The organism is Burkholderia sp. Bp9099 (assembly GCF_003857805.1).
Classification (GTDB): Bacteria; Pseudomonadota; Gammaproteobacteria; order Burkholderiales; family Burkholderiaceae; genus Burkholderia.
Genome location: NZ_QTPU01000036.1, coordinates 1 through 57,671 on the forward strand (window position 1 = coordinate 1; position 57,671 = coordinate 57,671).

Annotated in this window: 48 protein-coding genes; 24 read left to right on the forward strand and 24 right to left on the reverse strand. The window is 65.5% G+C overall.

Features of this window, described 5'->3' with window-relative positions:
- Positions 1-118: 118 nt before the first annotated feature.
- Entirely contained in the window at positions 119-1,177 is a 1,059-nt protein-coding gene (locus DIE17_RS31405; RefSeq protein WP_124485995.1) for a LacI family DNA-binding transcriptional regulator, read from the reverse strand.
- Between the two features lie 190 nt (positions 1,178-1,367).
- Between DIE17_RS31405 and DIE17_RS31410 the strand changes: the two genes are divergently transcribed.
- The 5 genes from DIE17_RS31410 to DIE17_RS31430 all read left to right on the forward strand — a co-directional run bounded on the left by DIE17_RS31410 (position 1,368) and on the right by DIE17_RS31430 (position 7,757).
- Complete coding sequence (locus DIE17_RS31410; protein WP_124921589.1) at positions 1,368-2,516, forward strand: ABC transporter ATP-binding protein; 1,149 nt, start codon at positions 1,368-1,370, stop codon at positions 2,514-2,516.
- Between the two features lie 9 nt (positions 2,517-2,525).
- Positions 2,526-4,520 (forward strand): beta-galactosidase, encoded by a 1,995-nt coding sequence (locus DIE17_RS31415; protein WP_124921590.1) that lies wholly within the window; start codon positions 2,526-2,528, stop codon positions 4,518-4,520.
- Between the two features lie 76 nt (positions 4,521-4,596).
- Positions 4,597-5,856, forward strand: coding sequence for an ABC transporter substrate-binding protein (locus DIE17_RS31420; RefSeq protein WP_124921591.1), 1,260 nt, complete (start codon positions 4,597-4,599; stop codon positions 5,854-5,856).
- 54 nt (positions 5,857-5,910) lie between these two features.
- On the forward strand, positions 5,911-6,879 hold the full coding sequence (locus tag DIE17_RS31425) for a carbohydrate ABC transporter permease (protein WP_409333437.1): 969 nt from the start codon (positions 5,911-5,913) through the stop codon (positions 6,877-6,879).
- A 26-nt stretch (positions 6,880-6,905) separates the two neighbouring features.
- Positions 6,906-7,757: a carbohydrate ABC transporter permease gene (locus DIE17_RS31430; protein WP_039318652.1), complete on the forward strand. Its 852-nt coding sequence runs from the start codon at positions 6,906-6,908 to the stop codon at positions 7,755-7,757.
- A gap of 391 nt (positions 7,758-8,148) precedes the next feature.
- Here DIE17_RS31430 and DIE17_RS31435 read toward each other — a convergent pair whose 3' ends face one another.
- The 5 genes from DIE17_RS31435 to glcC form a co-directional block, all read right to left on the reverse strand.
- Positions 8,149-8,778, reverse strand: a complete 630-nt coding sequence (locus DIE17_RS31435) for a hypothetical protein (protein ID WP_124921592.1) — start codon at positions 8,776-8,778, stop codon at positions 8,149-8,151.
- Positions 8,779-9,032: 254 nt separating this feature from the next.
- Positions 9,033-9,707, reverse strand: a complete 675-nt coding sequence (locus DIE17_RS31440) for a hypothetical protein (protein WP_124529102.1) — start codon at positions 9,705-9,707, stop codon at positions 9,033-9,035.
- Positions 9,691-11,241 (reverse strand): N-acetylmuramidase family protein, encoded by a 1,551-nt coding sequence (locus DIE17_RS31445; RefSeq protein WP_260439277.1) that lies wholly within the window; start codon positions 11,239-11,241, stop codon positions 9,691-9,693. The genes DIE17_RS31440 and DIE17_RS31445 overlap by 17 nt, the downstream gene beginning before the upstream one ends.
- Before the next feature lie 43 nt (positions 11,242-11,284).
- The gene (locus DIE17_RS31450) at positions 11,285-12,829 is read right to left on the reverse strand and encodes a type VI secretion system Vgr family protein (RefSeq protein WP_124921593.1); all 1,545 of its coding nucleotides are present in this window, start codon (positions 12,827-12,829) and stop codon (positions 11,285-11,287) included.
- Between the two features lie 787 nt (positions 12,830-13,616).
- Positions 13,617-14,387, reverse strand: a complete 771-nt coding sequence (gene glcC, locus DIE17_RS31460; protein ID WP_124921594.1) for a transcriptional regulator GlcC — start codon at positions 14,385-14,387, stop codon at positions 13,617-13,619.
- Between the two features lie 231 nt (positions 14,388-14,618).
- Between glcC and glcD the strand changes: the two genes are divergently transcribed.
- Genes glcD through DIE17_RS31485 form a run of 5 tightly spaced genes read left to right on the forward strand, consistent with a single transcriptional unit; the run spans position 14,619 to position 21,102 of the window.
- The gene (gene glcD / locus DIE17_RS31465; RefSeq protein WP_124529098.1) at positions 14,619-16,118 is read left to right on the forward strand and encodes a glycolate oxidase subunit GlcD; all 1,500 of its coding nucleotides are present in this window, start codon (positions 14,619-14,621) and stop codon (positions 16,116-16,118) included.
- Complete coding sequence (gene glcE / locus DIE17_RS31470) at positions 16,118-17,200, forward strand: glycolate oxidase subunit GlcE (protein ID WP_124921595.1); 1,083 nt, start codon at positions 16,118-16,120, stop codon at positions 17,198-17,200. Before glcD ends, glcE begins: the two co-directional genes overlap by 1 nt.
- A gap of 26 nt (positions 17,201-17,226) precedes the next feature.
- The gene (gene glcF, locus DIE17_RS31475) at positions 17,227-18,447 is read left to right on the forward strand and encodes a glycolate oxidase subunit GlcF (protein ID WP_124921596.1); all 1,221 of its coding nucleotides are present in this window, start codon (positions 17,227-17,229) and stop codon (positions 18,445-18,447) included.
- A gap of 31 nt (positions 18,448-18,478) precedes the next feature.
- Entirely contained in the window at positions 18,479-18,883 is a 405-nt protein-coding gene (locus DIE17_RS31480) for a heme-binding protein (RefSeq protein WP_044848880.1), read from the forward strand.
- A gap of 44 nt (positions 18,884-18,927) precedes the next feature.
- On the forward strand, positions 18,928-21,102 hold the full coding sequence (locus DIE17_RS31485; RefSeq protein ID WP_124520162.1) for a malate synthase G: 2,175 nt from the start codon (positions 18,928-18,930) through the stop codon (positions 21,100-21,102).
- A gap of 51 nt (positions 21,103-21,153) precedes the next feature.
- On the opposite strand, the gene DIE17_RS31490 is transcribed toward DIE17_RS31485, so the two are convergent.
- Positions 21,154-21,528: a hypothetical protein gene (locus tag DIE17_RS31490; protein WP_124520164.1), complete on the reverse strand. Its 375-nt coding sequence runs from the start codon at positions 21,526-21,528 to the stop codon at positions 21,154-21,156.
- A 121-nt stretch (positions 21,529-21,649) separates the two neighbouring features.
- Between DIE17_RS31490 and DIE17_RS31495 the strand changes: the two genes are divergently transcribed.
- The 3 genes from DIE17_RS31495 to DIE17_RS31505 all read left to right on the forward strand — a co-directional run bounded on the left by DIE17_RS31495 (position 21,650) and on the right by DIE17_RS31505 (position 25,387).
- Positions 21,650-23,212, forward strand: coding sequence for a sensor domain-containing diguanylate cyclase (locus tag DIE17_RS31495; protein ID WP_124485985.1), 1,563 nt, complete (start codon positions 21,650-21,652; stop codon positions 23,210-23,212).
- Between the two features lie 120 nt (positions 23,213-23,332).
- Positions 23,333-24,712: a cache domain-containing protein gene (locus tag DIE17_RS31500; RefSeq protein ID WP_044848872.1), complete on the forward strand. Its 1,380-nt coding sequence runs from the start codon at positions 23,333-23,335 to the stop codon at positions 24,710-24,712.
- Between the two features lie 30 nt (positions 24,713-24,742).
- A complete protein-coding gene (locus DIE17_RS31505; protein WP_044848871.1) occupies positions 24,743-25,387 on the forward strand; it encodes a response regulator in 645 nt (214 codons plus the stop codon).
- 209 nt (positions 25,388-25,596) lie between these two features.
- Here the strand turns inward: DIE17_RS31505 and DIE17_RS31510 are convergent, their stop codons facing one another.
- A complete protein-coding gene (locus tag DIE17_RS31510) occupies positions 25,597-26,193 on the reverse strand; it encodes a phospholipid-binding protein MlaC (protein WP_124485984.1) in 597 nt (198 codons plus the stop codon).
- Between the two features lie 329 nt (positions 26,194-26,522).
- Here DIE17_RS31510 and DIE17_RS31515 point away from each other — a divergent pair, with 329 nt between their 5' ends.
- The gene (locus DIE17_RS31515; protein ID WP_124921597.1) at positions 26,523-29,156 is read left to right on the forward strand and encodes an MMPL family transporter; all 2,634 of its coding nucleotides are present in this window, start codon (positions 26,523-26,525) and stop codon (positions 29,154-29,156) included.
- The gene (locus DIE17_RS31520; protein WP_124529090.1) at positions 29,149-30,153 is read left to right on the forward strand and encodes a VacJ family lipoprotein; all 1,005 of its coding nucleotides are present in this window, start codon (positions 29,149-29,151) and stop codon (positions 30,151-30,153) included. The genes DIE17_RS31515 and DIE17_RS31520 overlap by 8 nt, the downstream gene beginning before the upstream one ends.
- 112 nt (positions 30,154-30,265) lie before the next feature.
- Here DIE17_RS31520 and DIE17_RS31525 read toward each other — a convergent pair whose 3' ends face one another.
- The 5 genes from DIE17_RS31525 to DIE17_RS31545 all read right to left on the reverse strand — a co-directional run bounded on the left by DIE17_RS31525 (position 30,266) and on the right by DIE17_RS31545 (position 35,653).
- Positions 30,266-30,973, reverse strand: coding sequence for a phosphorylase (locus tag DIE17_RS31525; protein ID WP_082088758.1), 708 nt, complete (start codon positions 30,971-30,973; stop codon positions 30,266-30,268).
- 3 nt (positions 30,974-30,976) lie between these two features.
- Positions 30,977-32,950 carry a squalene--hopene cyclase gene (gene shc, locus DIE17_RS31530; RefSeq protein ID WP_124529088.1) on the reverse strand — a complete coding sequence of 658 codons (1,974 nt, stop codon included), beginning with the start codon at positions 32,948-32,950 and terminating at the stop codon, positions 30,977-30,979.
- A gap of 15 nt (positions 32,951-32,965) precedes the next feature.
- Positions 32,966-34,219 (reverse strand): hydroxysqualene dehydroxylase HpnE, encoded by a 1,254-nt coding sequence (gene hpnE, locus DIE17_RS31535; RefSeq protein WP_124921598.1) that lies wholly within the window; start codon positions 34,217-34,219, stop codon positions 32,966-32,968.
- Positions 34,220-34,223: 4 nt separating this feature from the next.
- Positions 34,224-35,072, reverse strand: a complete 849-nt coding sequence (hpnD, locus tag DIE17_RS31540) for a presqualene diphosphate synthase HpnD (protein ID WP_044848864.1) — start codon at positions 35,070-35,072, stop codon at positions 34,224-34,226.
- A 248-nt stretch (positions 35,073-35,320) separates the two neighbouring features.
- Positions 35,321-35,653: a hypothetical protein gene (locus DIE17_RS31545; protein WP_044848863.1), complete on the reverse strand. Its 333-nt coding sequence runs from the start codon at positions 35,651-35,653 to the stop codon at positions 35,321-35,323.
- A 216-nt stretch (positions 35,654-35,869) separates the two neighbouring features.
- Between DIE17_RS31545 and DIE17_RS31550 the strand changes: the two genes are divergently transcribed.
- Complete coding sequence (locus DIE17_RS31550) at positions 35,870-36,754, forward strand: alpha/beta fold hydrolase (RefSeq protein WP_124520170.1); 885 nt, start codon at positions 35,870-35,872, stop codon at positions 36,752-36,754.
- Between the two features lie 70 nt (positions 36,755-36,824).
- Here DIE17_RS31550 and DIE17_RS31555 read toward each other — a convergent pair whose 3' ends face one another.
- Genes DIE17_RS31555 through DIE17_RS31565 form a run of 3 tightly spaced genes read right to left on the reverse strand, consistent with a single transcriptional unit; the run spans position 36,825 to position 38,765 of the window.
- Positions 36,825-37,781 carry a diguanylate cyclase gene (locus tag DIE17_RS31555; RefSeq protein ID WP_124921599.1) on the reverse strand — a complete coding sequence of 319 codons (957 nt, stop codon included), beginning with the start codon at positions 37,779-37,781 and terminating at the stop codon, positions 36,825-36,827.
- On the reverse strand, positions 37,778-38,404 hold the full coding sequence (locus DIE17_RS31560) for a chemotaxis protein CheC (protein WP_124520174.1): 627 nt from the start codon (positions 38,402-38,404) through the stop codon (positions 37,778-37,780). The genes DIE17_RS31555 and DIE17_RS31560 overlap by 4 nt, the downstream gene beginning before the upstream one ends.
- Positions 38,397-38,765 (reverse strand): response regulator, encoded by a 369-nt coding sequence (locus tag DIE17_RS31565; protein WP_040138947.1) that lies wholly within the window; start codon positions 38,763-38,765, stop codon positions 38,397-38,399. Before DIE17_RS31565 ends, DIE17_RS31560 begins: the two co-directional genes overlap by 8 nt.
- A gap of 467 nt (positions 38,766-39,232) precedes the next feature.
- On the opposite strand from DIE17_RS31565, the gene DIE17_RS31575 reads away from it, so the two are divergent.
- The gene (locus tag DIE17_RS31575; RefSeq protein WP_124529084.1) at positions 39,233-41,476 is read left to right on the forward strand and encodes a hybrid sensor histidine kinase/response regulator; all 2,244 of its coding nucleotides are present in this window, start codon (positions 39,233-39,235) and stop codon (positions 41,474-41,476) included.
- A gap of 45 nt (positions 41,477-41,521) precedes the next feature.
- Here the strand turns inward: DIE17_RS31575 and DIE17_RS31580 are convergent, their stop codons facing one another.
- The gene (locus DIE17_RS31580) at positions 41,522-42,076 is read right to left on the reverse strand and encodes an NADPH-dependent FMN reductase (protein ID WP_044848764.1); all 555 of its coding nucleotides are present in this window, start codon (positions 42,074-42,076) and stop codon (positions 41,522-41,524) included.
- A 375-nt stretch (positions 42,077-42,451) separates the two neighbouring features.
- Between DIE17_RS31580 and DIE17_RS31585 the strand changes: the two genes are divergently transcribed.
- Both DIE17_RS31585 and DIE17_RS31590 read left to right on the forward strand, forming a co-directional pair.
- Positions 42,452-43,048: an RNA polymerase factor sigma-70 gene (locus DIE17_RS31585; protein ID WP_124485974.1), complete on the forward strand. Its 597-nt coding sequence runs from the start codon at positions 42,452-42,454 to the stop codon at positions 43,046-43,048.
- Positions 43,029-43,265, forward strand: coding sequence for a zf-HC2 domain-containing protein (locus tag DIE17_RS31590; RefSeq protein ID WP_124485973.1), 237 nt, complete (start codon positions 43,029-43,031; stop codon positions 43,263-43,265). Before DIE17_RS31585 ends, DIE17_RS31590 begins: the two co-directional genes overlap by 20 nt.
- Before the next feature lie 352 nt (positions 43,266-43,617).
- Here the strand turns inward: DIE17_RS31590 and arsC are convergent, their stop codons facing one another.
- Complete coding sequence (gene arsC / locus DIE17_RS31595; protein WP_044848770.1) at positions 43,618-43,974, reverse strand: arsenate reductase (glutaredoxin); 357 nt, start codon at positions 43,972-43,974, stop codon at positions 43,618-43,620.
- Between the two features lie 1,148 nt (positions 43,975-45,122).
- Here arsC and parA point away from each other — a divergent pair.
- Together parA and DIE17_RS31610 are read left to right on the forward strand one after the other, a co-directional pair.
- Positions 45,123-45,785, forward strand: coding sequence for a ParA family partition ATPase (parA, locus tag DIE17_RS31605; protein WP_040138954.1), 663 nt, complete (start codon positions 45,123-45,125; stop codon positions 45,783-45,785).
- 23 nt (positions 45,786-45,808) lie between these two features.
- Positions 45,809-46,870: a ParB/RepB/Spo0J family partition protein gene (locus DIE17_RS31610; RefSeq protein ID WP_124485972.1), complete on the forward strand. Its 1,062-nt coding sequence runs from the start codon at positions 45,809-45,811 to the stop codon at positions 46,868-46,870.
- Between the two features lie 90 nt (positions 46,871-46,960).
- Here the strand turns inward: DIE17_RS31610 and DIE17_RS31615 are convergent, their stop codons facing one another.
- A complete protein-coding gene (locus DIE17_RS31615) occupies positions 46,961-48,325 on the reverse strand; it encodes a replication initiation protein (protein WP_044848760.1) in 1,365 nt (454 codons plus the stop codon).
- Between the two features lie 1,821 nt (positions 48,326-50,146).
- Between DIE17_RS31615 and DIE17_RS31620 the strand changes: the two genes are divergently transcribed.
- The gene (locus tag DIE17_RS31620; RefSeq protein ID WP_044848759.1) at positions 50,147-51,328 is read left to right on the forward strand and encodes a DNA-binding protein; all 1,182 of its coding nucleotides are present in this window, start codon (positions 50,147-50,149) and stop codon (positions 51,326-51,328) included.
- Positions 51,329-51,467: 139 nt separating this feature from the next.
- On the opposite strand, the gene DIE17_RS31625 is transcribed toward DIE17_RS31620, so the two are convergent.
- The 3 genes from DIE17_RS31625 to DIE17_RS31635 form a co-directional block, all read right to left on the reverse strand.
- Positions 51,468-52,481, reverse strand: coding sequence for a tyrosine-type recombinase/integrase (locus tag DIE17_RS31625; RefSeq protein WP_124485971.1), 1,014 nt, complete (start codon positions 52,479-52,481; stop codon positions 51,468-51,470).
- A 102-nt stretch (positions 52,482-52,583) separates the two neighbouring features.
- A complete protein-coding gene (locus DIE17_RS31630; RefSeq protein WP_124485970.1) occupies positions 52,584-52,961 on the reverse strand; it encodes a DUF2471 family protein in 378 nt (125 codons plus the stop codon).
- 128 nt (positions 52,962-53,089) lie between these two features.
- Entirely contained in the window at positions 53,090-53,701 is a 612-nt protein-coding gene (locus tag DIE17_RS31635) for a helix-turn-helix domain-containing protein (protein WP_124921601.1), read from the reverse strand.
- 161 nt (positions 53,702-53,862) lie between these two features.
- Here DIE17_RS31635 and DIE17_RS31640 point away from each other — a divergent pair, with 161 nt between their 5' ends.
- Positions 53,863-55,062, forward strand: coding sequence for a glycine C-acetyltransferase (locus DIE17_RS31640; protein WP_124485968.1), 1,200 nt, complete (start codon positions 53,863-53,865; stop codon positions 55,060-55,062).
- Positions 55,063-55,075: 13 nt separating this feature from the next.
- Positions 55,076-56,104: an L-threonine 3-dehydrogenase gene (gene tdh, locus DIE17_RS31645; protein WP_044848754.1), complete on the forward strand. Its 1,029-nt coding sequence runs from the start codon at positions 55,076-55,078 to the stop codon at positions 56,102-56,104.
- Between the two features lie 524 nt (positions 56,105-56,628).
- Here tdh and DIE17_RS31650 read toward each other — a convergent pair.
- Both DIE17_RS31650 and DIE17_RS31655 read right to left on the reverse strand, forming a co-directional pair.
- Complete coding sequence (locus DIE17_RS31650; RefSeq protein ID WP_124520182.1) at positions 56,629-57,030, reverse strand: hypothetical protein; 402 nt, start codon at positions 57,028-57,030, stop codon at positions 56,629-56,631.
- On the reverse strand, positions 57,027-57,665 hold the full coding sequence (locus DIE17_RS31655) for a GNAT family N-acetyltransferase (protein WP_124520184.1): 639 nt from the start codon (positions 57,663-57,665) through the stop codon (positions 57,027-57,029). The genes DIE17_RS31650 and DIE17_RS31655 overlap by 4 nt, the downstream gene beginning before the upstream one ends.
- Positions 57,666-57,671: the final 6 nt, after the last annotated feature.

Here is a 57,671-nt window from a genome sequence, read left to right on the forward strand (position 1 = left end):
TAGCCCTTCGGCTTCGGCTTCGGCTTCGGCTTCGGCATCGGCTTCGGCTTCGGCTTCGGCTTCGGCTTCGGCTTCGGCTTCGGCTTCGGCTTCGGCTTCGGCTTCGGCAAGCATGACACTACGCGACGCGCCCCGCGTGGCCACCTTCTCCCGCTAAGCCATCGCGCACCGCCCCCGTCGTCCCGCGCACCACCAGCCGCGGCACCGACGCCGTCCGCACGCGCGATGCATCGTCGACCTGACCGCCCGCCTCGCGCAACGCGTTGAGCAGTTCGACCGCGAGCCCCGCGGCCTCGGCGGTCGGAATCGCGACGGTCGTCAACGTAGGACGCGTATCGCTCGCCAGATGAATATCGGTGATGCCGACGATCGACAGATCGTCGGGCACACGCCGGCCGCGATCGGCGGCCGCGTGCAGCGCGCCGATCGCGGGCAGGTCGTTGGTCGCGACCAGCGCGGTCAGCCCGGGATGCGCGTCGAGCAGCCGGCCCGCCGCACGCACGCCGCCTTCGATCGAATCGGGCTCGGCCGCGACGATCGACGCGTCGAGCCCCGCTTCGCGCATCACATCGACGAAGCCGTCGTAGCGCGCCGCCTGCACACCGCTCGCCGAGCCGCCGACGATCACACCAATGGACTTGTGCCCGAGCTCGACCAGATGCCGCGTCGCAATCCGCCCCGCCTCGCGAAAATCCACCGCGACGCACGGCAAGCCTTCGGGCGGCGCATCGGGCCGCTCCCACAGACACAGCACGACCGGCACGCCGCGCCGCGCGACGTCGACCAGATCCGGCAGGTGCAGGTTCGCGTTGGTCACGAGAATCCCCTCGGAAATCGTGCCGGCGATCTGGTCGAGATACGCGCGCCCCTGCAACGGATCTTCGTTCGTATTGCAGACGATCAGGAATTGCCCGTTGCGCCGCACCGCGCGCTCGACCGCGAGCGCGAACTCCGGATAGAACGGGTTCGCGATGCTCGACACCATCAGCGCGACCGTCGGCGCGCGCCCTTCAGCCAGCGCCCGCGCGGCCAGATGCGGCCGGTAGCCGAGCGCCTGCACCGCTTCGAGCACCCGCGCGCGGGTGGCTTCGCCGACCCGGCCGCGGTTGCGCAGCACGTTCGAGACCGTCGCGGCCGTCACACCGGCGCGACGGGCCACTTCATCCAGTGTCGCCATGATTTGCCCACTATATGAGACGTCGATCCAGTATTTGCTTCGCTCACCGAAGCGGCGCACTATCGCCGCACACCCTGCCGCCCGACCGACGGGCGCGACTCGGCCGCGATCGCGATCGGCTCTTTTTTTGATCGCGATGCTTAAGCGCTTAAGCATCGACGAAAGCGCATTAGAACATGGAGCGGAGACAATGGCGAGCATCTCGATGCGACGCGTGCAGAAAGCCTATGGCGAGCACGCGCCGGTCATTCGCGACGTTGATCTGGAGATCGGCGCGCACGAGTTCTGCGTGTTCCTCGGGCCGTCCGGCTGCGGCAAGTCGACCCTGTTGCGGATGATCGCGGGCCTCGAGGACCTGAGCGACGGCGAGCTGTCGATCGACGGCCGCCGCGTCGACGACGTGCCGGCCGCCGAGCGCGGCGTCGCGATGGTGTTCCAGAGCTACGCGCTGTTTCCGCACATGACGGTCTACGAGAACATGGCGTTCGGGCTGAAGCTCGCGCGCCTGCCGAAGGCCGAGATCGACCGGAAGGTGCGCGACGCCGCGCGGATCCTGCAGCTCGACACGCTGCTCGAGCGCAAGCCGAAGGCGCTGTCCGGCGGCCAGCGGCAGCGCGTCGCGATCGGCCGCGCGATCGTGCGCGAGCCCGGCGTGTTCCTGTTCGACGAGCCGCTGTCGAACCTCGACGCGGCGCTGCGCGGCCAGACCCGCATCGAGATCGCGAAGCTGCACCGGCAGTTCGAGCGCGCGAGCGTCGTCTACGTGACGCACGACCAGACCGAAGCGATGACGCTCGCCGACAAGATCGTGCTGCTGCACGCCGGCGCGGACACCGCGCGACACGGCAGCATCGCGCAGGTCGGCGCGCCGCTCGACCTCTATCACCATCCGGCGAGCCGCTTCGTCGCCGGCTTCATCGGCTCGCCGCGGATGAACTTCCTGCCAGCCGTCGTCACCGCCTGCGACGCGCGGCGCACGATCGTCACCGTCGTGTTGTCCGGCGAAACCTTCACGCTGCCGCGCGACGGTTCCGCGCTCGCGGTCGGCGCGGCCGTCACGCTCGGTATCCGCCCCGAACACCTGACGCTCGACGCCGCGCACGACGCGACGACGCTCGCGCGCGACGTCGCGCTCGTCGAACGCCTCGGCGAGCAGACCTACGTGCACCTCGACCAGCCCGGCGGCACGCCGCTGATCGCGAAGGTGCCCGGCGACGCCCCGCTGCGCCGCGGCGAACGCGTGCACGCGCATGCGCCGGCCGCCGCCTGCCACCTCTTCACCGAAGACGGCCGCGCGGTGCCCGCGTGCGCCGACCTTCCCGTCCACCACTACGCATAAGGATCGGGCATGCGCCTCGGAGTCTGTTACTACCCGGAACACTGGCCGGAATCGATGTGGGCCGACGACGCCCGCCGGATGAAGGCACTTGGCATCGCGCAAGTGCGGATCGCCGAATTCGCATGGAGCCGCATCGAGCCGTCGCCGGGCGAATACGACTGGGGCTGGCTCGACCGCGCGGTCGACGTGCTCGGCACGGCCGGCCTCGAGATCGTGATGTGCACGCCGACCGCGACACCGCCGAAATGGCTCGTCGACCGTCACCCCGACATCCTCGCGATCGGCGCGGACGGCCGGCCGCGCAAGTTCGGCTCGCGCCGCCACTACGACTTCTCGTCGCCGACCTATCTGGAAGCGTCGCGCCGCATCTGCACCGCGGTCGCCGAACGCTACGGCCGCCACCCGGCCGTGCGCTACTGGCAGACCGACAACGAACTCGGCTGCCACCAGACGGTCGTCAGCTACTCGCCCGCCGCGCTCGTGCGTTTTCGCGGATGGCTGCAGGCGCGCTACGGCACGATCGACGCGTTGAACCGTGCGTGGGGCACCGTGTTCTGGAGCATGGAGTACCGGCATTTCGACGAAGTCGATGCGCCGGTCGGCACCGTGACCGAAGCGCATCCGTCGCACCGCCTCGACTACCGGCGCTTCGCGTCGGATGAAGTCGCGCGCTATCACCGGATGCAGGTCGACGTGATCCGCGCGCATTCGCCGGGCCGCCCCGTCGCGCACAACTTCATGCAGCTCTTCACCGAGTTCGATCATTACGACGTGGCGCGCGACCTCGACGTCGCGACCTGGGACAGCTATCCGCTCGGCGCGCTCGAGGAGCAATGGTTCGCGCCCGACGTGAAGGCGCGCTGGCTGCGCACCGGCCATCCGGATTTCGCGTCGTTCAATCACGACCTCTATCGCGGCATGTCGAAGCTGCCGTTCTGGGTGATGGAGCAGCAGCCGGGCCCCGTGAACTGGGCGCAGTGGAACCCCGCGCCGCTGCCGGGCATGGTGCGGCTGTGGAGTTGGGAAGCGTTCGCGCACGGCGCCGGCTGCGTGTCGTACTTCCGCTGGCGGCAGGCGCCGTTCGCGCAGGAGCAGATGCATGCGGGCCTGCACACGCCCGACGACCGGCTCGACGAAGGCGGCCGCGAAGCGCAGCGCGTCGCGCAGGAGATCGCCGCCGTGCTCGACGCAGGTGCCGATGCCGACGCGAACGGCGCGGTGCGTGCACCCGTCGCGCTGGTGTTCGACTACGAAGCGAAGTGGCTGTTCGAAGTGCAGCCGCAAGGCGCCGATTTCCACTACCCGCGCTTCGCGTTCGAGTACTACTCGGCGCTGCGTTCGCTCGGCCTCGACGTCGACATCGTGTCCGCGCACGCGCCGCTCGACGGCTACCGGCTCGTCGTCGTGCCGCCGCTGCCGGTCGTGCCGGACGACTTCGCGGCACGGCTCGCCGCCTCCGGCGCGCATGCGGTGTTCGGCCCGCGCACCGGCTCGAAGACCGCCGACCTGCGGATTCCGCCGACGCTGCCGCCCGGCCCGCTCGCGTCTATCCTGCCGATGCGCGTGTGGCGCGTCGAATCGCTGCGGCCGAACGTGACCGAGCGGATCGACGGCACGCTGCGCGACGGCGCGCCGCTCACCGGCGACGCGCGTCACTGGCGCGACCTCGTCGAACTGCGCGACGACGACGCGCGCAGCGTCGTGCGCGCGCGTTTCGCCGACGGTCATCCGGCCTGCGTGTCGCACGGCACGCTGCACTACTGGGCCGCGCTGTTCGACGACGCGACCACCGCGCGCCTGTTCGCCGACGTCGCGGCCGAAGCCGGCCTGACACCGTCGCCGCTCGGCGACGGCGTGCGCGTGAGCCGGCGCGGCGGCCTGACCTACGTATTCAACTACGGCAGCACGCCGCACACGATCGATGCAGTGCCGCCGTCCGCGTTCGTGGTCGGCGCCGCGCAGGTCGAGCCGCAAGGCGTCGCCGTGTATCGAAGCGGTTCGTAGCAGCCGTTCGTAGCAACCGCCCCCGGCGCCGCGACGCGCCGGTCACGCACAACGACAGACAGGAATGGAGACACCCATGACACATCGCCCCCTTCGCGTCGCCGCCCGGCTTGCGACCGCCGCCGCCATCGCGTTCGCTTCGTTCGGCGCCGCGGCGCCGGCCGACGCGGGCACGCTGACGATCAACATCGCGTTCAAGGGCGCCAGCCAGCGCGCGGTCTGGCAGTCGACGATCGAAGCGTTCCACAAGGCCCATCCCGACATCGACGTGAAGCCCACCTTCGTCGACGAGGAAGCGTACAAGGTGCAGCTCCCCGCATGGCTCACGACCGTCGCGCCCGACGTCGTGAACTGGCACGCGGGCGAGCGCATGGCGTACTACGCGAAGCGCGGGCTGTTCGAGGACCTGAGCGGCGACTGGAAGAAGAACGGCTGGGATGCGATGTACGCGTCGACGCGCAGCGCATCGTCCTATAACGGCAAGCAGTATGCGGCGCCGACCGTCTATTACTCGTGGGGGCTGTTCTACCGCAAGGACCTGTTCAGCAAGGTCGGCATCGCCGACGAGCCGAAGACCTGGGACCAGTTTCTCGATGCATGCAGGAAACTGAAGGCGGCCGGCATCACGCCGATCGCGATCGGCGGCCGCGACGCGTGGACGCTCGCCGGCTGGTTCGACTATCTCGACCTGCGCCTGAACGGCAACGCGTTCCACCAGCAGCTGATGGCCGGCGACGTGCCGTACACCGATCCGCGCGTGAAGAAGGTCTACACGACGTGGAAATCGCTGATCGACTCGGGCTACTTCATCGACAACGCGCTGTCCTACGATCTCGACGGCGCGCAGCCGTTCCTGTTCCAGGGCAAGGCCGCGATGATGCTGATGGGCACCTTCATCGCCGCGGGCTTTCCGCCGAACGTGAAGCAGGAAATGGGCTATTACCGTTTCCCGATCATCGACCCGAAGGTGCCGACGGCCGAGGACGGCCCGGTCGAATCGCTGCACATCCCGACCAAGGCGAAGAACAAGGCCGACGCGCATACCTTCCTCGCGTTCGTCGAAACGCCCGAGATGGGCGCGAAGCTCGCCGAAGGGCTCGGTTCGCTGTCGGCCAACGGCAAGTCGCCGGAGCCGGCCGATCCGATCTCGCGCATCGGCTTCCGGATCCTCGCCGACACCCGCGGCGGCGTCGCGCAGTTCTACGACCGCGACATGACGAAGGAAATGGCCGACGAAGGGATGAAGGGGATGCAGCAGTTCGTCGCGAATCCCGCGCAGCTCGACACCGTGCTCGCGCAACTCGAACAGACCCGCAAGCGGATCTACAAGAAGTAGCCGCGTGACCCCTGCGGCGGCCGAGTGCCGCCGCGTCCGCCCAGGAGGCTTGCCGTGTCCAGTCCGATCACGTCCAGACCCGTTGCAACGCCGGCTACCCCGGCCGCACCGCCCGCCGCCGCGCCGCCGGCCCGCAGCTCGCCTGCCGCGCTGCGCGCGCGCCGCCCGTCGCCGGCCGTGCGGCGACAACGGCGCGCCGCGTGGCTCTTTCTCGCGCCCGCGTGCGCAATGGTTGCCGTCTATGTGATCTGGCCGATCCTGTCGACGCTGTGGCTGAGCCTCTGCAACTGGGACGGGATGACCGAGCGCACGTTCGTCGGCCTCGCGAACTACGCCGAGCTGCTGCAAGCGCCGACGTTCTACACCGCGCTGCGCAACAACGTGATCTGGCTCGCGCTGTTCATGCTCGCGCCGCCGCTCGGCCTCGCGCTCGCGCTGTACCTGAACCAGGCGGTCGCCGGCATCCGGCTCGTGAAGTCGCTGTTCTTCGCGCCGTTCGTGCTGTCGGGCGTGGTCGTCGGCCTGATCTTCTCGTGGTTCTACGATCCGACCTTCGGGCTGCTCGCGCTGATCGCCGGGCACGGGATCCCGGTGCTCGGCGATGCGCGCTATGCGACCTTCGGCATCGTGTTCGCCGCGCTGTGGCCGCAGACCGCGTACTGCATGATCCTGTACCTCACCGGCCTCACGTCGGTGAACCCGGAGCAGATCGAAGCGGCACGGATGGAAGGCGCGCGCGGCTTCGCGCTGCTGTGGCACGTCGTGCTGCCGCAATTGCGGCCGACCACGTTCATGGCGATCGTCGTCACGGTGATCGGCGCGCTGCGCAGCTTCGACCTGATTTCGGTGATGACGGGCGGCGGCCCGTTCGAAAGCTCGACCGTGCTCGCGTATTACATGTACGACCAGGCGATCAAGTATTACCGGCTCGGCTATTCCGCGTCGATCGCGGTCGTGCTGTTCGCGATCATGCTCGTCTACATCGTGTTCCAGTTGCGCCGCATGCTGCGCAACGAGCAGTGATTTGACCTTCCGGGGAACCATTCATCATGTTTCCAACGCCCGTTGCCCACTGGAAGCCGGTATCGCGCCGGCTGTACAAGCTGTCGCTGCCCGTCGCGCTCGTGATCTGGCTGCTGCCGATGATCGCGGTGTTCGTCACGTCGGTGCGCTCGACCGAGGAACTGGTCGAAGGTCACTACTGGGGCTGGCCGCGGCACTTCTCGATGATCGAGAACTATCGCGACGCGCTGACCACGTCGCCGATGCTGCATTACTTCTGGAACAGCGTGCAGATCACGGTGCCGTCGGTGCTCGGGTCGATCGCGCTCGCGGCGATGGCCGGGTTCGCGCTGGCGACTTACCGGTTTCGCGGAAATGCCGCGCTGTTCGGGACCTTCGTCGCGGGGAATTTCGTGCCGGTGCAGGTGCTGATGATTCCGGTTCGCGACTTGTCGCTGAGGCTCGGGGTGTTCAATACGGTCGAGGCGCTGATCCTCTTTCACGTCGCGTTTCAGACGGGGTTCTGTACGCTGTTTCTGCGCAATTTCATCAAGCAGCTGCCGTTCGAGCTGATCGAGGCGGCGCGGATCGAAGGCGCGGGCGAGTGGACGGTGTTCTGGCGGATCGTGTTGCCGTTGATCCGGCCGGCGCTGGCCGCGCTCGCGATTCTCGTGTTTACGTTCGTGTGGAACGATTACTTCTGGGCGCTGTGTCTCACGCAGGGTGACGAGGCCGCGCCGATTACCGCGGGTGTGGCGGCGCTGAAGGGGCAATGGACGACTTCCTGGAACCTTGTTTCGGCCGGGTCGATTCTCGCGGCGTTGCCGTCGGTCGCGATGTTCTTCGCGATGCAGAAGCATTTCGTCGCGGGGCTCACGTTTGGGGCGACGAAAGGGTGAACTCGCCCTGACCGCCGATCACCGATCACCGATCACCGATCGCGGATTCGGATCTCCCCCTCTTCATCGAGAGGATTGCCCGCTTCGGCGGGCTTTTTTTATTTTTTTCGAGGTTGGATGGATGTCGCTTGACGCCGCGATGCAAACTTTCGCCATAGACCAATTCAACAATCACAATGTGCAAGCCTACCGCGTCGGATAAGCGCTCAATCACAACGCCCTAAGCCATCGGTTGCAATCCACGACCTTGTAACTGCCCCCAGATCAACCGCAAGACTATGTTTCGGATCCGCCTACCTGTGCACCACACAAGACATTCAGTAAACGGCCTTCGGCGTCGATTTCATTGCGCTCCCCGGGGAAAGGGATCAACCAAATCCTTTGAGCGCAACTAGCCAAACGTGATACGACCATCAAACTTCGGCCCCGTATTGACGTAGCGGATATATGAGAACTCACCACGCACTTTTAGAACAACGACGGCATCGCCACTTATAAGGTAAGAATTTTTGACTATAAATTTACCGCCTTTTATATCATGCAAGTAGGATTTTTTCGCGACCAATCGAATACCTAATGCCGGAATTTCACTTGAAGTGAAAAACTCCTTCGCCGAAATATCCGGAGGGTCAGCAGAGAAGATGCCTTGCGCGCTGCTACAACTAGCCTGCGGACTCATTGTTCTAAGAACCCATCCCTCATATTTTTTGTATAAATAGCCATCGATATCATAATCTTTGTCCCGACCTTCAAAATCGAGAGATCCACCTCCACTAAGAAAAGTACCAATCCTAAAGGTAGAGCAATCCGCTTCGTCAGGATATTTTTTATCAAACGCACCATAAAATAAAAAATAGCAAGATCCAGTTTCGCCAATTCTTGAATAAACGCCGGCTACATGACTGGAATCAACAAACGCAATCAAGTATGGTTGCTGAAACAGAACAGCACTCCCGGCAAATACCGAGCCAGACATTGTCAACGCCGCCGCAAACAACAGCCTCTTACCCAAAAGATCCATAAAATTTCACAATATTATCTTGACCAGTTGAGGCTCGATAGAGCGGTTTCCTGATTCACCCAGGTTTTACGGGTCAAAGCCCGAGCGATTTTTCCGGCATTTTGATCAACCTGATACGTCGCAGCGGCATTCTTGGCCCCGCCCGACCCGACAATGCCGCTCGCGCCCTAGTGCGCAAAATCGCGATCACCCCATTTATCAAGCAGCATCGATCAACGCAGAACCTGATGCCTCGATAAATAATTAGCAACGTCTTATTTCTGAGGAAAAGGATCCACCAAATCTCTTGTACGCACCCACCCAAAAGTAACGCGCCTCTCGAACTTCGGCCCAGCACCTACGTAACGAATGTATGAAAAATCATCTTTATTTTTCATTACAATCACACTATCTCCCCCTACAAGATAGGATTTTCTCGCCACAAATTTTCCGTCGCGATTGTCATAAAAAGCCGTTTCACCCTTCACAATACGAATTCCGATGGCCGGAATCTCTCGAATTACATGATAAGCGACCGATCTAAAATCTTTTGGCCCAAACGCGAACACTCCTGTGGCATTTTCACACCCAGCCTGACCAACCTCAGTCTGTATAACCCACTCACTGTCGCGTCGATACAAAATCCCTTTGATGTCGAATACTTTATTCCTATTCTGAAATTCCGGGGACAACTCACCCAAAACGAAAGTAAGTAACGGCGTACCAACATAACCCTCAACACTCACACTACTTGACCTATCACCATCCTCTACAAACAAGAAGCTGCAAGAGAATTTTTCATTCTCCGAATCATAAAAACCCGATATAGCCCTCCCGTCGCGAAATCCGATCAAACTTGGATCATTGAACAGAATCGCTTCTCCAGCAAAGGACAAACGAGAAATCGATGCAACAAATAAAAGCACAATGAATTTACTTGAACTGCTCATAGAATTTTTTGAGATTTTCAGCGTAGTGAGGATTTTTCGTGCGCCAGCGCCTACCATTGTATGAAGTCGCAACCTGCTCCCATTTGTGCTCTCTCAATCCGTCAACACCAGCACGCTTCTCTTTTTTCATAAAGGCAATAAATATTTCCATCTGCCCATCTGTTCCAGATATAAATTTATTGGCAAACTCCGCCGGCGTCGAACACCCACACGATGAATAGTATTCCCCGAGAATTTGAAAACCTCCCCAAGAGCATGATTGTATGGCGACATCAAAATCAAGAGCCGCAGCACGAATCAGCTTTTCATATTGATTCAGGCCGTCTCCGCCATATTGATCTCCGTTTGGGAAGCAGAGATCGGGGAATTTTGGATAAGGATTTTCGGGGAAATCCCTTCTTTTGGACGAATGCACCTTCTTCTTGGCAGCGTCAGTCGCTTTTGCGCCCTTCAATTCTGCCGCTTCCTTTTCCGCCCCCCTTTCCCTCTCCTCTGCCTCCTTGTCGCGCTTCTTTACGGACAGATCAAAGAAGTGCCATCGTTCATACAGTATGGGAGGGAGTCCATTTTCCAGAAAAGGATGGCCCTGAGATTCCTGTTGAACCAGCGCCTTAATGGCGGCGACTTCTACGTTAAGTTCGCTAGCCATGCGCCGATACTGCGCATCGGAAAAAAACTCTGGCTTGGGGTAACTCAGCCTCGAACCAAAAATGCTGAATGCTACGGTGCGCGGTTCACCAGTGTTCACCACCTTATAGTGGTGTTCAATTGTAATCTTGGTTTTCTTCTTGTGTGTTTTTTGATCGACAGTGACCTCCTTGTTTTTCTTGGGAAAATATTTTTTTACCCGGCCTTGCTCGGTGACTTTTTGCGTCCATGCAATGTATTGGCCAAATTCCTTGACCAATCTCTCGATCGTCATAACTTCTCCCTCTTTCACAACCGGAAGATTTAGATTCTGCTCAAACTCGTCCTTTTGGGTGAGTTGTGTAGTGGACTCCAAGTGATATTCGGGACTGACGATAGTGAACGCGCTGATATCCTTCTTGGGGACAATTTGAGCTTTCCAGGCAAACTCCCCACGACGATTCTTGACGAACACATCTATCGGTTGATTGCGCGCCGCATTCGTGATCGTCACCGCAAAACCATCCTTGTCGGTGGTCGCCTCCGTCTTGTTGTCCAAAATGGGCGACGAGCGCGGAGCTGTCGGTTCGGCTTTGCTATTCGGTGGCGTTTTTGCAGGCGCCGCCGCCGAGCTGGATACCGCTTCAGGTAAGGCCGCGGCACCGGAAGCGGGTGTCGCAGCTGACGCATTGCTCTGTGTTGCCGAATCCTCTTGGATGATCGTGGGATCGGGGCCGGTTTCCCACGCGGGGGCCGGCGGTGCGTTTTTGCCAGACGTCAACTGGACGACCAGGCCTTCGATAGGCTTTTTCAACACGTCGCGAAAAAGCACGGTTACCACCACGAATGCAGCTGGTTGAGTCTTAGCCTTCGGTGCCGGTGCGTCGGCGGGTTGTGCGTTCGACACTTGCTCTCCCTATCGATTTCGCGGATATCAGAAGTTGAATCGGTCAAGTTTCCTGCTGCTCGTCGACCGGGGCTTCGCTCGCGTCTTCGACTGCTTCGTCATGGTCGTAAGCATCTTCAATCGCTAGCCAGTCGCCGCCACCGATCTCACACTTCACGTTCATTGGTGTAGGTGTGTGAACGGTCGCCGTTTCGCCGTCGAGTAGCCCGCCCTGCTGCTGAAGTGTTCCGTCCGGCAAATAGATGCGATATGTCTGCGCTTGCAGCGCTTCCCCGACACCTAGATTCGCGATGACCGAAGATACGTCGAAAGTCTGCGTATATTCATGGGTCAGGTTTTGCTGCAACGTGCTGACAGGAAACTGCGTGCCATAGTCCTGGCGCAAGTCGGACAATGCGCTCTGCAAACTCAGTGGATAGGTCGCAGCATGATTAGATAGCGGCACATTGTTCTCAATGAGCCACTCAACCTCGACGACCATGAACTCCCGAAGGTTCGAATCGAACGTCATATGCCGCGTGTGATGCTCGAGCGTGAAACGCGATCCAGCGTCGAACCATCGCACACCGCCGAGACCAATGTATCGCCGGGCGGCGGAAGTCCAAGCCTGGGTTCTATTGGATGCACGTCGTCGCCCTTCGTCCGAGTTCGGGTAGGCATACGACAGGGCTTCACGAATAATCATGGGCGCATACGGAACGCTGCGCCTCACCTGCTGACGTCGCTCTTCGGTCACATAGGTGCTTGCGCTGTCACCCAAGTCACTGCGCACCGAATAATTCCGTTGCGGATTCTTGTAATTGAAGGAGGTTGTCGCGTAGGCAAGACTTTGTGCAGTCTGAGTCACCGCCCATTGCGTGAAGCCATCTACCTCGTCGCTAATTGCACCGTTGAAAAATTCGATCGGTTTCGCATCGGGCAAGGCAGAAAGCCGATCGACTATGACGAGTGTTGACACGCGTGGATCGTCTTCATACTGGACTGGCGCATGCTCGAAATAAAAGTACCATCCTTCGTCTTCGAGAATTCTACGGAAAAAGTTCAGATCTGTTTCGCTCTGCCGCGTGTACGATCGCGCACGTGGCTCGTCCCACAGGACGAAACGTACTCGCCCGGCAAGTTGCGGGTAGGCTCCCAGCAACTCAGAGAGAATTTCCCGTGCGCTTTTATTGAACCAATGATCGTTCTTGCTCGCCTTGCCGAGAAAGAAAAGCGCCGACTCGAACTCAACCTGGTAGACGGTCAGATTTCCGTCTTGCCCGAGCGTGTGGAATTTGTGAACGAAACCGTGAATCGGGCGATAGACTGATTCAACAAATGGCTTGGAGGTTTGCTGAATAAACAGCGTGACAGGCTGATGCTCGAGTTCCAGGTTATCGATATCGTCACGTAACGAAACGACGTCGACCACCCAGCGATAGCCTCGCCCGACTCTGGACCATCCCTTTGCGCGCACTGGAATGAGCGTTTGCGCCCCCAGCGGGGAGCGGAACATAAGCAGTCGCTCGTGCTGCATCAAGCCCCGATGTATCGACTCGTAAAGCGTAGCCGCCCGCAATCTTGCGGGATCGACGGGTGGAAAAACCATTTCCGTTCCTTGTCTCTCAGGTTCAACCGCCAAGGAAGCGACGCGGGTGACGGTCGGCCATTGCGACGATGAGTCGCTCGCTCGATTCTATTCAGGATTGAGCGGAGCTATATATGTGACCAAGTACTTGAAAATGGTTTATCTCTGAAAATGGAGATCCCCGTGCGCTCAACTCATAATCTTAAATAGTTTCGAAAGATTAGCGCAACAACCCCGTTTCCGGGCCGGGATTATCTCAAATTAGCAGCCGTTCCCTTCCTACACGGAATTTGGATGGCAACCTTCAAATTTCACAGAATGTGGCAAAACGATATATATGCCACGCTTTCTGCTAACGCACATTGGCAGACATCCATCGTCGCACCGATGATCGTACCGGCAGGCGTGGACAGTCGGGTGCCTAGACCGACATTCACCTGCACGTAGGCTTTGAAGGGGGTCCCAGAGGATCCGCCATGCTACTTGGACGCTTTGTCACGGCTACCCGATGTGCCCGCCGGCCGGCCTGCCCCCAGCCGGCTTGCCCGGAGGTTTGCTGCGCGGCCTTTTCACGTTGACCGGACTGCCGATCGTGTAGTCCGGTCCGTTACCGGCCGGCTTCGCGTGCGGTGCCGCCGGCTTGCGCTTGCTTTCTCCGCCTGGCACCTGCGGTGCGCGGCATTTTACCGGGCACCGGCTGGCGTGCCGCGAACCAGATAAGTCACATTATGATGTAATAGTCGATCAAACCGCATCGTCAACGCACTTCGTTTGATTGACGTCATCGTACGAACGCACCGGTGCTTGCTCAAGTCCACCCTTCGAGCCGCAACGTCGAGCGCACGAGCCGCTGCTCCTCCTCTTCGATCTCGCGCAGATACTCGACGCACTGCCGGATATGCTCGCTCGCCGCCTTGCGGGCCTGGTCGGGCAACCGCCCCGTCACCGCGTTGTAGAGCCGCGCGTGCTGGCGGTCGATCTGCTTCTTCAGCGGCTCGCGATGATAGAGGTTGTTCACCGACGCGAACACGGAGCTGAGCAGCAGATCGGTCAGCGACTGCAGCGTGTTGACCAGCACCGGATTGTGCGACGCCTCGCAGATCGCGAGATGGAACGCATGGTCGAGCTTCGCGCGCGCGGCCGGATCGAGATCCTGCGCATCGGCCGCCGTCATCTCCTCGTAGCGGCGCTTGATCAGGATGAAGTCGGCGGGTGTGCCGCGCAGCGCGGCGAGCCGCGCGGCTTCGGTCTCGAGCATGCCGCGCACCTCGAACAGGTCGTACAGCGTGCGCGGCTGCGAGCCGAGCAGATGCATCATCGGCGAGACTTCGCGCTGCGGGGTCAGGCTCGCGACGAACGAGCCCTTGCCGTGCGTCGTGTCGATGATCCCGCGCGCGCGCAGCAGCTTCATCCCTTCGCGCACGGCCGTGCGCGACACGCCGAGCTTCTCGGTCAGCCGACGTTCGGACGGCAGCGCCTGCCCGGCCTTCAACACGCCGTCGACGATCAGCTGCTCGATCCGCTCGGCGACGACATCGGCGACAATGCGCGCCGGCGCTTGTCGATTTTGGATTTCCATACTGGTATGACCACTTCGGACTGATGTCGCCGATTTTCGCACAAACCCTTGTGCAGATTGCGTTTCCTGTCACATCGAGCCACTTCTCAAAAACACTCTAGGAAAAACTGGTATGACCACGCTGGCGGCATCTGGACACGCCCCCGCCGCCCGCCAAGAATGCCGTCCATCGGCGTGCCGCGCGTCCTGCGGCCGCCTGCACGATGAAGATGGTGGAGACGGAGACACACGATGAGTTTCACCTACGACGAACGGATCGACGGCCCGTTGGCGACCGTCGACCGCGACACGCTCGTCGCCGCGCTCGACGCGGCGGCGCCCGGCCTCGACGTGCTGCACGAGCGCGAGGCGCTGAAGCCGTTCGAATGCGACGGCCTCGCCGCGTACCGCACGGTGCCGCTCGCGGTCGTGCTGCCCGACACGGTCGAGCAGGTGCGCGCGGTGCTGCGCGTCGCGGCCGCGCACGGCGTGCCGGTCGTTGCGCGCGGCGCGGGCACCGGGCTGTCGGGCGGCGCGATGCCGCTCGAAAAAGGCATCCTGCTCGTGATGTCGAAGTTCAACCGGATCCTGGAAATCGACGCCGACGCCGGCATCGCGCGCGTGCAGCCGGGCGTGCGCAACCTCGCGATCTCGCAGGCCGCGGCACCCTACGGCCTCTACTACGCGCCCGATCCGTCGTCGCAGATCGCGTGCTCGATCGGCGGCAACGTCGCCGAAAACGCGGGCGGCGTGCACTGCCTGAAATACGGGCTGACGGTGCACAACATCCTGAAGGTCGAGATCCTGACGATCGACGGCGACACGCTGACGCTCGGCGCCGACGCGCTCGACGCCCCCGGCTTCGACCTGCTCGCGCTGTTCACCGGCTCCGAGGGGATGCTCGGCATCGTCACCGAGGTGACGGTGAAGCTGCTGCCGAAACCGTCGAGCGTGAAGGTGCTGATGGCGAGCTTCGACGACGTGGCCGAAGCCGGCGCGGCGGTCGCGCGGATCATCGGCGCGGGCGTGATCCCCGGCGGGCTCGAGATGATGGACAACCTCGCGATCCGCGCGGCCGAGGACTTCATCCACGCCGGCTACCCGGTCGACGCGCAGGCGATCTTGCTGTGCGAACTCGACGGCGCCGCGACCGATGTCGACGAAGACGCCGAACGCGTGGCCGCGCTGCTGCGCGACGCCGGCGCGTCGGAGATCCGCGTCGCGCGCGACGAAGCGGAGCGGCAACGCTTCTGGGCCGGCCGCAAGAACGCGTTCCCGGCGGTCGGCCGCATGTCGCCCGACTACTACTGCATGGACGGCACGATCCCGCGCCGCGAGCTGCCGCGCGTGCTCGAAGGGATCGCCGCGCTGTCCGCGCAATACGCGCTGCCGGTCGCGAACGTGTTCCATGCGGGCGACGGCAACATGCATCCGCTGATCCTGTTCGACGCGAACCGTCCCGGCGAGCTCGACCGCGCGGAAGCGCTCGGCGGCAAGATCCTCGAACTGTGCGTCGCGGCAGGCGGCAGCATCACCGGCGAACACGGTGTCGGGCGCGAGAAGATCAACCAGATGTGCGTGCAGTTCAACGCCGACGAAATCACGTTCTTCCACGCGGTGAAGGCCGCGTTCGATCCGCAGCGCCTGCTCAACCCCGGCAAGAACATCCCGACGCTGCACCGCTGCGCCGAGTTCGGCGCGATGCACGTCCATCACGGCAAGCTGCCGTTTCCCGAACTGGAGCGCTTCTGATGCGACGCGAACGCGAAATCGAATCGATCGACGACAGCGCGGCGCTCGTCGCGCAGGTCGACGCCGCAATCCACGCGCGCCAGCCGCTGCACATCCGCGGCGCGGGCACGAAGGCGTTCGTCGGCCGCGCGGTCGAAGGCCGCGCGCTCGACGTGCGCAGGCACCGCGGCATCGTCGCGTACGACCCGACCGAACTTGTCATCACCGCACGCGCGGGCACGCCGCTCGCCGAACTGGAAGCGATGCTCGACGCGGCCGGCCAGATGCTGCCGTGCGAGCCGCCCACGTTCGGCGGCACGGCAACGGTCGGCGGCATGTTCGCGGCGGCGCTGTCGGGGCCGCGCCGCCCGTGGGCCGGCGCGGTGCGCGACTTCGTGCTCGGCTGTCGCGTGATCACCGGCCATGCGAAACACCTGCGCTTCGGCGGCGAGGTGATGAAGAACGTCGCAGGCTACGACGTGTCGCGGCTGCTCGCGGGCAGCTTCGGCTGCCTCGGCGTCGTGACGGAAGTGTCGCTGAAGGTGCTGCCAAAGCCGCGCGCGACCGGCGATCTCGCCTTACAGCTCGCTGCCGCCGAAGCCGTGCAACGCGTCGCGGCATGGCGTCGCGCGGGGCTGCCGCTCGCGGGTGCGTGCCACGCGGACGGCGTGCTGCGCGTGCGGCTCGAAGGCGGCGAGGGCTCGGTGAAGGCCGCGCGCGACACGATCGGCGGCGAGCGGATGGACGATCGCGACGACGGGTTCTGGGCGCGGCTGCGCGACCTGTCGCTGCCGTTCTTCGACGATCCGCGCCCGCTGTGGCGCGTATCGGTACCGGCGGCCGCGCCGCTCGATGCGCTGCCCGGCGCGCTGCTCGTCGACTGGGGCGGCGCGCAGCGCTGGCTGAAAAGCGACGCCGCGCCGGCCGACGTGCAGCACTTCGCAGCGCAGTGGGGCGGCCACGCGAGCTGCTTCACGCCCGGCACGACGCCCGAGCCGTTCCAGCCGCTGCCGCCCGCGCTGCTGCGCGTGCATCGGCAGCTGAAGGCGCAGCTCGATCCGCATGCGATCTTCAATCCCGGCCGCCTGTACGCGAACGTCTGACGCCAACCCGACTTCGAACCGCCGATATGCAAACCAATCTCAGCGAAGCCAGCAAGGCCCTCGACCGGGCCGACGAAGCGGAAGCGATCCTGCGCGCGTGCGTGCACTGCGGCTTCTGCAATGCGACCTGCCCGACCTACCAGGTGCTCGGCAACGAGCTCGACGGGCCGCGCGGACGCATCTACCTGATCAAGCAAATGCTCGAAGGCGAGCCGTGCGGCGAGCGCACGCAGCAGCATCTCGACCGCTGCCTGACCTGCCGCAACTGCGAGACGACCTGCCCGTCCGGCGTGCGCTATCACACGCTGCTCGACATCGGCCGCGCGGAAGCCGAGAAGCGCGCGCGGCGGCCTGCGCGCGAGCGCCTGCTGCGCGCGGGCCTGCGTCACGTGGTGCCGCGGCCGGCAACCTTCGCCGCGCTGCTGAAGGCCGGCCGCGCGCTGCGCCCGCTGCTGCCCGGCACGCTGCAGGACAAGATTCCGGCCGCCGTGCCCGCCGCCACGCCGCGCCCGCCGGTACGCCATGCGCGGCGCGTGCTGATGCTGGAAGGCTGCGTGCAGCCTTCGCTGTCGCCGAACACGAACGCGGCCGCCGCGCGCGTGCTCGACCGCCTCGGCATCAGCGTGACGCCCGCGCGCGAAGCCGGCTGCTGCGGCGCGACCGAATATCACCTGAACGCGCAGGATGCCGGGCTCGCGCGCGCACGCCGCAACATCGACGCGTGGTGGCCTGCGATCGAAGCCGGCGCGGAGGCGATCGTGCTGACGGCGAGCGGCTGCGGCGCGTTCGTGAAGGAATACGGCGACCTGCTGCGCTCCGACCCCGTCTATGCGGACAAGGCGCGGCGCGTCAGCGCACTCGCGCGCGACCTCGCGGAAGTGATCGCGGCCGAGCCGCTCGACGCGCTGGCCGAGTCGACGCGGCGCCGCGTCGCGGTCCACTGCCCGTGCACGCTGCAGCACGCGCAGCGGCTCGGCGGCACGGTGGAAAGCATCCTGACGCGGCTCGGCTTCGATCTGACGAATGTCGCCGACGGCCATCTCTGCTGCGGCTCGGCCGGCATCTATGCGCTGACGCAGCCCGAACTCGCGGCCAGGCTGCGCGACAACAAGCTCGACGCGCTCGAAGCCGCGCGGCCGGACCTGATTGTCACGGCCAACGTCGGCTGCCAGACTCACCTGAACGGCGCGGGCCGCTCGCGCGTGCGCCACTGGATCGAGCTCGTCGACGACCGACGGGTCGACTGATTCCACCGACCGCTGATTCCGGAGGAACATGATGCAAACCAAACCCGAACTCCAGCTCGCCGACGCCGAACGCATGCTCGCGGCCGCCCGCGTGGAAGCCGCACGGCACGGCTGGGCCGTATCGATCGCCATCGTCGACGACGGCGGCCACCTGCTCGCGTTCGCGCGCCTGGACGGCGCGTCGCCGGCCAGCGCCGTCATCGCGCAGGACAAGGCGCGTGCGGCGGCGCTCGGCCGGCGCGAGACGAAAGCGTATGAGGATATGATCAACGGTGGCCGCACCGCGTTTCTCAGCGTGCCGCTGACGGGCTTGCTCGAAGGCGGCGTGCCGGTAGCGTTCGACGGCCGGATTGCGGGCGCAATCGGCGTGTCTGGCGTAAAGTCCGAGCAGGACGCGCTGATCGCCCGCGCCGGCGTACAAAGCGTCGCGACATGAGTCAGCCAAGCCGCGCGCGAATTTTTTCCCCGGGAGGAATCACGATGATCGACCAAGCAGGACTGCAAGTCGCGCCAGCGCTGAGCCAGTTCATTGAAAACGAAGCACTGCCGGGCACCGGTATCGACAAGGCCGCGTTCTGGAGCGGTTTCTCGGCCCTGGTACACGACCTCGCGCCGCGCAACCGCGAGCTGCTCGCGGAACGCGACCGCCTGCAGCAGGAACTCGACACGTGGCATCGCGCGCACCCCGGCCCGGTGCGCGACCATGCCGCGTTTCGCGCATTTCTCGAAGAGATCGGCTACCTCGTGCCGGTCCCGTCGAACGTCGCGGCAGCCACCGCGAACGTCGACAGCGAGATCGCGACGCAGGCCGGCCCGCAGCTCGTCGTGCCGCTGTCGAACGCGCGCTATGCGCTGAACGCCGCGAACGCACGCTGGGGCAGCCTGTACGACGCGCTGTACGGCACCGATGCGCTGCCCGAGGACGGCGGCGCCGAGCGCACCACGGCGTACAACCCGACGCGCGGCCAGCGCGTGATCGACTACGCGCGCGGCGTGCTCGACAACGCGGCGCCGCTCGCGAGCGGCTCGCACCGCGACGCGCTGCGCTATCGCGTGGAAGACGGCCAGCTCGCCGTCGAAACCGGCAAGGGCGTCGTGCACCTCGCGCAGCCGGCACAGTTCGTCGGCTACCAGGGTGCGGCGGGCGCGCCGTCCGCGATCCTGCTGAAGCACAACGGCCTGCACCTCGAGATCCAGATCGACGCGTCCACCCCCATCGGCCGCGCCGATCTCGCGAACGTGAAGGACGTCGTGCTCGAAGCCGCGGTCAGCACGATCATCGACTGCGAGGATTCGGTCGCGGCGGTCGACGCCGACGACAAGGTCCAGCTCTACCGCAACTGGCTCGGCCTGATGCAGGGCACGCTGGTCGAGGAGGTCGCGAAGGGCGGCAAGACCTTCACGCGCCGCCTGAACGCCGATCGCGAGTACACCACGCCGGCCGGCGGCACGCTGGTGCTGCACGGCCGCTCGCTGCTGTTCGTGCGCAACGTCGGCCACCTGATGACCAACGGCGCGGTGCTGGACCGCGACGGCAACGAGATTCCGGAAGGCATCCTCGACGGTGTCGTCACGACGCTGTGCGCGCTGCACGACCTGAAGGCCAAGCGCAACTCGCGCACCGGCTCGATCTACATCGTGAAGCCGAAGATGCACGGCCCGGTCGAAGTCGCGTTCGCCGACACGCTGTTCGCGCGCATCGAGGATCTGTACGGCCTGCCGCGCAACACGCTGAAGATGGGCATCATGGACGAGGAGCGCCGCACCAGCGTGAACCTCGCCGCCTGTATCGCGGCGGCCGCCGCGCGCGTCGCGTTCATCAACACCGGCTTCCTCGACCGCACCGGCGACGAGATGCACACCGCGATGGAAGCGGGCCCGATGATCCGCAAGGGCGACATGAAGTCGTCGGCGTGGATCCAGGCGTACGAGCGCAACAACGTGCTCGCTGGCCTGTCGGCCGGCCTGCGCGGCCGCGCGCAGATCGGCAAGGGCATGTGGGCGATGCCGGACCTGATGCACGCGATGCTCGAGCAGAAGATCGCGCATCCGCGCGCCGGCGCGAACACCGCGTGGGTGCCGTCGCCGACCGCCGCGACGCTGCACGCGCTGCACTACCATCTCGTCGACGTGCAGGCCATCCAGCAGGAACTCGAGAAGACGCCGTACGCAAGCGAGCGCGACACGCTGCTCGAAGGGCTGCTGACCGTGCCGGTCGTCGAGCGCGCCGCGTGGAGCGAGAGCGAAATCCTGAGCGAGGTCGAGAACAACGCGCAGGGCATTCTCGGCTACGTCGTGCGCTGGGTCGAACAGGGTGTCGGCTGCTCGAAGGTGCCGGACATCCACGACGTCGGCCTGATGGAAGACCGCGCGACGCTGCGCATCTCGAGCCAGCACATCGCGAACTGGCTGCGCCACGGCGTGATCACCGAGGCCTTCGTGCTCGACGTGTTCAAGCGGATGGCGCGCGTCGTCGACCAGCAGAACGCCGGCGACCCGAACTATCGCCCGATGGCGCCCGGCTACGACCAGTCGACCGCGTTCAAGGCCGCATGCGCACTGGCGCTGCAGGGCACGTCGCAGCCGAGCGGTTATACCGAGCCGCTGCTGCATCGGTTCCGGCTCGCGTACAAGGCGCAACAGCACGGCGCGTAAGCCTTCGCATGCGGGCTTTCCCGCATGCGGTTTTCACGAAGCGGGCAGCCATTACGGCTGCCCGTTTTTACATTCGAATTCATGCAAACGCTGAAACGGATAATCGATCCGAATCGCACGATTTAAGGTTCCGCGTCCGCCTGCCGTTAAAGCATGTAAATCGGCGACGGCGGTATGCGCGCTGCCCCCTCCTGGCGCAAAGCCTTGCGCTGCAACGTTCCCCACGCGACTGGCAAGTCTCTGCCAGGGCGATAATTTGATCCGGATCAACGGTCCGCAACATTTTCCGCGTGCACGAATGCGCGCGTTATACTCGGACCAATCCGCGCCGCCCGATTCGTCGGATCGTCGAATCGCGGCAACTCTTGCCGGTGAGCAGGTGATGCAGCGGTTTATCCGGCCGCCATCGCCGATCATCGGCATCATGTTCCAGATCGGTCGGGCGGAATGCGCACCGGGGGGTGCATTCCGGATCATCGCCGGCAAATCATACGAACAATCGCATCGGCCCGCCGCCCCGGCGACGATGCCCATCGATCCACGGACCATGGCAGAAACCGACTACGCGATGCCCAGCGAATCCGGCCTGACAAGCCGCGTCGCCGCCCAATTGCGCCGGTTCCTGCTGCCGCACCTGATCTTCTATTCAGGGCTGCTGATCGCACTGATCCTGTTGTTGCTGTGCGGCATCCTGCTGTACGAAGGCCGGATCGACGCACGCGATCGCGCGCGCACCACCCAGCAGAACATCGCGCTGATGGCGTCGTGGGACATCGAGCGCAACATCGAGTTCTATGCGCTGTCGCTGCAGGCGGTCGTCGAAGGCGAGAACGATCCCGCGGTCCTCGCGCTGCCGATGCCGCTGCGCCGCCAGGTGCTGTTCGATCGCGCGACGACGGCCAAGTATCTCGGCGGCATCTACGTGCTCGACTCGAACGGTGACATCGCGGTCGACGGCAAGAGCGACGTGCCGCGCAAGGCCAACTTCGGCAACGAGTCGTACTTCACGGTGCACCGCGACAACCCGGACGTCGGCCTGTACGTCAGCGACCCGTACCGTTCGCGATTGCGCGGCGGCTCGCCGAGCATTGCGCTCAGCCGGCGGATCACGCGGCCCGACGGGTCGTTCGGCGGCGTCGCCGTGATGTCGATCCGGCTCGAATATTTCCAGGACCTGTTCTCGCGCCTCTCGCTCGGCGATCGCGGGTCGATGGCGCTGATCAATACGAAGGGCCTGATGCTCGCGCGCCAGCCTTACGATCCGGCGATCGTCGGCCGCAACATCAGCAAGGCCAGCACGTTCCGCCGGTTCATGACCGCCAACGAAGGGAGCTTCGCCGATACCGCGTCGATCGACGGCGTGCGGCGCCTGTACGTGTTCCGGCACCTCGACCACCTGCCGCTGATCATCATGGTCGCGCGCTCGGAGGCGGACACCTACGCCGCGTGGTACGACCGCGCGATCCCGATCGGCTCGGCGATGGCCTTGCTCGCGCTCGGCTTCGTCGGCCTGTCGATGCTGCTCGACATCCAGCTGCGCAAGCGGCACCGCGCGGAAACCGAGCTGGAAGCGCTCGCGCGCACCGACGGCCTCACGGGCCTCGACAATCGCCGGATGCTCGACGTCACGCTCGCGCGCGAATGGCGCCGCGCGGCGCGCTCGCAGCACGCGCTGTCGCTGCTGTTCGTCGACGTCGATCACTTCAAGCGCTACAACGACACGCAAGGCCATCAGGCCGGCGACGATGCGCTCGCCGCGGTCGGCCGCTGCATCGCCGGATGCCTGCGCCGCCCGGCCGACTATGCAGCGCGCTACGGCGGCGAGGAGTTCGTCGTGGTGCTGCCGGACGTCGACACGCCCGGCGCCGTGACGATCGCCGAATCGATCCGCACCGCCATCCTCGATCTCGGCATCCTGCACGACACGGATGCGTCGGACCGCCTGACCGCGAGCATCGGCGTGACGACCTGCTATCCGGAACTCGACGACAGCATCCAGGCCGCACTGAAGCTCGCCGACGACGCGCTGTACCGCGCGAAGGAAGGCGGGCGCAACCAGGTCGTCGTGCAGACGGCCCCGTCCGCCGAGCGCACGCTGCGGCGCGCCTGAGCCACGGCTGGCCGCCCGGCCGCCACAGCGCCGGCCGCGGGCGAAATCGCCGACAATGTCGGCTCGCCCGGCCGCCGCGCGACACGCGCGCCCGTCGGCCCGCGCCCGCTTCACACCACCATGAGACTCAAGGCAAAGATTTTCCTTCTGGCCATCGTGCCGTTCCTGCTCGCGATCGCCGGCATCGGCTTCGGCGTGCGCCAGCAGGCGACGTCGCTCGCGCGCACGCAGCACGCGACGATCCAGGCCGCCTACCTGTCGAGCAAGGAAGTCGAGCTGAAGCATTACGTCGAACTCGCGACGAGTGCGATCATGCCGCTGTACGACGCGAGCGGCCGCAATGCGCGCGACGACGGACTGCTGCGCACGCAGGCGCTCGCGATGCTGCAGAAGATGGATTTCGGCCCCGACGGCTATTTCTTCGTATACGACCTGCACGGCAATGCGCTGATGCATCCGCGCGAGCCCGAGCGCGTCGGCCACAACTACTGGTCGATGCGCGACCCGCAGGGCGCGCTGACGATCCAGCAGCTGATCGGCGCCGCGTCCCACGGCGGCGGCTACGTGCGCTACACGTGGCAGCGGCCGTCGACGGGCAAGCCCGCGCCGAAGCTCGGCTACGTCGTCGCGCTCGAACGCTGGGGCTGGATGGTCGGCACCGGCATCTATCTCGACGACGTCGACACCGCGCTGCAGCGCATCGACGCGCGCGCGTCCGCGAACATCGAGCGCACGATGAGCTGGCTCACCGCGATCGCGCTGACCGGCGCGGCGGCGATCGCCGTCTGTGCGCTGGTGCTGAACGTCAGCGAGTCGCGCAGCGCCGACGCGAAGCTCAAGCAGCTCGCGCAGCGCGTCGTCGAATCGCAGGAGCAGGAGCGCGAGCGGCTGTCGCGCGAGCTGCATGACGGGATCAGCCAGATGATGGTGTCCGCGAAGCTGATGCTCGAATCCGCGCTCGCGCGCTTCGAGCGCGGCACCGCGCGCATGCCCGAGGCCGAGCAGGCGCTCGCATCGGGCGTCGGGCGGCTCGGCGACACGCTGCGCGAAGTGCGGCGCATCTCGCACGCGCTGCGCCCGGCGATGCTCGACGATCTCGGCCTCGCCGCCGCGCTCGAGCAGCTCGTGCGCGAGCTCGGCGCGGAAAGCGGCATCGACATCGGCTATACGCAGGTGGCGCACAGCGGCGCGCGGCCGCTGCCCGCGCCGGTCAACACGGCGCTGTTCCGGATCGCGCAGGAAGCGCTCAGCAACATCGTGCATCATGCGCAGGCGTCGCGCGCGGCCGTCACGCTCGACGTCGGCGCGCATGCCGTCACGCTGACCATCGCCGACAACGGCTGCGGCTTCGACGCCGAGCGTACGCAGACCGACGCGCGCCGCGGCATCGGGCTGCGCAACATGCGCGAGCGGCTCGACGCGCTGGGCGGCATGCTGACGATCACGTCGCAGGTCGGCCATACCGTCGTGGCCGCGCGCGTGCCGCTGCGCGCCGCCTGAACACGATCCCCATAACCGGAGACCTTGCCCATGAGTGCCCCCGACACCGCCCGGCCCGCTGCCCGACTGCTGCTGGTCGACGATCATCCGCTGGTGCGCGACGGCCTGCGGATGCGGCTCGAGGCGGCCGACCTGTCGGTGGTCGGCGAAGCCGGCAACGCGGACGAGGCGCTTGCGCTCGCCGCGTCGCTCGAGCCCGACCTCGCGCTGATGGACGTCGGCATGAACGGGATGAACGGCATCACGCTCGCCGGCGTGTTCCACGAGCGCTTTCCGGGGATTCGCGTGCTCATGCTGTCGATGCACGACAACATCGAATACGTGACGCAGGCCGTGCGCGCTGGCGCGAGCGGCTACCTGCTGAAGGATTCGCCCGCGAGCGAGATCGTGCGCGCGATCGGCTCGGTGCTGGCCGGGCAGACGTTCTTCAGCGAAGGGCTCGCCGCGCGGATGATCCAGGCGAGCGCGACCGCGTCGCCCCTCGACCGGTTGACGCCGCGCGAGCGCGACATCCTCGATGCACTGGCCGAGGGGCTGTCGAGCAAGCAGATCGCGCAGCAGACGGGGCTGTCGGTCCGCACGGTGGAAACGCATCGGCTCAACCTGAAGCGCAAGCTCGAGATCGAAGGGCAGGCGGAGCTGATCAAGTTCGCGGTCGAGCATCGGCGGCGGTAGAGCGGCGACGCGCGGCGCCGCAAAAGGCACTCTGCGCGTCGGTCACATTGATCAGCTCTACGATGCTGTTTTTTCTCGCTTCGCATGTGATTCGCCGAGTCGGCATCGCGCAGTGGAATCACCGCTCGACCGCTCGACTGACCACGAACGAAAAAGGCGCCCGGAGGCGCCTTTCACTCATCCAAAATCCAGACTGCGCGCAGCGACGCTCAATTCGTCCGCGAATTGTGCTTCTGCAGATACGCGATCAGGCCGTCGATCCCGCCCGACGCGAGCTGGCTCTTGAACTGCCCTTGGTAGACCTGGATCAGCCACGCACCCGACATGTCGATGTCGTAGATCTTCCAGTCGCTGCCGACCTTGCCGAGCCGGTAGCCGACCGACTGGCTGTCGCCCGGCGTCGTGACCGTCGACTGGACCAGCGCATCGGCACCCGACGCGCCGCCGGCCTTGAACGAGAACTTCGCGTCCTGGCTGCCGAGCTGCGCGAGCGACGCGGCATAGGTACGCGTCATCAGCAGCTTGAACTGCTTGTACAGCTCCTGCTGCTGTTGCGGCGTCGCCTGCTTCCAGGCATCGCCGACCGCGATGCGGGTCGTGCGCTCGAAGTTCGTCGCGGGCAAGAAGCGCTGCTCGACGACTTGCGTGACTTTTGCCATGTCGCCGCCGCGCGCACCCGGATCGGCCTTCATCGCGTTGACGGTGCCTTCGACCGCATTACGGACGATGTCGACCGGCGCGCTCTGCGCGAAAGCGGAAACCGACACGGCGGCCGCCGCGACGAAAGCAAACAGATGACGTTTCATACGGATATTCGCACTCGGTGAAAAAAACGGACGGCGGATTGCATCGATCGCATCGGCCGGTGGGTCGAAGTATAGCGGCCCGGCGGCCCGCCTGCCGTGCGGTGACCGACTGTTACCTTTCAGCCCCTTTTGTCACAGGGTGCCGGCCGCTGCGCGATCGGTGCCGATTATGTCAATTTCCGCCGCCCATTCGTCCGACGATTCGCGGCGATTCCCTCCCGGCGCAGCAAATATCCTTCCCGCCCCTTTACGCTCCAACGTGGCGACCGACGTCACGTGGCGCCGGTATACTCTTTGCCTTGTCCTTGCCAGCCCCTCCCCACCGCCACATGGTGACTTCTCTCATCGTCCGACTCGTCGCATTGTCGGTACGCCGCCCCGTCTGGGTCGTCGTGCTGTCGCTCGTCATCGCCGTCTTCAGCGGCGTCTACGTCGCGCAGCACTTCAAGATCAACACGGACATCAGCAAGCTCGTCGACGCGGAACCGCAGTGGGCCGCGCTCGGCCAGGCCGTCGACAAGGCCTTCCCGCAACGCAACGGCACGATCCTCGCGGTAGTCGAGGCACCGGCCCCCGAATTCGCGACGGCCGCCGCGCACACGCTCACCGAAGCCCTGCGCAAGCAGGCCGACGCCGGCCGCATCGGCCAGGTCGCCGAACCCGGCGGCGGCCCGTTCTTCGAGCACAACGGGCTGCTGTTCCTGTCGCCGCAGGAAGTGTCGGATACGACGTCGCAGCTCGCGAGCGCGCGGCCGCTCGTCAACGAACTCGCGAAGAACCCGAGCCTGACCGGGCTCGCGACCACGCTGTCCACCACGCTCGGCCAGCCGCTCCTGACCGGCCAGGTGAAGCTGCCCGCGATGGCGAAGCTGCTCGCGCGCAGCGCCGCGACGGTCGACGACGTGCTGGCCGGCAGGCCCGCCGCGTTCTCGTGGCGCGGGCTGGTCGACAGCGATGCCGCACGCCAGCCGGCACGCGCGTTCGTCACGGTGCAGCCGGTCGTCGACTATGGCGCGCTGAAGGCCGGTGCCGAAACGACCCGGGTGATCCGCGACACGGCGAAAGCGCTCGGCATCGAGCAACGCTACGGCGCGGTCGTGCGCCTGACCGGCGAACAGCCGCTCGCCGACGACGAATTCGCGTCGGTGCAAGACGGCGCCGCGCTCAACGGCGTGCTCACGCTGCTCGCCGTGCTCGTGATCCTGTGGCTCGCGCTGCGCTCGAAGCGGATGATCGGCTCGGTGCTCGTCACGCTGTTCGTCGGCCTCATCGTGACGGCCGCGCTCGGCCTCGCGATGGTCGGTTCGCTGAACATGATCTCGGTCGCGTTCATGGTGCTGTTCGTCGGCCTCGGCGTCGACTTCTCGATCCAGTACGGCGTGAAGTACCGCGAGGAACGCTTCCGCGATCCGCGCATCGATCACGCGCTGGTCGGCGCCGCGCACTCGATGGGCATGCCGCTCGCGCTCGCCACCGCGGCGGTTGCCGCGAGCTTCTTCTCGTTCATTCCCACGGCCTATCGCGGCGTGTCCGAGCTCGGCCTGATCGCGGGCGTCGGGATGTTCGTCGCGCTGCTGACCACGCTCACGCTGCTGCCCGCGCTGCTGCGCCTGTTCGCGCCGCCGGGCGAATCGAAGACGCCGGGCTTTCCGTGGCTCGCCCCCGTCGACGACTTCCTCGATCGCCATCGCAAGCCGATCCTGATCGGCACGCTCGCGGTCGTGATCGGCGCGCTGCCGCTGCTCGCGTTCCTGCACTTCGATTTCAACCCGCTGCACCTGAAGGATCCGAACAGCGAATCGATGGCGACGCTGCTCGCGCTGAAGGATTCGCCCGAAGCGGCCGTCAACGACGTCACGCTGCTCGCGCCGTCGCTCGCCGAGGCCGACGCGGCCGCGAAGCGCCTCGACGCGCTGCCGGAAGTCGGCCGCACGACGACGCTCACGACCTTCGTGCCGGCCGACCAGCCGGCCAAGCGCGCCGCGATCGCCGCGGCCGCGAGCGAGCTGCTGCCCGCGCTGACGCAGCCGGCCGCGCCGGCCGCGACCGATGCGCAGCGCGTCGCCGCGCTCAAGCGCGTGTCGGACCTGCTCAGCTACGCGGCGGAAGATCACCCGGGCCCCGGTGCCGCCGCCGCGCAGCATCTGTCGGCATCGCTCGCGAAGCTGGCCGCCGCCGACAGCGCGGCGCGCGATCGCGCCGAACACGCGTTCTCCGACACGCTGCGCATCGCGCTCAACCAGCTCGCGACGCTGCTGCAACCGCAGGACATCACGCGCGAATCGCTGCCGCCGCAGATCGTGCGCGACTGGGTCGCGCCGGACGGCCACGCGCTCGTGCAGATTTCGCCGAAGGTGCCGAAGGGCGTCGACCCGAACGACGACACGATGCTGCGCCGCTTCGCGAAGACGGTGAAGGCGGCGGAACCCGGCGCGACCGGCGGGCCGATCTCGATCCTGCATTCGGCCGACACGATCATCAACGCGTTCCTGCACGCGGCGCTGTGGTCGATCCTCTCGATCACGATCCTGCTGTGGATCACGCTGCGCCGCTTCGGCGACGTGCTGCGCACCCTGGTGCCGCTGCTCGTGTCGGGGCTCGTCACGCTCGAGATGTGCGTCGTGCTCGGCATGTCGCTGAACTTCGCGAACATCATCGCGCTGCCGCTGATGCTCGGCGTCGGCGTCGCGTTCAAGGTGTACTTCGTGATGGCGTGGCGCGCGGGCCAGACGGGCCTGCTGCATTCGAGCCTCACGCACGCGGTGCTGTTCAGTGCCGCGACGACCGCAACCGCCTTCGGCAGCCTGTGGCTGTCGCATCATCCGGGCACGTCGAGCATGGGCAAGCTGCTCGCGCTGGCGTTGACCTGCACCCTGATCGGCGCCGTGGTGTTTCAGCCCGTCCTGATGGGCAAACCGCGCGTCAAACGCGCCAAGAACCAATTGCAAGGAAACAATGAATAAGGTGCGAATCATTGCGGCGACCGTCGCTGCCAGCGCAGTGCTGAGCGGCTGCGCGACGGGCCCGAACCGCAACCCCAACGACCCGCTCGAGCCGATGAACCGGGCGATGTACAAGTTCAACGACACGGTCGACACGAACATCGCCGTGCCGATCGCGAAGGGTTACCAGAAGATCACGCCGACGCCCGTGCGTACCGCGATCAGCAATTTCTTCTCGAACCTCGGCGATCTCGGCAACATGGCGAACAACCTGTTGCAGCTGCGCATCACCGATGCAACGCAGGACCTGATGCGCGTGGCGATGAACTCGGTGTTCGGCGTCGCCGGCCTGATCGACATCGCGACGCCGGCCGGGCTGCCGAAGCATCACCAGGATTTCGGGCTGACGATGGCGCGCTGGGGCATGCCGTCCGGCCCGTACCTCGTGCTGCCCGTGTTCGGGCCGAGCACGATCCGCGACGGCGTCGGCCGCGCGGTGGACGTCCGCTTCAACCTGCTCAACTACATCGAGCCGGCCGTGCGCAATCCGATGTACATCGCGCAATTCATCAGCGCGCGTTCGGATCTGCTCGGCGCGACCGATCTGCTGAAGCAGGCGGCACTCGATCCGTACTCGTTCGTCCGCGATGCGTATCTGCAGCAGCGCAAGTCGCTGACGTATCACGGCCAGACGTCGTCGGCAGCGCTGCCGAACTACACGGAGCCGGGTGAAGCGGGGGCGGTGCCGGCGGCAACGCCGGCCGTGCCGGGCTTGCCGAACTACGAGGATCCGGGCGAGTCGGGCGGCGCGCCGAACAACGCGCCGGCGGCGCCGGGCTTGCCGCAGTACGACGATCCGGGTGCGGACGGCGCGATGCCCGCGAGCGCGCCTGCCGCGGCCTCGGCCGCTGCGCCCGTGGCGGCGCCGAGCGGGGCGACGACGGCGCCGGCCTCCAACGGCGCGCCGATCGCGCCAGCGATGCCGACCCTGCCCGCGAGCGCACCGGCCGCGCAGTAACGCGGCACGGAACCCGCCGACAAGCCGAAGCGCGCTGCATCACGCAGCGCGCTTTTTTTGTGCGTCCGGAAAACGGGAACGGAAGGGGGAGAGGAGAAGCGGCGAACGCCGCTCAGACGATCCGCATCGCGCCCGCACGCTCGAATGCGTGCCGCGCCTGGATCAGCGTCGTGCGCGCCGCGCGCGCGTCGCCCGCGACCTGCAGCAGCGGGCCGAGCTGCGACGGCTGCTTCAGCAGTTCGCGCAGGATCGGCAGGATGGCCGTGCTGCCGTCGTCGCGCAGGCCGGCCGTCGCCGCGCGCGGCAGCGTGCGCCACGCCGGGTCGACGATCGCGCGGCACACCGCGAACGGTACGCCGCGCGACGCCGCGAAGGCCGCGGCGATATGCGATTCCATGTCGACGGCGAGCGCGCCCTTCGCGCGATGCAGCGACGTCTTTTCCTGTTCGCTGACCACCGGCGCGCCGACCGCCGCCATCGTGCCGCGCGTGACGCGTGCCCATACCGGCGTGTCGTGCAGTGCGGCGACGAGCCGCGCGCTCCAGCCCGGATCGGTCTGCACGCGGCCGAACGGCCCGTCGATCGCGTCCGCGATCACGAGCGCGCCGGGTGCGAGATCGGGCGCGAGCCCGCCTGCCGTGCCGAAGCTCACGATGCCCGCGCAACCGCGCGCGGTCGCCTCGGCCAGCGCACGCTCGAGGCGGTCGGCCCGCGCGGCAAACACGGCCTCGACGCCCTGACCGCGCGCGATGCGCGCCTCGAACGCCATCCCCGTGACGGCGATGACGGGCAACGTGCCGTTGTGCTGCGTCGGCGCCACGCGTTACATCCCGACCGTCACGCGCGTCGCGTTGGCGCGCTTCAGGTTGCGATAGCGCGCGAGCGCCCACAGCGGGAAGAACTTGCGATAGCCGTGATAGCGCAGATAGAACACGCGCGGGAAGCCGGTTGCCGTGAAGCGCGTCTCGTCCCACAGGCCTTCTTCGTTCTGCTGAGCGATCAGGTAGTCGACGCCGCGTGCAACGGCCGGGTTGTTCACCTCGCCGGCCGCCATCAGGCCGAGCAACGCCCAGGCCGTCTGCGACGCGGTGCTCGGCGCCTGCTCGAAACCGCGGTAATTCAACTTGTAGCTGTCGCCGTCCTCGCCCCAGCCGCCGTCCTTGTTCTGGATCGACAGCAGCCACTGCGCGCCGCGCTTCATGCGCGGATCGTCCGGCGTCAGGCCGGCCGCGTTCAGCGAGCACAGGGCCGTCCACGTGCCGTACACGTAGTTCATCCCCCAGCGGCCGTACCAGCTGCCGTCCGGCTCCTGCTCCTTCAGCATGTAGTCGAGCGCGCGACGGGCCGGCTCGCTGTTCAGCGGCGTCTCGCCGAGCTGCGACAGCATCGACAGGCAGCGGCCCGACACGTCGGCGGTCGGCGGATCGAGCAGCGCACCGTGATCGGAGAACGGAATGTTGTTCAGGTAGTACTGCGTGTTTTCCGGTTCGAACGCGCCCCAGCCGCCGTCGCTGCTCTGCATGCCGACGACCCATTCGCGCGCGCGCGCCATCGAGTCGCGATACGTGTCCGTCTGCCTGAGCTTCTGCGCGCGGTCCATCGCCATCACGACCACAGCCGTGTCGTCGACGTCAGGGTAGTGCGCGTTCGCGTACTGGAACGCCCAGCCGCCGGGCCGCACGTGCGGCCGGCGCGAGATCCAGTCGCCGCGCACGTCGAGGATCTGCAGCGGGCGCAGCCAGTCGAGGCCGCGCAGCACGGCTTCCTCGGCACGCGCGTCACCGGTTTCGAGCAGCGCATGCGCGACGAGCGACGTGTCCCACACCGGCGACAGGCACGGCTGGCAATACGCTTCGTCCTCGTGCACGACGAGCAGCTTCTCGAGCGCCTTGCGCGCGATCGCGCGGTTCGGATGATCTTCCGCATAGCCGAGCACGTCGTACATCATCACCGCGTTGGCCATCGCCGGATAGATCGCGCCGAGGCCGTCCTCGCCGTTCAGGCGCTCGTCGACGAACGACACGGCCTGGCGGATCGCGCGTTCGCGCGTGTAGTTCGGGAACAGGCCGTCGACCGCGCGCAGCGCATGGTCAACCACGCGGAAGAACGCGAACCAGCCGGGGCTCTGGTGGCCCTGGCGCGGCAGCAGGCCGGCGTTGACGGGCGGGTCGATGAACAGCTCGTCGATGCGCACGCCGCGCGGGTTCTTCGCGATCGGGCGCTTCGCGTTCAGCACCAGCAGCGGCACGATCACGGTCCGCGCCCAGTACGACACCTTCGACAGGTGGAACGGGAACCACTGCGGCAGCAGCATGATCTCGACCGGCATCATCGGCACCGCGCGCCACGGAATCGCACCGTACAGCGCGAGCTGGATGCGCGTGAACACGTTCGACATCTCGGCGCCGCCCATCGCGTGGATCGCACGGCGCGCACGCTGCATGTGCTCGGCGTTCTCGTCGTCGCCGATCACCTTCAGCGCGAAATACGCCTTCACGCTCGCGCTGATGTTCGGCGCGCCGTCGGTGAACAGCGGCCAGCCGCCGTCGGCCTGCTGGATGCGGCGCAGATACTTGCCGATCTTCCGTTCGAGCTCGAGATTCGGCGTCTCGCCGAGATAGTGGACGAGCAGCACGTATTCGGCGGGAATCGTCGAATCGGCCTCGAGTTCGTAGACCCAGTGTCCGTCCGCGTTCTGCGCGGCCAGCAGCGCGTCGGTCGCGCCGGCGACGGCCGCGTCGAGCCCGGCCGGCACGGTGCCGGCGGACAGGGTGGCCATTTCGGTGAGATCGTTCATCGGTCCCTCTGTTGCTTACTGTGTCTGGAGCACGTCCGCGGCCAGCTGGCCGGAACGGATCGCGCCCTCGATCGTGGCGGGCAAGCCGGTGGCAATCCAGTCGCCCGCCAGCACGAGATTGGTCCAGCGCGTACGCACGGCCGGACGTTTCATTTCCTGCGACGGCACCGCCGCAAACCCCGCGCGCGGCTCGACCACGAGCTGCCACGCCGGCATGGTTTCCGGGTTCGCGCCGGTCACGCGCGCGACGTCTTCCCAGATGCGCCGCGCGAGCGCATCGCGCGGCATGTCGAGCCAGCGGCCCGCGTCGCGGATGGTCGCCGCGAGCGGACCGCCGCCGGTGCGCACCGCGTCGACGACGCCGTTGACGACGGTCGTCTGCAGCGGGCCGTCGGCCGGTGTATCGACCGCGAAATACGCGGTCACGACCGCACTGAACGTGTCGGGCGCGGTGAGATCCGGGACGAGCGGCTGCGCGACCTCGGGCGGCACGGCCAGCACGACCGCGTCGCCCGGTGCGAGATCGACGCGCTCGCCGCCGATCGCGACCGCATCGACCGCGTTGCCGTGCGCGCCGAATTCGAACGCATCGAGCCGCGAATTCAGCCGGATCTGCGCGCCGCCGTGCTGCAGCATCCGCAGCGCCGGTTCGACGAACGCGCTGCCGAGCCCGTGGCGCGCGACGAGCGGGCGCCATCCGGAGCCGCCCGCGGCAAACGTGCCGCACAGCGCCGCGCGCGCGAGTTCGGCGCTCGCGTGGCGCGGCTCGACGTTCAGCACCCCGAGGAAATACGGCCGCAGCCAACGGTCCCACAGCACGCCGTCGCAGCGCATCGTCTGTGCGAGTGAGCGGCCGGTGCGCGCGAACGCGAGCGAGGCCAGCGCAAGATAATCGAGCGGCGTGGTGCCCGGCGCGCGCGATGCGGCGTCGAACAGCCACGACGGCCAGCGCCCGTTGCCGAAACGCAGCGTCCAGCGCTGCTGCGACGCGACGTCGACCACCGGACATTCAGGCAGCGCGGGCCCCGTGAGCCGATCGGCCGCGCCGATCGCGCGCAGGTAGCGCTGGGTCGCGGATTGCCCCGCGAAAACCTCATGCAGCCCGCTGTCCAGCGTCGTGTTCAGCACGCCGTCGAACCATGAGCGGCAGCGGCCGCCCGCATGCGCATGCGCGTCGTGCAGCACGATGCGCCGCCCGCGGCGTTGCAGCTCGACGGCGGCCGACAGCCCCGCGAGTCCTGCACCGATCACGTGGACGGTTCTGGGCATCGGCTCAGAACAGCGCGTAGCGCGCGGCGATCATCAGCATGCGCGCCTTCGGCTTGCGCAGCGGCGCGCGCGGGGCGGCGAAGCCGCGCGCGATCGCGGCCTCCAGGATGCAGCGATACGCGCCCGACATGATGCGCGGCGCCTTCACCTGCGCACGCGTGCACGTATCCATCACGGCGTCCGCTTCGCGGAAGTGCTCGAGCGCGCGCTCGACGAGCGTCGCGCATACGCGCGGCAGCGCCGGATCGCGCACGATCGTCGCCGGATCGGTGATCGCGATGCCTTCGCGCGCGAGCAGCTCGCGCGGCAGGTAGCAGCGGTTGATCGCCGCGTCGTCGTCGATGTCGCGCAGGATGTTCGTCAGCTGCAACGCGCGGCCGAGGTGGTGCGACAGCTTGATGCCTGCCGCCTCCGGGATCCCGAAAATCCTCACCGACAGCCGGCCGGCCGCGCTCGCCACGCGATCGCAGAACAGGTCGAGCGTCGGTTCGTCCGGCGCGCAGATGTCCTCGGCGGCGTCCATCGCCATCCCGTCGATCATCGCGTGGAAGTCCTCGCGCTTCAGGTCGAACGCGCGGATCTCGCGCTCGAGCGCGACCAGATGGCGCGGCGGCTGGCCGGCGAAGCACGCATCGATGTCCGCGCGCCAGCGATCGAGGCCCGCGTTGCGCTCGGCGCGCGGCAGGTCGCTGTCGGCGATGTCGTCGACCGCACGGCAGAATGCATAGACCTGGAACATCGCGTCGCGCTGCACGGCCGGCAGGATGCGCATCGCCAGATAGAAAGAACTGCCCGATGTGACGGCAGCGGCGTCGGTTTCTTGTTCGTCCACGACGAGATTGGAAACGGCCAAGACGAGCTCCACGGAGACACCCACGCGGGGCGATTGAAGAAGCCATGCCCGGCTGGGTTGGTCAGGGCGTCAAATGCGTGCGAGATATGCGAACGATCGACGCAGACAGGCACAAATTACCGGCCGGAAGCCGGAATTGGGCGAAAGTATAGCAATCTTTGACGTTCGATGGCGGACACCGCCGCGCCCGGGGGCCCGCGCGGGGCTTGGGAGACCGGCCGCGGCGGGGAGCGGCGCCGCGCCGCCCGTCAGCCGTAGACGATGTCGCGCTGCAGGTCGAGCGCGATGAGCCCCATTTCACGGGTCAGCTGCAGCATCGAGCGGCGTTCGAGCCGCGAGCCCATGAAGCTCGTCACGCGCCCGTCGGGCTCCGCCGTGAACTGGAACGACGGGCCGCCGGTGCCGAACCACGCGCCCGGCACGTCGGGCGATTCCTGCCAGTCGATCTGCTCGAATACGCGCGCGATCCCCGCGCGCACCATGTCGCTCGGGCCGATCGGCGGCGCGGTCTCGCCCAGGTCGTCGAGGGAATAGGGGCCGGGTTTGTCCGGCCGCCGGTAGAAGAGGTAATCGACGTTCATGGGGCGCAATCGGGAGCAAAGCGTCAAATTAGCGCGCTTCGGCGCAAATTCAAATCAGATCAAGACGAAATGTGGCCTGTACGAGACAAAAGCGCCGCATCGCGAGAGCCGGTGCGCGCCCGCGCACGCCCGGGCCGTGCGTTCATGCCGGGGCGCGCAGCTTCGTCGACGCGGCTTCGTCTAAGATGAACATCTTTCTCAAAAAACACGGACACCATGGAGACGAACGTAACCGCCACCGCGCCATCCGACCATCCCGTTTTCGTGCTGGTGCACGGCGCGTGGCACGGTGCGTGGTGCTACGCGCACGTCGCGGCCGCGCTGGCCGCGCGCGGCTACCTGTCGATCGCGCGCGACCTGCCCGCGCACGGCATCAACGCCCACTTTCCCGCATCCTATCTCGAACGGCCGCTCGACAAGGACGCCTTCGGCGCCGAGCCGTCGCCGGTCGCGAACACCACGCTCGACGATTACGCGACGCAGGTGATGCAGGCCGTCGACGACGCGTATGCGCTCGGCCGCGGCAAGGTCGTGCTCGTCGGGCACAGCATGGGCGGCCTCGCGATCACGGCCGCGGCGGAGCGTGCGCCGGAGAAGATCGCGAAGATCGTCTATCTCGCGGCGTTCATGCCCGCGTCGGGCGTGCCGGGCCTCGACTACGTGCGCGCACCCGAGAACAAGGGCGAAATGCTGGGCCCGCTGATGCTCGCGAGCCCGCGCGTCGCGGGCGCGCTGCGGATCGATCCGCACAGCGGCGATGCCGCGTATCGCGGGCTCGTGAAGCGCGCACTGTATGACGACGTGCCGCAGGCCGACTTCGAGGCGGTGGCGAACCTGATGACCTGCGACGTGCCGGCCGCGCCGTTCGCGACCGCGATCCCGACGACCGTCGCACGCTGGGGCGCGATCGATCGTCATTACATCAAGTGCCTGGCCGATCGCGTGATCCTGCCCGCGCTGCAGCAGCGCTTCATCGACGAAGCCGACGCGTTCGTGCCCGGCAAGCCGACGCACGTGCACCAGCTCGACAGCAGCCATTCGCCGTTCGTGTCGCAGCCGGCCGTGCTGGCCGGCGTGCTGGCGGATATCGCGAAAAGCTGACGGAGGCGCGGCACGCGCGGTGTGCGGTGTGCGGTACGCCGCAGGTAACCGCGCTGCGGCCGCGCCGCGCTTACGCGTATGCGATCGACCGGTCGCGCCCGAGCCGCTTCGCGCGATAGAGCGCGGTATCGGCCTCGTTGACGAGCACGTCGCACGCCAGCGCGCCGGTCGTCGCGCACGCGCCGCCGACGCTCGCCGTCACCGGCACGCTGACGCCTTCCGCGTCGACTGGCGTGCTGCCGATCGCGTAGCGCACCTTGTCCGCTACCCGCATCGCTTCGTCGAGATTCGTGCACGGCAGCAGCAGCGCGAATTCCTCGCCGCCGAAACGGCCGAACGTATCCTGCGCGCGCACGATCGACGCGACGCGGCGCGCCGTCTCGCGCAATACCGCATCGCCGGCCGCATGCCCGAACCGGTCGTTGATCGTCTTGAAGTGGTCGAGGTCGAACAGCAGCACCGACAGGTCGCCGCCGTAGCGCTGCCAGCGCGCGAACTCGTCACTGAGCCGCGCCTCGAAGAAGCGCCGGTTCGCGATGCCGGTGAGGCCGTCGAGATTCGCATGCTCGCGCAGCTTCGCGACCGCCTCCTCACGCTCGCGCTGCATCACGCTCACGTGCGTGACGTCCGAGATCGTCACGCACACGGCCTCCACTTCGCGGCCGCGCGTGAGCGGCATGAACGTGCAATCCTGCTGCATGTAGTCGACGCCGCCCGTGATCGGCCGGTCGTGCTCGAAGCGAAACAGGTAGGGCCGCTGCTCCCAAGAGCTGAACGCGAAGCTGCCGAGCTGGAACACGCTCTCGAGCTTGCGCTCGAGCCACGCGCGCGGCAGCGCTGGAAAGCAGTCGAACAGGTTGCGACCGATCACCTCGGCGGCCGGGATGCCGCTGTGGTCCTGCATGAAGCGATTCCACATCAGCACGGTCATCGCGCGGTCGAGCACGAACAGGCCGAAGCCCACCCGTTCGATCACGAGGTCGCTCAGCGACGCGGCAGTGGCGGTGGCGGCGGGGGTCGCGTTCATAGCGCGGACAGCAACGCGTCGAGCGCTTCGCCCATCAGCCGGATCGAGTCCTCGGCCATCAGCATCACGAAATGTGCGCGGAACGCGTGATCCTCGAGACCGAAGTTCACTTCGAGCAGCAGCGCGACGCTCCAGGCCAGCGCGGTCGGCTGGAACACGTCGTCGAACGACACGTTCGCGCCGAGCAGCCCCGGCGGGAAAAACACGGGCTTGCGGCCGAGCTCGTCGAGGATCGACGCGACGCATGCGCTCATCAGCACGTTCGAGACATCGAACACGAGTTCGTCCTGCGTGGCCATGCCGGCATACACGCCGTCGCCGAACGTGCGCTCCATCAGCGACATGAGCCGCGCGACGCCCGCGCTGCGGCACAGCACGATCGCCTCGCCCTTGATGTCGGAACGGAATCCCTGGCGCACGGCCGTCACGTTCTCGTGGATGCCCGTCATCTCGCGCAGCGCGTCGCCCGCATCGGCGGCCTTCACGACGCGCACGCGCGGTACCGACAGCTCGATGAAGTGCCCGAGCAGCAGCGCGAGCCGTGCGGCGGCACGGCCCATCGCGAGGTTGGCGATTTCCTGCAACGCGTCGCGTTGCTCCGCCGTGAACACCGATTCAGGCATACAACCCATACTCCTTGAGAATGGGCAGCAACGCCTCCGACGTCACGGGCTTGGCAACGAATGCGATCGCGCCCAATTCGCGCACGCGTGCTTGCGCCTGCGGCTGGATATCGGCGGATACCACGATCACGAACGTGTTCAGGTCTTCGTGGCGCAGTGTCTCGAGCACCTGATAGCCGTTCATGTCGGGCATCGTCAGGTCCAGAAACATCACGGAAGCCTTGCCGTCACGATAGAGCGCCAGGGCCTCACGACCATTCGCCGCATACGCGACGTCGACGTCCCAGTCTCCCGGCAGTGCCTTTGTCAGAAGTTTGCGAGCGAGCAAGGAGTCGTCGGCGATCACGATCGGCAAAGGCATGGCGGCGAAGCGGTATACGGAATGGTCTCTCTCGCGTTAACGACCGCGCGGCGCGCTTCTTTAGGCGCCATGCGATCAAGCGCGGCCACCGCCGTGCGGCCGCGCGCGGGCGCCGCGGCGCGAGGCACGCGACACACCGCGCCGCAAACGCCGGCGGGCGCATATATCTGTCATGGGGAAAGCAAGGCGCGATTCTCTGAGTAAACCGAAGGCGGTGCAACTCGCCATTTTCACCATTTCGAACAAAATCGCTTCATTCGCCCGGCATTCCGAAAACAGCCGCGACCATTTTCGAGATAAGCACGCAAAATTTTTCTTTGTGTACGTTTGCGCTGCCGGATTCATAGCGTTTTCAAACTTTCACCGTGCCCCTGTCGGAATCACCAGGTTGCACATCGGTGCGGCGGTACGGCGCACGTGCGCAACTCGTTTATGATGGAACACCTCCGCTTCACCCGCTTTCTTCGATGACGTCCGAACGTCCCGCCGACTCCCGCACGCACACCGCACCGCCCGCCGACGACTGGCAGGACGACGGCAACTATGCGTCCGGCGCGCCCGAGCACGATTTCGCGGTCCGGCGCGTGACGCTGATCGTGCTGCTGGTCGCGGCGATCGTGCTGCCGTGCATCTACGTGTCGGTCATGGCGTACAACGACCTGAAGGCCCGCGAAGCCGCGGCGAGCGACGTGACGATGCGCACCGTGCGCGTCGCCGAGGAACATGCGCTCAAGGTGTTCGACCTGAGCGAGACGCTCGATGCGCGCATCGTCGACCTCGTGCAGGACATGGACGACGCCACCGTGCGCCGCCACGAATCCGACATCCACGAAGCGCTGAATACGATCGGCGGCGGCTATCCGCAGGTGGCCGCGGTGTCGATCTTCGGTGCGAGCGGGATGCTGCTCGCCAACAGCCTCTACTATCCGGCGCCCTATGCGTCGATCGCGAACCGCGACGACTTCGCCGGCATCCGCGACGGCCGCGTGATCGAACACATCTCGAAGCTGATGATGGGGCCGCTCAAGCTCGAGAACATCCCCGTGTTCAACACGGGCGTCGCGCGACGCCATAGCGACGGTTCGTTCGCCGGAATGGTGTCGATCGCGCTGAAGTCGTCGTATTTCAACGCGTTCTACCGCGACCTGCTCGGCGGCGCGGCCACCCCGATGACGATGGCGCTCGCGCGTTCCGACGGCGCGGTGATCGCGTCGTATCCGCCGCCGCCGTCGCTCGCGCACACCGATCTCACGGCCACCTTCGGCAACGCGCAAAGCGATCCGCGCGCGGGCGTCGTGCGGGTGCGCCACGACGGCGCCAGCAGCGAGATCGTCGCGTACCGCCAGGTCGGCAGCTACCCCGTGTACGTGACCTGCGCGTACCGCACGTCGGCGATCTGGCGTGAATGGTACGAACACCTGAGCGTGCTGTTCATCTCGATGTTCGCGCCGTCGATCGCGCTGTGGTCGGTGATCTGGCTGTCGCTGAAGCGGCTGAAGGCGGAAGAGGAGGCCTGGGACCGCTGGCAGGCCGAAGCGTCGATGCGACGCTCGATCGAATCCGCGTACCGGCAGTCGCGCAAGATGCAGGCGCTCGGCAACCTGGTCGGCAGCGTCGCGCACGACTTCAACAATCTGCTGATGATCATCTCGAGCAACGTGCAGATCGCGCGGCGACGCGGCGTCCAGCATCTCGACAAGGAACTCGGCGCGATCGAACGCGCGCTGAAGAACGGCCAGTCGCTCACGCGCCAGTTGCTCGGCGTCGCGCGCAAGCAGCCGCTGCACAGCGAGACGATCGACGTCGGTCAATGGCTCGGCACGTGCCGCGAACTGCTGAAGACGTCGCTCGGTTCGAAATCGCTGCTGGTCGTCGCGATCGAGCCCGGCGTATGGCCGATCCGGGTCGATGTCGCGGAGCTCGAGCTCGCGGTGATCAATCTCGCCGTCAACGCGCGCGATGCGATGACGGTCGGCGGCCGCTTCACCGTCGGCGCGCGCAACGTGACGCTGCGCCGCGAGGACGGCTTTCCGCTGACCGGCGACTTCGTGCAGATCTCGCTCGACGATACGGGCTCGGGCATGCCGCCCGACGTGCTCGCGCGCGCGTTCGAGCCGCTCTTCACGACGAAGGCGCAGGGGATGGGAACGGGGCTCGGGCTGCCGCAGGTGTTCGCGTTCTGCGAGCGCTCGGGCGGACTCGCGACGATCGACAGCGCGGTCGGCGCCGGGACCTCGGTGCGCCTCTACCTGCCGCGCGCACGCGCCGAGGACATCGTCGCGCGACCGCAGGCCGCCGTGCACGACGCGGGCGGGCTTGCCGGCCTGCACGTGCTGCTGGTCGAGGACAACAGCGAAGTCGCGGCCGGCACCGAGGCGCTGCTCACGCTGCTCGGGCACCGCGTCACCTATGCGCCCACCGCCGACGACGCACTGCGCCTGATCGAAGGCGCGGCCGCGAACGACGCATTCGACCTGGTGATCTCGGATATCCACATGCCGGGCCGCCTGAACGGCATCGATCTCGCCGAAGCGATCGACAAGCGGCCGGGGAAGCTGCCCGTGATCCTCGTCACGGGTTACGCGGAGGAACTCGACCGCACGCGTACCGTCGACGTGCGCGTGCTGTCGAAGCCGTTCGACATCGCGCTGCTCGACGAGATCCTGCTCGGCATCCGCGAAGCGCGCGACGCACGGCACGCCGGCGCCTGACCCGCGGCATGCGGGCCGGTGCCGGCGGCGGCAAGGAAACGGCGATCAGGCCGCCTTCAGCACGCGCACCCAGTCGACGTAGCGGTCGACGAAACCCTGCAGGAACTTGCGGGTGTCTTCGCTGACGATCTGGCCCTCGTCGTCGATACGCGCCGGGTCGTGCTTGATGAACATTTCCGGCTGGCCGAGCGTCTTCACGTCGAGATACGCAAGCACGTTGCGCAGGTGCTGCTGCGCGAGCGCGGTACCGGTCGCACCCGGTGACGTGCCGAGTACCGCACCCGGCTTGCCGGACCACGAGTTGTGCCCCCACGGGCGCGAGCCCCAGTCGAGCGCGTTCTTCAGCACGCCCGGGATCGAGCGGTTGTACTCGGGCGTCACGAACAGCAGCGCGTCGGCCGCCTCGATCGACTGCTTGAAGCGCTTCGCGACTTCCGGAAAGTCCGCGTCGTAGTCCTGGCTGTAGAGCGGCAGTTCGCCGATCTCGACGAATTCGAACGAGAAATCGGCGGGGGCGAGCGAGATCACGGCTTGCGCGAGCGCGCGGTTCCAGGAACCGCGACGCAGGCTGCCGACGACGACTGCAACACGATAGGACATGGCTTTCTCCTTCCGGTGAGTAAGGAATCGGGTCGATTGATTCTGGACAGGCGACAAAGGTCTGTTTATAGGCAAGCCAGCCCGCGAGCCGTCCCACGGGGCCGACCGGCCGACTTTCCACAAGGTTTTCCACAGAAATTGTGGATAACTTGACCGTTATGGTCTTATGTTACAGACCGCCCGCGTCGCGATTTCGCGGCGCGCGACGCCGGGCTTCGGCAAGCATAGCGCAGCGCGCCAGCCGGCTTCGTGAATTCGCGACGGAACATGCGTTGCAGCGCAGCGTCTCGCCCAGTAAGCTGCTCGCACACCGCGATGCGCCCGCCCGGTGGCGCGCACGCGAGCGCTTTCGCTTCGTAAGGCTCCCGACCTGCCATGCTGTCCGCGTACGACGATCCTGCCTATCTCGCGCAACTGCGGCGCGACCTGCTGCGCTTCGCGCGACTCCAGCTCCGCGACACCGATGCGGCCGAGGATGCCGTGCAGGAAGCGCTGACCGCCGCGTGGTCGCATGCGGGCGAGTTCGCGGGACGGTCCGCCCACAAGACCTGGGTGTTCGGCATCCTGCGCAACAAGCTGATCGACATCCTGCGCGCGCGGCAGCGGACGGTGAGCCTGTCCGCGCTCGATGCGGAACTCGACGGCGAATCCGCGCTCGATCGCGAACTCTTCAAGGAAAACGGGCATTGGGCGCCGCACACGAAGCCGCGGCCGTGGCCGCGCCCCGAAACGCTATTGCAGCAACAGCAGTTCTGGATGCTGTTCCAGGTCTGCCTCGACCACTTGCCGGAACACATCGGGCGCGTGTTCATGATGCGCGAATTCCTCGACGTCGAGATTGCCGACATCTGCAGCGAACTGACGTTGACGACGAATCATTGCAGCGTGTTGCTGTATCGGGCGCGCACGCGCCTGCGCACCTGCCTCAGCGAAAAAGGAATGACGACCGAAGATGCTGCCGGGGAAATGTAGGGACGTGACGCGACTGCTGTCGGATGCGCTCGACCGGTCCTTGACGCTTCATGAGCGCATGCAGGTGCATGTGCATCTGCCGACTTGCGGCGGATGCCGCGTGTATCGCGGGCAGATCGCGCTGCTGCGGACGGCAGCGCATGCGGCGGCAGGGCGGGGGACGGGGGATGAAGCGGGTGGCGATCGGGATGAGTCGTCGGGCGACGGGCAGGGCTGAGTTGCTGCCTTGTGATTTCTGCTACGAGCGGTTCATTTGATGACGGCTGGGAGCGTAGCCACGGTGGACGGTTGTGATATTCGAATTCAGTCGAGCGATCCGACGCGTCTCGTGATTGCTGCTACGAGTGGTTCCATCGATGACTGCTGGCAGGGCAGCCACGGTGGACGGTTGTGCTAGTCGAATTCAACCGGTCGATTCGATGCGTCTCGTGATTTCCGCGACGCGCGGCTCATTTGATGACCATCGGCAGCGTAGCCACGGTGGTCGGTTGCGGCCCGCGAATTCAGCCGCTTATTCCCGGCGCGCTCGCGCCGGGATGATACGATAAGAAAAATACGCCGAACAACAATTATTCGAACAGCGCGCGCACCGACTCGGGCGGACGACCGATGGCCGCCTTGCCTCGATACACGACGATCGGACGCTGCAGCAGAATAGGATGAGCCGCAATCGCTTCATAGGCCTCCGCGTCGGTCAGACTCGCACGGGCAAGATCCAGCGTCTTGTACGGCTCTTCGCCGTCGCGAAGCATGTCGCGCACCGGGCGCCCGAGCTGACGATGCAACGCTTCCAGTTCCTCGACCGTCGGCGGCGTCTTCAGATACTCGACGACATTCACCTGCGTGCCGGCGGTGTTCAACGTCTCGACCAGTGCGAGCGTCTCGCGGGACTTCGAGCAGCGGGGGTTGTGGTAGATCGTGATCATCATTCGGACCTGGATAGGAAAGGCACGTATTGTAGCCAGTCTCGTTGCGTGCGTTTGGGCGGGGACCGGCACGCGGGCGAAAGGGGAGTTGGAGTACGGTGCGGCGTGCGGGGAGGAATCGTTCGCGCCGACGAGCGTGCAGAGCGCGTGATGCCTTTATGCGCATAAAGTGCGTTGTATGGACCATCGCCAAGGCCGTCTACGGCGGGGAGCGCAGATGAACAACGACGCATCGCTCTGGCGTGTTGCAGGTTCCGACGCGAGGGCCACCCGCACGGTTTATGCGTCGCCGAGTTTATGCGCATAAAGCTATCGCTTCGCGAGGTGGGGAGGTCCACTGATATCGCGACTGGCCCGGACACTTCGATGCCTCGAACGATCAGCGGGGCGATACGCGATCGCGTCCGTCCGGGGCATTGTCTCGGGACGTATTAATGCGCGCTTGCCGACGTGGGGCCGCCGATCGCGGCCGAGCCTCTCGATGGTTTATGCGCATAAACGCTGGGGGCGGCCAGCGCTTCACCGCTTCACCGCTTCGCCACTGCACGCTGCACGCTGCACGCTGCACGCTGCACGCTGCACGCTGCACGCTGCACGCTGCACGCTGCACGCTGCACGCTGCGCACGGCGCACGGCGCACGGCGCACGGCGCACGGCGCACGGCGCACGGCGCACGGCGCACGGCGCACGGCGCACGGCGCACGGCACACGGCACACGGCACACGGCACACGGCACACGGCGTGAGTATCGCGCCGGCCTGGGTCGCGCCGCGTTCGTCATCCAGGCTCATGCTCAAGCGAGGACGACGACTCGCAGATGCTCTCCAGCACCGCCGAAGTTTATGCGCACAAACTCCTCCGTCACCAAGGCCCCGCGCGTTCGGCTATCGACGGGGCAGGCGCCAACACATTGCGCCGATCAGCTTCTCGAACGAGGGGGCAGAAACGCCTGTCGTCACGACGATCCATCCGCTCATCATCCACCGCAGCAATCTCGCCGCCATCCGCTGCAGTCAGCCAGCGTCCCCATTCGTTTATGCGCATAAACCGATGACCCGAATGGCTAACGCGTAGTTGGCAAACGACAATTTCATTGAAATATAAATATCGTCCTGTAGAATTCCAACGACCAAAAACAGGAGTGAAAATTGGCCGCGGAAATCATTGCAGTCACTCAACAAAAAGGTGGCGTCGGCAAAAGCACGATTGCCATGCACCTCGGCGCGGCATTCCATGAGAAAGGGAAGCGCGTCCTCGTCATCGACGCCGACGGTCAAAACACACTGGTTCACTGGTCGAGCGCATCCGGTGACAGCGACGCCGGCATCCCGTTCCCGGTCGTCAATCTCGCCGAAGCCGGCGGCCAGATCCATCGCGAGATCAAGAAGTTCATCAACGACTACGACATCATCGTCGTCGATTGCCCGCCGTCGATCACCGAGAAAGTCTCCGGCGTCGTGCTGCTGGCCGCATCGATCGCCGTGATTCCGACTTCGTCGTCGCCAGCCGATTACTGGTCGAGCGTCGGGCTGGTGAAGCTGATCCAGCAGGCGCAGGTGATGAACGAAGACCTCCGTGCCGTCTTCCTGCTGAACAAGACCGAAGAGAAGCGCATGCTGACCCGCGAGCTCAAGCGTGCGCTCGAGGAGCTCGGCTTCCCGTTGCTGAAGACGCAAATCCCGACCCGGGAAGCGTACAAGCAGGCAATGGCGCTCGGTCAGACCGTGCTGCAGATGAACGATCGCGGCGCCAAGCTGGCCGCCGCGGAAATTCGCGCATGTGCCGACGAAATCGTCGCCATGCTGCCCTGACTTTATGCGCATAAAGGAGTCACATGAAACCCTCCCAATTTGCAAAAGGATTCCAAGCGCGCCCGGATATCACGACGAGCGAGAAGCGCACGGCGCTTGATCGGCTGAATGCCATCGACGGCATCGTCAAATCCGAGACGGCCACGCCGGTCCCGACGAAGTCCGCCAAGAAGGACATCACGCCGCCACCGTCTCCGGACGTCCTGCTCGATCCGTCGATCGACGAGTCGCCGCAATATCGCGCGTGGCGCCTCGAGAACCGCTATGCGCCCGGCCAGGTAATCGAACTGCCGTTGAAGGCGATCAAGCATAGCCCGTTCAACCCGCGGCACTTCTATCTGAAGTCGTCGATTGCCGAACTCGCGGTCAACCTCGCGAAGCAGGGGCAGCAGCAGGCGATCCACGTGATTCCGGACTATGACAATCCGGGTTCGTATTTCGTCAGCGATGGCGGCCGCCGCGTGCGCGCGCTGAAGGAAGCGAACAAGGAGTCGGTAAAGGCGATCGTGATCGACGTGCCGATCGGGATCCAGAGCTACAAGCTCGGCTACGACCTGAACGTGCAACGCGATTCGCAGACGGTGTTCGACAACGCCGTCGTATGGCGCCGCTTCCTCGACGACAAGCACTTCCTGAGTCAGAAGGAACTGTCCGAGCATCTCGGCCTCGACGAGTCGACGGTCGCGGTCGCGCTGTCGATCGGCAAGCTGCCGGAAAGCGTGATGCAGGAGATGGTCGCGCGTCCCGATCGTTTCGGTTCGAACATGGCGTATCAGGTCGGCCGTTATCACAACGCGCGCGGCACCGAGGCGACGCTGCGCCTGATCAACAAGATCGTGTCCGACGATCTCAGCACGCGTCAGGTGTCGGACATCGTCAAGGGCCGCGTCGCGGCGCAGGAAACGCCGAAGCCGGCGGGCCGCCAGCGCTATGCGCAGCGTCTCGAGATCAAGCTCGGCGGCAAGTCGGTCGGCGACCTGAAGTCGTATGGCGAAGACCGCATCGAACTGCGCCTGCGCGGCCTCCCGAAGGACAAGCGCGACGCGATCCTCGAGCAGCTCGAGCGGATGCTGTTGTCGGACTGATGGAAACGGCCGGCAGGGCCTGGCGATGCGCCGGGCCCGCCGGTTGGGCGGGCGGCCGGCGGCGGCCCGTCAGAGGGGCCTGAACAGGCCTCAGGCGGCCCGCGATTGATTCAGGGTGAACGACAGCAGGTCGCCGTCGGTCGGCTCGCCCCAGGTCTTCTGAGCCAGCCAGTCGAAAAACGCCGTCTCGGCCAGCTTCGAATCGAGGCCGCGCTTGCGCCAGTCGTCACGCAGGTGCGAGCCCATCGTCGGCAGCACTTCCGACTCGAACGACTCGCGCGCCACTTCGCGCTCCGCGTCGCCCTGCTCCTCGTACAGCACCTTCGCTTCCTTGCGGCGGAACGCCGCGAATTCGCTCAACAGACGCGCCTTCAGATCGTCCGGCTGCGCCGCGACGACCTTCGCGGCAGGCGCGCCCGACGGCAGCGCGTCGACGGACTCGACCGGCGGCGCATAACCCTTCTTCAGCGCATCCTTGAACAACGCGGGCGCGCTGCGCACCGGCGGCAGCGTCGTGCTGCGCATCCGTTGCTCGGTCATCTGCAGCGCGGCGCGAATCCGGTTTTCCTCGCTGTCCGCGTAGAGCGTCTGCGCTTCCTTGAGCGGAATGCCGAGCTTCACCATCCGGTCGACCAGCGTGCTGTCGAACACGTTCGGATGCTCGTCGAGCGCGAGCATCGGCTGCTTGCGCTCGGTCACACGGAACTGGATCTCCGCGACCCGGCGCCCTTCGCGATGTTCGATCAGTTCGACGAAGATATTGGTGACCGCATTGACCTCGGCGATCGCCGGACGCAGGTAGTCGCGCTTGAAGTACTTGTACTCGCGCTTCGCCTCGTCGCCGGCTTCGGTATCAGGCGTGCCCGACAGGATCGGCCGCCACCATTCCCACGGCTCGCGCATCGTCAGGTGGCTCGGGTTCGTCAGGTAGCGCACGCAGATCTCGTAGAGCGCGAGACCGGCGCTGCTGCGCAGCTGGCTCTGGAACTGCAGGCTCAGACGCGCGTACTGGACCGGGTCGAGCAGCTTCTTCTTGATCTTCGGTGCGAACGAGAATTCGACCCACACGCGGCGGGTAGCCGGATCCTCGAGAATTTCGGCATCGGCGATCAGCGTCGAGATCCCCCACTTGCGGCCCGGCTTCTGGCTCGACGTCCCCGTGCTCCATTCAACCTGGACCGACACCATGCGGCGCAGGTGTTCCTTCACCAGCGCGGTGTCGTTCGAATCGAAGGCGGAGTTGGCGACGATATCCGACAGCAGCGCGCGATACGTATCGCCCGAGTCGTCGGCCTGCTGCGCGACGGCGAGCAGGACGTTGAACAGCTTGCGGGTCAGGAGCGTGATCTTGCCGCTCTTCGGCTGAATTGCGATCGCCTCGACGGCCTTACGCAATTCGGCTGAACTGGCACTCACCACATCCACATCGGTTTTCTTGGCGCGCTTCGTGGCCATGCGTCGGGTCGGAGGAGAAGTTTCACGGAAGGATAGCGCCTGTGGTGATGTGCGTCCAGAACGACATGCTCACCATAGCGGGTGAAGTGCGCGTGTGAAACGGCACTCACCCCAACCCTCTCCCGAAAACCCTCACCGGTCCGGATTTACAGCGTTTCGGACTCGTCCAGACGTGTCGCGGGATGCGCGGATTCACAGATTTTCGCCTGTGCTCGACACGTGCGAAACTTGCTCCCGTATCGGCTCACCTTTCGATTTGTCGTAATTTTGCGACTGCACTTCCGGATCCTCGTCACAGGGTCGCCACTGGACGTCGCGACATCGAGCGGACAGGCCCGCACCGGCCTGTATGCATGTACAGGCGCGGCTGACCGGGGCGACCGCAACCACGCCCGGGACCCGGGAAGCGCGCCAAAAAGGATGCGCCTCGAGGCCATCGAAGCCGATTCACAGGCCCGGGCGCGCATTGTACAGCGCACAGAAACCGTTCGGTCCCGAAAATTCTCACCTCAACGGCTCGGAATTCTGTGCCCCGGATCCAGACGAGTCCCCGGCGCACGCGGGATCGCCAGCCAGGACCTCCCGAAAAGCCTCACCTTATTGAAAAAAGCGGCGCTCCAACGGACGCGGATACGGCTCCCGAAAAACCTCACCGTAACCGCCGCGGTATCAAAAATGTCAATGCCGTCCGATACTTATGTGCAGCAGGCGTTCCGCTGTGTCCGGCGATCGTCCCCCGAAAAGCCTCACCTTTGCAGCAGGCGAACGTCGGCGGCAGCTGTGTATCGACTCCTGAAAACTCTCACCTGTGCCAAAAAGTGGCACAGCAAAAATCAGATTTCTGCCAGTCCCGGCGGGCTTTTCAGCGAATTCGCCCCGTTATGGGTCCCGAAAAGCCTCACCTTTGCCCTATTTTCGAGCAAATGGCGCTCCCGAAAAGACTCACCTATCAGGCAAACGACAGCCTGTGATCGATGTCCCGAAAAAGCTCACCTCAACGGGATCCGGGCAGGAAAACCCGGATTTCGCTCCCGAAAAGCCTCACCTTTCAGGCTTCACAGGCCCCGCAGGGCACTTTTGCTGTGCAAAATGACCGTCGGTTCCCGGAAATCCTCACAGCAAATCCCTGTGGAGTCCCGTGAAACCTCACCTTTCATGAAAACTGCCCAAAAGATGGGCAGAATAGGGGCGCGAGTAAGGTCCCGCAAATTCTCACCTATGTCTGCACAGGCAGAAAACTGTGCGCGCAGACACAGCGCGGGTTCCATGGCTGTGCAGCCCCGAAAAACCTCACCTTTGGGAAATCTCGCATTTCACTGTGATCCCGAATCCGCTCACGACCTTTCCTGCATCGGCTCACGCAGATCCCCGAACCCCATCACTTCAGCTCCCGCAGAAGATCACCTTGATTCCCGTAAAACTTCACCTTGTCGGCCGGAAAGCCTTGCTACATAAGGCTGTGCCGTGGCGTTAACGTTTTTAACTAAGGGTTCAAGGGTGTTTACTTCTAATACTCTCAAGACATCGGTCGTCGAGTTTTCCACAGAGACCCCAACCCCTGAACACCGACAGTGAGCGTGACGCCCATCATGTGAAACAAATGCCCTTTTTCGGGGCTTGCTAAAAAACGCTTTCAACACAAGTACTTGGCTCGCTTTCTTCGCTTTGTTTCACGGAATCGGGACGCTGGCTCATCCAGATCGGCTCACAGCGCCGATTTCTGTGCACAGTGACGTAAATTCACCGCGGCCGACAAAAACAGGTATCAAAAAATACGTATTCCGTTATGATCACAACATTTCAATGTCTGTGAGTCCTGCCATGACGCTGGATGAAATACGTGAAGCCATCCGGGAAGAACTCGAATCGCTACGCGCGAGCGGCGCGCGCCGCCAGGAGTTGTCGCTGCATGCCTGCAAGCGCCTGTTTTTCGATCTCGGCATCCGGCCGTCGGCCGCCAATGTCCGCGATCTGACCCAGACCGGCAGTGCCAGCGACATTCCGAAGGACATCGATCATTTCTGGGAACGGATCCGTGCCGCGTCGAAGGTTCGGCTCGACGGTGCGGCGATTCCGAAAGCGGTCGAGGAAAAGGCGGGCGCATTGCTCGGCGCGCTATATGAAGAGGCGTTGAAAGCGGCCAGGGAAAGTCTCGATGTCGACCGCGAGCAGATCCGCGCCGGCGTGACCGATGCGGAACAGCGGCTGCGCGACGCCACGGTTCGCCAGGAAACCCTCGAGGGCGCGCTGACGCGCAGCGAAGCCCGCAACGAGCAGTTGCAGGCGCGTGTGACCGAGCTCGAGGTGCAGCTGGCCTCGCAATCGACGCACGGTTCGGCAAACGAGGCGACGCTGCTCACCACAGTCGCCCGACTCGAAAAGGAACTGGCCGCCATGGCCGGCCGCGTCGATGCCGAACAGACGCAGAACGCGGCGCTGCGCGACCGTATCGACACGCTGCAAGCCGAATTGCAGCAGCGCACCGAACACTATGCGCAGCAGATCAAGGATGCGGTGGCCGAAGCCGAGCGCCGCGTCAAACCGATGCTGGTCGAGCTGGACTCGCTGCGCAGCATGGCGTCGACCTATCAGAGCGGTTTGCGCGACGTGCAACGCAAGGAATTCGATTTCCTTCAGCAACTGAGTTCGACCAAGGCCCGCGCGGACCGGCTCGAGGAACAGCTTCGCAGCCAGGGCGACGAGTTGGAGCGCGCGACGCGCGAGGTGAATACGCTGCGCGCGAGCCGCGGGATGAACCCGGAGATTTCCGCGCTGATCCGGCGCCTGGCCGATGCCGGTCAGCTGGATGCCGATGCGTTTTCCGCGATCGGGACGTCACTGGACCATGAAATTCCGGTGCCGACCCAGTGCCCGCATTGCGATGGCGAACCGGAGTTGTCGCACGGCGACGACGGGTTCGAAGTATCGTGCCCCGAATGCGAACATGCGTCGGGGCCCTGGCCTTCACGATTCGAAGCGATCGCACGCTTTGCACGCGATTGACGCGCCGGTCGGCACAGCGATCGCACAGGTGAGGTGATGCGGGACGCGTGAGGTGAGGTTTTTCGGGAGCGGGGAAACGGTGAGGCTACGCTGCACAAGGCTGCTCACGGATCACGTCGCGTGAGCAGCCGGTTCGTCATCAGTGAGTTTCGTCCTGGTCGGAAGCGTCACCATTCGCGAGATCGTCACGCCAGTTTTTCCACGCGCGGTGCAGCCGGTTCGACGAGATCGGCCGCACGAAGCCGAGCCATTTGCCGACCCGCTCGGGCGGTACGTCGTGTTCGAACAGCTCGGCCGCATAGGTATTGCGCAGCGTTTGCGGACTCGCGCGCGCGGTGCGCGACGACGTCAGCCCCGCGGATTCGACGATCGCGTCGATCGCGCGCAACATCGTCGCCTTGTGCATCGGCCGCCCGGCGTGCGATGCGGGAAACACGAGCTCGCCGGGAATCTCCTGGCGCTTGCGCTCCACGAGCCACGCTTCGAGCAACGCGATCGCGAACGACGCCAGATGGGTTTCGCGCGCGAAATCGGGATGCGTCGACGGGATCTGCAGCGACGTTCCGCTCGTATTGATGCAACTAATCGTGAGCACGCGTGCTTCGCCGGTCTTCACGCCGGCGCCGAGAAACGCGGCGACGAGCGCGCGGTCGCGGCGCTCTTTCCAGTACGCGGAGCCGGACACGCCGATCGGCGAAAACAGGTAGGCCAGCAACTTTGCGCGTTCGGCCGGCGTCAGGAAACCGGTTGGCTCGTTGTCGCGTGCCTGACGCCAGTTCGCTTCGCCATCCTGAGCAATGAAGCGGGCCGGGTTGGTGGACGCGAACTCGGTGCGCCGGATGTGGTCGAGCACGCGTTCGATCAGCCGCAAATAACGCATTCGCTGCGTTTTCCGGATCGGAAGCTCGCCGACGAAGTTCGCGATCGTTGCGGTATCGACCGTGGCCAGGTTTTTCTGGTTTGCACGCAGCCAGGCAAGAAAGGCGCCCCATTGCGCGCGGTAGACGTCGGCCGACGAACGGCGGTAGTCCTGCATGGCAAGCCACGCGTCGAACGCGGCTTCGGGCGAGATGATCCAGTCGGACGCGCCGCGGTCGAACAGATCCTTTTCTTCCGGGCGTGCCGGGGTGTCGGAGGGCGTGGGAAGGGACATGTCATTTATTCCGTTAGTTGCGTATATGGTAGCCCTTTCCGCAACGTCGCGGACAGCAGGATGCGGGAGCCGCCCACCGTGTCGGACGCTCGGGGCCTGACGTCAGTCGCCCCACGCCTTCGACGGGCGGTGAACGCGCTCGCGGGGCGCCGCTTCCTGCGATTTGGCCGCGGCTTCATACGCGAGGACCGCGAACGAGAACACGGCGGGCAGCGCATTCGATCGGCCGAAGTCGATCGGATCGTCCGTTTCGGGAAAGGTCATGTCCGATGGCCGTTCGAACAGTTGACGCATGCCGGCCTCGTGCCGGCTGGCAAAACCGAGATCGGCGAGCGCCTCGGCTTCGATCGCGTGCAGCAGGCGCCACGACAGCGGGACGCGCTGACGGATGTAGCGCCCGGCTATATGGCGGACGATCAGTTCGAGGTCGTGCGCGGCAGCCTTGAAGCTGAGCGCGGCCAAATCTTGTTCTTCTGTCATCGCAGGCTCCTGTCGACCGGCGCGGGCGCCTCGGTGCGCCGCCCCAGCCATGCATGGCGGAATGTTCGTTTACTGTACAAACATACAGTATTTTCCGCAACTGGCCTTTCGGCCAGCTAGCCGCATCGTCAGCGATGAATCACGATCAGTAGTGCGCGTGCCTCGGCCTTGCCGGGGTTGCGGATCGCGTGCGGCGTGTCGGCCGGGTAGCGCGCGGTGTCGCCCGCCTTCAGGCGTCGGCTCGCCGCCGCGGCTTCGATTTCCATCGCGCCCTGCAGCACGGTGAGGTGCTCGCGCGTGCCGGGTTCGTGCGCGTTCGACACGAGCGCGCCGCCGCCCTGCAGCGTCAGTTCGTACCACTCGAACTTGCCGGCCAGGTCGATCGGGCCCCATACGCGCAATTGATAGCGGCCGTCGTGGCCGGCGAGCGTCGGGATGTCGTGCGGGCCGTCCACGCGGATCGTCTCCGGCGCTTTCGGCTGAGAGAACAGCTCGTCGAGCGTGATGCCGAGCGCATTCGTGAGCCGCCATGCGACCGCGATCGTCGGATTGGCCTTGTCGCGCTCGATCTCGGAGAGCATCGACTTCGATACGCCAGCCGCGCGCGACAGGTCGTCGAGCGTCAGCTTGCGCTCGTTGCGCAGGCGCTGGATTTGCTCGCCGACGCGCGGCGGCGTCACGCCCGGCGCTTGCGGTGCGGCGCTGGCAGGCGTGCGCCGCGACGCGGAGGAACTTGCCATTTGGTTTCCGTTCGCTTAGAGTTGTTCGGTATTTCGAATTCTAGTTCGGAATATCGGATAAATGCGGTCAACCGAACGACCGACTATAACAGTAGCAGGCCGTTGCGCTGCCGCCACGAGTGACGCGCGACGGGATGCGAATCCCTGTCAGGAGCTTTGCGATGCGTGATGCCTTTCTCGCCCAGGTGCGCGGGACGCTCGACCAGATCCGCGCGGACGGTTTTTACAAGACCGAGCGCGAGATCGCGAGTCCCCAGGCGGCGGCCGTGCGGCTCGCCGGCGGTGCCGGCGTGCTGAATTTCTGCGCGAACAACTATCTCGGTCTGGCGAACGATCCGCGCCTGATCGCCGCGGCGCAGGCCGGTCTCGACCAGGACGGCTTCGGCATGGCGTCGGTGCGCTTCATCTGCGGCACGCAAACCGTGCACAAGCAGCTCGAAAGCGCGCTGGCATCGTTTCTCGGCACCGAGGACAGCATCCTCTATTCGAGCTGCTTCGATGCGAACGGCGGCCTGTTCGAGACGCTGCTCGACGAGAACGACGCGGTGATCAGCGACGAGCTGAACCACGCAAGCATCATCGACGGCATCCGTCTCTGCAAGGCGAAGCGTTTTCGCTACAAGAACAACGACCTGTCCGACCTCGAGGCGAAGCTGAAGGAAGCCGACGCCGCGGGCGCGCGCCACAAGCTGATCGCGACCGACGGCGTGTTCTCGATGGACGGCATCATCGCCGACCTGAAAGGCATCTGCGACCTCGCCGATCGTTACGGCGCGCTCGTGATGGTCGACGATTCGCACGCGGTCGGCTTCATCGGCGCGCATGGCCGCGGTACGCCCGAGCACTGCGGTGTCGACGGTCGCGTCGACATCATCACCGGCACGCTCGGCAAGGCGCTGGGCGGCGCATCGGGCGGCTACGTCGCGGCCCGCCGCGAGATCGTCGAATTGCTGCGCCAGCGTTCGCGCCCGTACCTGTTCTCGAACACGCTGACGCCGAGCATTGCCGCGGCGTCGTTGAAGGTGCTGGAACTGCTCGGCAGCGACGAAGGGGCGAAGCTGCGCGAACGCGTGCGCGAGAACGGCGCGCGTTTCCGCGAGCAGATGACGGCCGCGGGTTTCACGCTCGTGCCGGGCGCGCATCCGATCATCCCGGTGATGCTCGGCGACGCGCAGCTTGCGACCAACATGGCCGACAAGCTGCTGGCTGAAGGCGTCTACGTGATCGGCTTCTCGTTCCCGGTCGTGCCGCGCGGTCGCGCGCGCATCCGTACGCAGATGAGCGCCGCGCATACGCCCGAACAGATCGATCAGACGGTCGCCGCGTTCGTGCGCGTCGGCAAGTCGCTCGGCATCGTCTGACGGAGGCGCGACCATGAAAGCACTGGCAAAGCTCGAACGCGGCCCGGGCCTCACGCTCACGCGCGTGAAGCGCCCCGAAGTCGGACACAACGACGTGCTGATCAAGATTCGCCGCACGGCGATCTGCGGCACCGACATCCATATCTGGAAGTGGGACGACTGGGCGCAGAAGACGATTCCCGTGCCGATGCACGTCGGTCACGAATACGTCGGCGAGATCGTCGAGATGGGGCAGGAAGTGCGCGGCTTCGCGATCGGCGATCGCGTGTCAGGCGAAGGCCACATCACGTGCGGCTTCTGTCGCAACTGTCGCGCGGGGCGCCGGCATCTGTGCCGCAACACCGTCGGCGTCGGCGTGAACCGTGAAGGCGCGTTCGCCGAGTACCTGGCGATTCCCGCGTTCAACGCGTTCAAGATTCCGCCCGAGATCTCCGACGATCTCGCGTCGATCTTCGATCCGTTCGGCAACGCGACGCATACGGCGCTGTCGTTCAATCTCGTCGGCGAGGACGTGCTGATCACCGGCGCGGGCCCGATCGGCATCATGGCCGTCGCGATCGCGAAGCACGTCGGCGCGCGCAACGTCGTGATCACCGATATCAACGACTACCGGCTCGAGCTCGCGCGCAAGATGGGCGCGACGCGCGCGGTCAACGTCGCGCGCGAGTCGCTGCGCGACGTGATGGCCGACCTGCGCATGACGGAAGGCTTCGACGTCGGTCTCGAGATGTCGGGCGTACCGAGCGCGTTCACGAGCCTGCTCGAGGCGATGAATCACGGCGGCAAGGTCGCGCTGCTCGGCATTCCGCCCGCGCAGACGGCGATCGACTGGAACCAGGTGATCTTCAAGGGGCTCGAGATCAAGGGCATCTACGGTCGCGAGATGTTCGAGACCTGGTACAAGATGGTCGCGATGCTGCAAAGCGGTCTCGATCTGTCGCCGATCATCACGCATCGCTTTGCGGCGGACGATTACGAGAAAGGCTTCGCCGCGATGCTGTCGGGTGAAAGCGGCAAGGTGATTCTCGACTGGACGGTCTGAGCGCCGGCGGGGCGGTTCGGTACGTTTGCCGGCTGCCTCGCTCGTGCGGGCATGAGCGTTTGTCGGGGCTGGGCCGCTTCGACGAACGCGTAAGGTGAGAATATTCGGGAGCTGTGTTTGCGTACCGAACGGCGGCTCGATCATGCTGCCGCGTGTCGCGCAGGCGTGGAATTCAACGGGCTGCACGTCGTTTCTCGTCAGCGATACGAGGGCGATCGCACTTCGATTCCGCAGCACTCATCGGTGACATGCAATCGCGCATGCACCTCACCCATCAGCGCCGCTCCGCTGCCCACTCCGTCGCGTCGCTCGGCGCGTGCTTTTCTTCCTGCCCTTCCGTTTTCGCTTGTCGTGCCTGAATAGTGGGCCCTTGCCGCATCATCGCGTGTCATGGTTTTGCCCTGCGTCAGCGCCAGCACGTCACCACGCAACCCGGTCACGGCTCGGCCTCGAGGCGTGAGCCGATCACCGACATGCAACTCACCCATCAGCCCGCCAGCCGGCATCGATCGGTGCGCTGCCTGCTATTCGATCCGCTCACCGTTCGGCCATCGCGGCTCGAGTTGCAGACTCAACACGACGAGCCAGCGTTTCGGGCATTGCGGTGCGATTTCGATCAGATCGCCATGCGCGCCGGACACCGTCACGAGTCCGTTTTGCGCTGCATTCCGATACGCGCGCGATGCGTCCGCCTGAAGCCAGAAGCTGACCAGCGCGCACGTGACGAAGCGGAACAGCAGCAATGTCGCGGCTTCCGGCGTGTCGCCCAGCAACACGAGCAGGCTGTCGAACGCGAGCGTCAGCATCTGCGTGACCGCGATCGTGATGACCGTCAGCTTCACCAGCCCGCGCATGCGCAGTGCTGCCCGCGTGCGGGCGCGACGTAGTGCGAGCCGCGCGCGATCGTCGTCGCTTTCGCGTCTCACGACGCCGCTCCGGCGCGCTGCGCGACGTCGATCGATGTCGTGTCGGATACAGGCATCGGCGCGCCCGCTACGCCAACCGCCTTGCACAGGATCGCGCTGTCGTAGCTGTGTCCTGCAAACCGCATCACGTCGATCAACCGAAACCCTTCGCGACGATAGAAGTCGACGAGCCGGACAGCCGCATGCGGCGCATCGAGCGCGATGTGCGTCGCGCCACGCGCGGCAGCCCGCCGTTGCGCGAACGCGAGCAGCGCACGGCCGATGCCGCGGTCCTGCCAGACCGGATCGACGGCCAGCTGGCCGAGCGTCGCGACGCGTCGGCTGCGATACGGATCGCAACGCGAATCGGGATCGTGCGGTTGCATCGTGATCGTCGCGACCAGATGCGCGTTGCCGAGCGCGACGAAACACTCGCTGGTGAGCATGCGTTCGCGCGTCGCCGACGCCGGCTGGTCGACACCCGGACAGTTGAAGCCCGCGGCGCCGAGTGGCGCGTACGCACGATGCAGCAACGCGGTCAGCGACTCATACGAATCGCTGCGCGGATCGAAACGCCTTACCACCACGCGGCCGTCGAGCCGCTTCGCATAAGCCGCATAGGCACGCGCGGAGCGTGCGGATTCCGGTCGCTGCATGATGTC

Bases quoted from the DNA above. Each gene is read 5' to 3' on its own strand.
- tdh (WP_044848754.1), top strand. From the start codon at position 55,076: ATGAAAGCACTGGCAAAGCTCGAACGCGGCCCGGGCCTCACGCTCACG.
- DIE17_RS31580 (WP_044848764.1), bottom strand. From the start codon at position 42,076: ATGTCCTATCGTGTTGCAGTCGTCGTCGGCAGCCTGCGTCGCGGTTCC.
- DIE17_RS31585 (WP_124485974.1), top strand. From the start codon at position 42,452: ATGCTGTCCGCGTACGACGATCCTGCCTATCTCGCGCAACTGCGGCGC.
- DIE17_RS31610 (WP_124485972.1), top strand. From the start codon at position 45,809: ATGAAACCCTCCCAATTTGCAAAAGGATTCCAAGCGCGCCCGGATATC.
- DIE17_RS31505 (WP_044848871.1), top strand. From the start codon at position 24,743: ATGAGTGCCCCCGACACCGCCCGGCCCGCTGCCCGACTGCTGCTGGTC.
- glcD (WP_124529098.1), top strand. From the start codon at position 14,619: ATGAGTTTCACCTACGACGAACGGATCGACGGCCCGTTGGCGACCGTC.
- DIE17_RS31635 (WP_124921601.1), bottom strand. From the start codon at position 53,701: ATGGCAAGTTCCTCCGCGTCGCGGCGCACGCCTGCCAGCGCCGCACCG.
- DIE17_RS31510 (WP_124485984.1), bottom strand. From the start codon at position 26,193: ATGAAACGTCATCTGTTTGCTTTCGTCGCGGCGGCCGCCGTGTCGGTT.
- DIE17_RS31410 (WP_124921589.1), top strand. From the start codon at position 1,368: ATGGCGAGCATCTCGATGCGACGCGTGCAGAAAGCCTATGGCGAGCAC.
- DIE17_RS31420 (WP_124921591.1), top strand. From the start codon at position 4,597: ATGACACATCGCCCCCTTCGCGTCGCCGCCCGGCTTGCGACCGCCGCC.
- DIE17_RS31655 (WP_124520184.1), bottom strand. From the start codon at position 57,665: ATGCAGCGACCGGAATCCGCACGCTCCGCGCGTGCCTATGCGGCTTAT.
- DIE17_RS31450 (WP_124921593.1), bottom strand. From the start codon at position 12,829: ATGGTTTTTCCACCCGTCGATCCCGCAAGATTGCGGGCGGCTACGCTT.
- DIE17_RS31430 (WP_039318652.1), top strand. From the start codon at position 6,906: ATGTTTCCAACGCCCGTTGCCCACTGGAAGCCGGTATCGCGCCGGCTG.
- DIE17_RS31515 (WP_124921597.1), top strand. From the start codon at position 26,523: ATGGTGACTTCTCTCATCGTCCGACTCGTCGCATTGTCGGTACGCCGC.
- DIE17_RS31615 (WP_044848760.1), bottom strand. From the start codon at position 48,325: ATGGCCACGAAGCGCGCCAAGAAAACCGATGTGGATGTGGTGAGTGCC.
- glcF (WP_124921596.1), top strand. From the start codon at position 17,227: ATGCAAACCAATCTCAGCGAAGCCAGCAAGGCCCTCGACCGGGCCGAC.
- DIE17_RS31490 (WP_124520164.1), bottom strand. From the start codon at position 21,528: ATGATGCCGATGATCGGCGATGGCGGCCGGATAAACCGCTGCATCACC.
- DIE17_RS31415 (WP_124921590.1), top strand. From the start codon at position 2,526: ATGCGCCTCGGAGTCTGTTACTACCCGGAACACTGGCCGGAATCGATG.
- DIE17_RS31480 (WP_044848880.1), top strand. From the start codon at position 18,479: ATGCAAACCAAACCCGAACTCCAGCTCGCCGACGCCGAACGCATGCTC.
- glcE (WP_124921595.1), top strand. From the start codon at position 16,118: ATGCGACGCGAACGCGAAATCGAATCGATCGACGACAGCGCGGCGCTC.
- glcC (WP_124921594.1), bottom strand. From the start codon at position 14,387: ATGGAAATCCAAAATCGACAAGCGCCGGCGCGCATTGTCGCCGATGTC.
- DIE17_RS31555 (WP_124921599.1), bottom strand. From the start codon at position 37,781: ATGAACGCGACCCCCGCCGCCACCGCCACTGCCGCGTCGCTGAGCGAC.
- DIE17_RS31440 (WP_124529102.1), bottom strand. From the start codon at position 9,707: ATGAGCAGTTCAAGTAAATTCATTGTGCTTTTATTTGTTGCATCGATT.
- DIE17_RS31590 (WP_124485973.1), top strand. From the start codon at position 43,029: ATGCTGCCGGGGAAATGTAGGGACGTGACGCGACTGCTGTCGGATGCG.
- DIE17_RS31640 (WP_124485968.1), top strand. From the start codon at position 53,863: ATGCGTGATGCCTTTCTCGCCCAGGTGCGCGGGACGCTCGACCAGATC.
- DIE17_RS31575 (WP_124529084.1), top strand. From the start codon at position 39,233: ATGACGTCCGAACGTCCCGCCGACTCCCGCACGCACACCGCACCGCCC.
- DIE17_RS31435 (WP_124921592.1), bottom strand. From the start codon at position 8,778: ATGGATCTTTTGGGTAAGAGGCTGTTGTTTGCGGCGGCGTTGACAATG.
- hpnE (WP_124921598.1), bottom strand. From the start codon at position 34,219: ATGCCCAGAACCGTCCACGTGATCGGTGCAGGACTCGCGGGGCTGTCG.
- DIE17_RS31630 (WP_124485970.1), bottom strand. From the start codon at position 52,961: ATGACAGAAGAACAAGATTTGGCCGCGCTCAGCTTCAAGGCTGCCGCG.
- DIE17_RS31565 (WP_040138947.1), bottom strand. From the start codon at position 38,765: ATGCCTTTGCCGATCGTGATCGCCGACGACTCCTTGCTCGCTCGCAAA.
- DIE17_RS31560 (WP_124520174.1), bottom strand. From the start codon at position 38,404: ATGCCTGAATCGGTGTTCACGGCGGAGCAACGCGACGCGTTGCAGGAA.
- DIE17_RS31485 (WP_124520162.1), top strand. From the start codon at position 18,928: ATGATCGACCAAGCAGGACTGCAAGTCGCGCCAGCGCTGAGCCAGTTC.
- DIE17_RS31625 (WP_124485971.1), bottom strand. From the start codon at position 52,481: ATGTCCCTTCCCACGCCCTCCGACACCCCGGCACGCCCGGAAGAAAAG.
- arsC (WP_044848770.1), bottom strand. From the start codon at position 43,974: ATGATCACGATCTACCACAACCCCCGCTGCTCGAAGTCCCGCGAGACG.
- DIE17_RS31520 (WP_124529090.1), top strand. From the start codon at position 29,149: ATGAATAAGGTGCGAATCATTGCGGCGACCGTCGCTGCCAGCGCAGTG.
- DIE17_RS31550 (WP_124520170.1), top strand. From the start codon at position 35,870: ATGGAGACGAACGTAACCGCCACCGCGCCATCCGACCATCCCGTTTTC.
- DIE17_RS31500 (WP_044848872.1), top strand. From the start codon at position 23,333: ATGAGACTCAAGGCAAAGATTTTCCTTCTGGCCATCGTGCCGTTCCTG.
- DIE17_RS31495 (WP_124485985.1), top strand. From the start codon at position 21,650: ATGGCAGAAACCGACTACGCGATGCCCAGCGAATCCGGCCTGACAAGC.
- DIE17_RS31545 (WP_044848863.1), bottom strand. From the start codon at position 35,653: ATGAACGTCGATTACCTCTTCTACCGGCGGCCGGACAAACCCGGCCCC.
- DIE17_RS31405 (WP_124485995.1), bottom strand. From the start codon at position 1,177: ATGGCGACACTGGATGAAGTGGCCCGTCGCGCCGGTGTGACGGCCGCG.
- DIE17_RS31620 (WP_044848759.1), top strand. From the start codon at position 50,147: ATGACGCTGGATGAAATACGTGAAGCCATCCGGGAAGAACTCGAATCG.
- shc (WP_124529088.1), bottom strand. From the start codon at position 32,950: ATGAACGATCTCACCGAAATGGCCACCCTGTCCGCCGGCACCGTGCCG.